The sequence below is a fragment of the Streptomyces sp. NPDC001750 genome (assembly GCF_042892615.1).
In the GTDB taxonomy this organism is placed as follows: Bacteria; Actinomycetota; Actinomycetes; order Streptomycetales; family Streptomycetaceae; genus Streptomyces.
This window is the reverse complement of sequence record NZ_JBIAUE010000022.1, coordinates 45,805-103,475: the sequence shown is the minus strand read 5'-3', so window position 1 is coordinate 103,475 and position 57,671 is coordinate 45,805. Positions and strand designations below refer to the sequence as shown.

The following is a 57,671-nucleotide window of genomic DNA, read 5'->3' as shown; positions in this document are numbered from 1 at the left end:
CGCCTCGCGCTGAGCCTCATCCCGGGCCTGCGCAGCGCCCTGGTCCTTCATCTTCGTGAGAGCCGCAGCGACAGCGTCGCCCGCCGACGCCAGGTGCCGGACGAAGTGGGTGCCGGCCAGGCGGCTCTCGACAGGGAACTCTGCGGTGTCGGGAGAGCCGCCGGCCGTCACCGTTTCCGTCAACGCACGCACCCATTCACGTGCGAATTCGTGCACGGCGTGGTCCCGGTCCGCGCAGGCCTGCTGAAGCCGGCTCTCCAGGTCCCCCTGAGCCTGGCGCATATGGCGTATCCGACGGCGTGACCGGACAACTGTCACCGAGGCGATGACGGCGAACGTCAGTGCGCAGACAGCACCGACGGCGAGTATCTGGGAGGTCATGACTCTCTCGTATTGTCAGGAACCTGAACGAAGGGGTGAACGGGGACGGCCAGCCGCTCGGGAAGCGGCGTGAGGGCAAGAGGCACCCGGATGCGCTGATCAGACACGGCTCGGCTCCCGCACCGGAGACTGCCACGCGCCGCGGGCCAGGCGCGACCGCTGCAGACTGAGCACGTCGTGCAATGCCACCGAGTCGGTTACCGCGCAGGTTTTGAGGCCAAGCGGCTCTACCCAGACACGCGACTGACAGGCCGGGTCGTAGCCCTGCCCGCACCTGATGGTCTCGACCGTGGTGTGGCGGCTGCACTCGGAATGCGGGGCGCGCCACCTGTCAGCAGAACCGAAATCGACCGGAATCAGCAGCACGCTGTGCAGGCGGCAGCGCAGAAACGGACCGGCCGCCCGCTTGGTCTCGGCAAGGTGGTCCACCGCGCGCAGACCCAAGCCGAGACCGACCCGGACCACATCGAACACGTCCGGGAGGACGGGCGAGCGGGGAGCCTCGCCGTACTGCACCGTCAGGGGAGTCATCAGCTCTCCGGCCAGGACGGGATAGGCCCGTCGGAAAAAGACGGTCACTGCCGCCACCGGGCGGCCGTGGCACCGAACAAGGAATCGAGTGGGGTCGGCGTGCTTGCCGCCGCTTCCTGACCGGAGCCCAGCAGCTCCGGCACGGGCTCCGGATCGCCCATCTCGGCAAGCAGCGCCCGCACCCGGAGGGCCAGCTGCCGCAGATGGACGCGCGACCCCAGGAAGTCGTCCAACGGCGGCGCCTGCTCGGCCAGCTGCCGCGCCTCGTCCAATGCCTGAGCCCATGGTCCCGTCCGCGGCCCCCGGGCACCGAGTTGCATGAGGTGGCCGCGCAACCGGAGCCGGAGGTCCTGTACGTCCCGTTGCGTCTCCGGAACGGGGGCTTCCTCATCGAGAACCAAGGCGATGGTCTCTCTGGCGCACACGACTGCGGACCGGACGACAGGACTCGGCACGTTCCTGTCGAGGAACCGATCGTGCACCAGGCTGATAATGCGCGCAGCTCGGTCCCGCACGCGCTGCCCCCACGAGTCCGTGCGCGGGTGGACGCCGAGAGACCCCTGCGGGGCAACGGCCACGGCCCACACGGCGGCGCGCCCTGCGCCGACGGCCGGCCGACGGTTTCGCCCGTGCCCGGCGAAGAGCCAGGAACGACATGACATGGGCATCCTCAACGGAACGTAAAAAGAAGGAAGAAGAGGGCCACCGGGGCCGGTGAGGCTGGGCCGCAACCCACGGGGGACGGCGTACGGACCGCCACGCACCAGCCCCGGTGACCGGTCTGAGGGGCTACGGCATACAGCCGCTGAACAGCCGCAGTGCGTCACGTACGCACCCGACGAGTTCGGTGCCATCGAGCAGCGGACAAGGGGCCCGGGTGCGGGCGTCCCACGGAGGGGTGTCCCATCGCCAGCCGGATGAGGGCGGAAGGATCAGACGTTCCCCTGCCCCGGATTCGACCCGGATGTTCTCCATCCCGGCAAATGCGTTGCCGGTCCCGGCCCGGATCAGGAGAGTGGCCTGGTCCTGAGGCGAGATCAGACAGGGCACCGGCCCCATGTCCCGTCGTCCGAGCAAAACCATGGTCTCCAGACCGACCTCGCGCGGAACCGTCACGGTATCCATGGCGGAACAGGTCGTGCTCAGCAGGCTGCCCGGACTTTTCCTCAGCCCGGCGGCAGCACGGTCCCACGAAAGGAGCGTCGTTTCGACGAGCAGGGGCCAACACAGAACCCGCTCATATGCCTCGACCACGGCCCCCATATCCGAAGCCATGGGAGGCCAGCTCGCAACCGCCTTCATGGCGTACTCCTGCCGTCGCCGTCGCCGCCGCTGGACAGGGAACCCATCTGCGATACGGGCGTCTCGGTGACATCCAGGACCGGAGGTGAGCACCGTGCCGACGAACCCCCGGCAAGGGCCAGGACCGCGGCGACGCTTTCGGCCCGATCGGTACGGAATCCGGGCTGGAGGGAAAACAGCGGCCTTCCCAGGGCGCGCACACACAATCGTGGGCCGCTGAATGCTGCACGGGCGTGGAGGTAGCGGTGATTGTCGATGAGGTAGCCCTGCCCCGGCGACAGCGTGATGGTTCGCTGGTTGGCTGTGATGGCCGCTCTCAGGCCAGGCAGGAAGCGACCCACCACAGGACTGAACTGGGCAAGATCGTCCTGCCGGTAGCGGATCGACGTCCGGCCGCCCGGGTGACGGGTGAACACCTGGCTGGGGCGTCCGCCGCCGTCGCCGTAGAACGCGGTCCCGGGCCGGCTCAAGAGTTCCACGGCCTCCGGGACCGTGGCGGCCAGGTGATCGTGAACGGCCTGCCCGTCGGTGAGGAACACCTCGCCACCGCGCGCCGGGCGCCGGAGACAGACCAGAAGCATGAGCCGCGGCGGCTCCGGAACGCTCGATCCCTCGGTGTGGGCATGCAGTTCGCCGGTACCGAGACCCGCCAGCCCAGGCCGCCGAGAATCCCGTCCGATGTCACAAATCGTGGTGAGGACGTCCAGGTCGCTGTGACGATGTGGCACCAGCGTCATGACCCGCCGGGCGAACGCGAGGACCGACGCCCGGGATCCCAGCCCGCCCACCATCACCAGACCATGCTCGCGTACCTGCTCGGCGATCCGCCCGTCGGCATCGCCTATCTGCGGCTGGGTAGTACGGCTTTGAATTCCGGCAGTTCGGGCACACGTCAACATGGATGGATGTGCTCCTCTGTGAATCGGACGCGTTTCGACCAGGGTGCGAAGAGCGCGGGCACCTGGTAAAGCGACAGATTGTCGACCCGGACAATTCGGGCTGGAAGCCCGAGGGCGGTGGCCGGCTGCTACGGTCCGGGGGCCTGGTCCACCCGTCGCACCCTGGGAAACTGCATGTCGTATCAACCGTCGCTGTGGCCGGTCTCGGTCAAGGCCGTGGCCCTGGACCACCAGTCGCGTGTCCTTCTGCTGCACAACGAGCGCCAGGAGTGGGAACTGCCCGGCGGACGCCTGGAGATCGGCCCTCCGTCCGGATCGAACCCAGCCGACCACAGCCTCGAAGAAACCGTGGAGCGAGAACTGCGGGAGGAAACCGGCTGGGCCGTCAAAGCCGGCACCCTCCTCGACACCTGGATCTACGAGCCGCTCCCCGGGCGTCGGGTCCTGATCGTCACCTACGACTGCACGGTCCTCACACCGGACACGCCCCCGACCGTCAGCCACGAGCACTCCCGCGCCGGACTCTTCGCCGAGCACGAAGTACCCACACTGACCATGCCGGACGGCTACAAGCGGTCCATCGCCGCCGTGTACGCCGCCCGGAAGAAGAGGTAGCCGGGCATGACCAGGCACGGCACCAACAGTGCGCAAGCCCTGCGACCGTCCTTCCACCACGCCGCATGGCGCTGGGCCACACCAGAAGCCCAGACGGTTCTCGCCACCCGAGACCTCGCGGCAATCATCCGCTTCCACCGCCGCGTGCACGGCCAGAGCCAGGCGGAGACCGGCGCCCTGCTCGGCTACGACAAGACCTACGTTTCCGCGATCGAGCTCGGCAAGCGCCGACTCACCGATGTCGCCGCTCTGCGGCACATCGCTGACCGGCTCGCCCTGCCGCCGCACGCCCTGGGCGTCACCGACCCCGCCGACACCGACTTCCGGGCCATGGTCCAGTTCGGCCAGTCCACCGTGCGTCTCGCCGAGATCGCCCGACAGACCGGACACGCTTCGGAAGCCGTCACCGAACTCTGGCCGCTCGTCGCCAGGCTCGAAGCCCGCGCGCGAGACGGACACACAGAACGCGAGGCACTTCGCCTCCTCGCCGACGCCCGGCTCGGACTCGGCACCGCCCTGGGCAACGTCCTGCCCGAAGAACGCCTCGCCACCGCCGCTCACTGGACCGCCAAGAGCCTCAACGTCGTGAGCTTCCTCGACGACCCCACACTGACCACCACCGCACTGCGCATGCACGGAAACGAACTGCGCAAAGCGGGACTCATCGGCGCTGCCGTCAACCGCCTTGTCTCCGCCGCGTCCCTTGCTCCCAACCCAAAGAGCCGCGCAGCAGTCCTGCCCCTCCTCGCCCGCGCAGCCGGCGCCCTCGGCAACGCCCTCCTCTTCGACCGCGCCATCCAGGAAGCAAAGGCCCTTCTCGACGCGGTCGACCACACAAGCCTCGTCAACCCGGTGGCTCTTCACGAAATCGAGCTTCGGGGCCTGATCGGCACCGGCCGCGCGAGCACAGCCATACTCCGAGCTGAACAAGAAACACCCGCACCGACCATGGCCGTCGCACCCCAGTGGCGCGTCATCGAACTCACCACCAACGGCAAGGTCCGTCTCCTGGGCGGAGACACACGCGGCGCCACAGAACTGCTCACCCAAGCCGTATCCCAGGCACAGGCCCAACGACTGCCGCACCAACTGCAACGCATCATCCGCGCTGGCGGCCACGCCCTGGCCGATGTCAGCAGCGCAGCCACACAAGCCCTCGCGCAACTCCGGACCGAGATGGCCGCGTAGCACTCGCAGGGCAGACAGCACGTACTGTGCCGCACCCCCGTGGACGATGCCCCCTCCAAATTCACGTCCGCGGACACCGCGCGGCTGCCCACAACCTGGTTGTGCTGCGGCAGTCAGCGTGAGCCTGAGGCCGGTGTGGATGGACAAGCACCGTTGTGGCGACCCCGCTACCGCCCTGTGCCACAACTGGTCGAGACGGCCCCACACCGGTGGCAGACCCCGGGCGGGCGACAGCGGCGCGACAAAACTGCCTTCCAGGAAAGACTTGACGTAAAGAGCGGGGGTCATTGTGCACCTCCTGCTGCGAGATCTCCGTGCCTGGATTCGTCCGCAATGAGGGTGTCGGCCGGGGCGAGTAACTCAAGGAGGTGCTGCGTAGCGTTTGAGAGCGCGTCGATATGAGCTCGGGCTTCTGAGAGATCACTGGGAGTCTCCTGCCCGCTCAATTCACGAGCGATGCCAATCCGTTCGTGCCCCGGCTCCTTCCCCACGAGGAACAGGGCATGCGTCAGCTCCATAATGTGCCCGCGCAGCAGCATAACCACACCCCGGACCTCGTCTGACCCAACTGGGTACGCGCCCGTTTCGAGGATTCCACGCACAGTCTGCCGAGCCATTCGGATAGCCCGCCCTTCGCTCAGGCGCACGGAATCAGAAATGATGACGGAAGGAATCACACCTGCGGACTGATTGGTCGGTGAAGGCGACTTTGTAGCAGTCACCGATATGCCTCCTGCTGTCATCTTTCCCCCAGAGCGTGGTGACGCCAGGCGGCAGCCGAGGCGTGCATGCTGGCTCGATTCCGCGGAGCGACAGTTGCGAAATTTCGCGACTCGCAGATTGCAACGATTCCAGTTCGGCCATGCAAACCCGCCAGATGTTGGATCAGCACAGCTTTCACTCCTCACTGCGTTGCGGGCGGTAAGGCCTTCGGGAGAACGCTGCAGAGTTTCCTGCAGGCTGGTCGGAGGACGGATACGAGAGTGATTCCTTCCAGAGATGATGGGGAACAGTAACTGGAGAGAGTCGGCCACACAGAAAGAGGACCCGGAGGCTGACCGTCAGGAATTGAAACCCAAAGCTACCAAACAGGTGCATCCCTGGGTTTCCGCTCTCCGAACACGGCGCCTCCGGTCGCGAGGGCGCCTAACAGGATTCATCCGAGACGCTGCTGGTCGACTTCCCAGCGCTCGCCAGTCTGCATCGAGCGGTGCAGTTTCGCTAATTCATGGAGGAATATTCCTCCATGAATATTCGACATTCCTGTAGGAATACTGGTGCTGCGCAGGGTGCGACAGATCGGGCTACTTGGGACAAACCATGACCGCAGCATTTGGTTCGGGGTCACCGAAAGGGCGTGTACGTCGTGCCCAGCCGCGGGAGGGCACATGCCCGCCCGGATCGTCTTTCGTAGACAATCAGGCAGTCACTACCCCATGCCCAGGAATCATCGGCAAGACTGGGCAGGAGCAAAGGTTCGAGGAGGCGACAGGACATGGCGGCCGGACGGCGCTGCGTATGCGGCACCCCCCTGAGCCAGTACAACAGCGGCAAGGTGTGCGCTGGATGCGTCAAGGCCGGCAGGGCGCAGGCGGCGAACACGCCACACCTGTCGCCGCCGCAGCTTCCGGAGGGCTTCTGGGAGAGTCCTGACATCCTGTCCGCCATAGAGCAACGTGAGTTCGGACGGTTGAGCGAAGAGGTGCGCCGGCGGGCCGGGCTGACACAGCTCGGCCTTGCCCAACTCGTGGGGCTGACCCAGGGCTTCATCTCCAAGCTCGAGAGAGGCACTACCCGACTTGAAGTACACGAGAAGGTCCTGCGTTTCTTAGAGGCCCTCGGCGCCCCGGTGTCGCTCAGACCAGGTCTGCCACAGACCCGCCGCCACGCATCAACCGGAATCTCGTCAGCGCCTGGTGATGGCCCGTGCGACCTGCGTCAAATGGCAGCCGCGGCCGCTGCAGAATCCCTGGAGTTCGTTAGCCGGTACTCCTCGGGCGCAATCCCGCCCGAGGAAGTGAACGAGATCCACCAGGAGATCGCAGCGATTGCCACGGAATACGTACACAGCCCCCTCGAACCCGTCTTCACACGACTTCTGGCCACTCGTGGCAAGCTCTTCACACTGCTCCGTGGACAGCCGAAGCCTGGCGAAGCGCTCCAGCTGTACTTCCTGACCGGAACTACTTGTCTTCTTCTGGCTCACGCCAGCCAGAACCTGGGCGATGAAGCGGCCGCAATGGCGCAGATCCGAGCGGCGTGGACATGCGCTGATCGGGCAGACCACAATGGCCTCCGCGCGTGGGTGAGGGGCACTGCAGCACTCATCGCCGAGTGGTCTCCGCAGGCCCAAGCCGCCTTGATTCATACCCAGAGTGCTCTTGCATACGCCCCGACCGGTGAATCCCGCATTCGGATTGCGGCCATCCAGGCCCGGGCGGCCGCTCGCATTGGTGACCAACAGCGCGCCCGCTCTTCCCTGGACGTCCTGCGCCACGCCAGGGAAGAGTGGCCGGATGCAGACGGGCTTGAACAGTTCGGTGGACTGCTGCGCTTCCCGACCGAGAAACAAGCCTTTTACATCGGTGGAACGTACACGCTCATGGAAAACTACGCACAAGCAGAGCGGCACGCCGCGGAGGCGATCACGCTTTACGAGCAGGGAGCACCAGAGGCGTATTCCTATGGTGACGTCGCCCTGGCCCGGCTCGACATCGTCACTGCACGACTCGCCCTGGGAGAAGTAGAGGGCGCGTCGGAGGAATTGAAGAAGATCTTCGAACTGCCTGCCCAGCTACGCATCCGGCAACTCGGCACATCAGTACAGAGAGTTGCTGAACTCCTCATGCATAGCAAATTCGACGGAAATCGAACCGCCCGCGAACTGGCAGATGCCGCAGTCAGCTACCGAACCATGGACATACAACCGAAGGCACAACTCCAATGAAACAAGGCATCGAAGAGTATGCGGCACACAGTGCCGCCCGTATGAGTGGGTTGCGAAGCGACCACATCACCAAGTTGCATCAGCATGCGACCGCGGTCTTCCTCCTTCCTACCGAACGCATCGTCGCGCGCGTCAGCCCCGTCGAGCACCTCCCCAGGCTCACCACCAGCGTGACGCTCACCCGCTGGCTCACCACCAACGGCGTATCGGTGACGGAACCCGCTGACCTTCAACAGCCCGTACTCGCTGATGGGCACGTCGTCACCTTCTGGCGTTACTATCCACAGCCCACCACGAGAAGCACTCCCAACGCTGAGCACCTCGGCCAACTTCTTAGGCAACTACACCAGCTCCCCCAACCACCCATCACACTGCCGAAGTGGGCGCCACTCGCCTCCTTCACCCAGACACTGACGCACGCGAAATCAATCCCCGATCCCGAAAAGGAATGGCTCGCCACGCGCGCGCACGAACTCATTTCTGCCTTCGAGGAACTCGACTACACCCTGGCCCCCGGCCTCGTCCACGGTGACGCATACCCCGGCAACTGCATCTGGGACGGTGGCGATGCGCGCCTCGGCGACTGGGATGAGGCAGCCATCGGCCCACGGGAAGTCGACCTTGCCAACACCTACCAAGGCCGTCGATTCGGACGAACCGTTGCAGAACTCGGAAAATTCGGGAAAGCGTATGGGCATGACATCACAAGCTGGCCCTGTCTCCCCACCCTCATCCGCATCCGCGACATGCACACACTTGGCTCGTACATCCGCCGCGCCGATGCAGGGAACGCGGCAGCAGCCCGCGAACTCGGCTGGAGAATAGACACTCTTCAGCGAGGTGATACTGCGGCAATCTGGAAGACAGCCTGAGCAGCTCCTGATTTGGTACTTCTGGAGTCCAGGGGCCACCCCCGTCAATCGCGATGTGACCGAGTGGGACGGCTACGAGGTCTTGGCGGGCGGCAGAGAACTACGGATGGTGACGTATGCTGCCCAGCACGCAGCCAGCACCCCGCAATATGGGCGCAGGCACAGCACCGCGTCGACTGCCTGCGCGGTCGCCGCGGGCCACGCCCTTGGAACTGGACCCGCTGGACCCGGATTCTGTAGAGGCACCCGTGCCAGCTTGAGTTTCGTGGTGCTGAGTCGTGGTTAAGGTCCCACCGACTCGCACTGGCCGTCGAGAGGTTTATGGCGGCCCGCTCCTGCAAGCTCCGCCTGCCGGCCGCCTCAACCGTCGACGGACGGTGGCCCTCGGGACGGGAGCGGCTGCCAGATATCACCCAAATAGGGAGAGCTGAAGATTGAACCCTATGCACGATGCCATCGCATTCTATGAATCCTATCTGGATTTCGAGCATAGCGGAGCGGTGGCAATTCTTGAAGACTCGGATGAAAGGCTAAACGGGCTCCGGAGCGAGATTCTGGAAACCTTCTGGCGTAAAGTCGATGGTATCCCTCTCTCGCCCAACTTCAGGCGTCCGCCCGGAATGACGCCAGACCAGCTTTCACAGCTGGCCGAACAAATGAAACCGAAACGGCGTTCCCTCTTTCTGGTTACCGAGCACAAAGCCCCCAATGGGATCCCCGGGCAGCCGCTCTACGCCGCCTACGTCAGTGGCGACAGGGAACAAACGGCCCGTTCGTGCAGCGATCTGCTGTATGCGGTCGCGATCGATAGTGGGTTGAAAATTGTGGCCTCGTACAGGGAAGACGTCATGAAGGGCTCCCCGCCAGTCCGCTGGCGGCACTCACAAGGCCTGCGTATCCCTCGAGTTGGCCTTCCCGTGGCAGTTCGGGCGTTGAGGGAACCAACGGGGCGAGCGGCCCTCCAGCAGCACTGGCAGACGCTCACCAACAGTATTTAAGATGAAGCTCGATAGTTCCGGGCAAAGATCCGTGATGTGTGCAAATACAAGTGAGGTTGCACGTGAACAACAGCCCTGAAACCGACGCGCAGTTCCGCAGCGGTGTACCCCACTCGGCTCGAGTCTGGAACTACTGGATCGGAGGCAAGGACCACTACCCGGTGGACCAAGAGCTGGGTGACCAGGTGATTGCGAGCTACCCTCAGGCTCGGGAACTCGCCCTGGCCTCACGTGCATTCCAGGTCCGTGCGGTCCAGTACCTGGCAGAAGAAGCAGGAATCACCCAGTTCCTCGACATCGGGACCGGGCTCCCCGCCCAGAACAGCACTCATGAGACCGCGCAGATCAGCCAGCCGCAGGCACGCATCGCGTACGTCGACAACGACCCGCTGGTTCTTGCCCACGCCCGGGCGCTGCTGACGAGCGCACCGGCTGGCATGACGGACTACATCGATGCAGACATGCTGGATGCCGAACGTGTTCTCGCGGAAGCGAGCCGGACGCTGGACATGGAGCAGCCCATTGCAGTCATGCTCCTGTCCACACTGGGGCACACCGAACCCAAGACCGGTATCGGCCTCACACGCCGGTACATGGCCGACCTCCCGGCAGGCAGCCACCTCGTCCTCTGCGACACGATCTCCACGCCCGAGACAGTCGCGGCGCAGGAGGCATACGCAGCAGGGGACACCCCGCCGTACCTGGTACGTCAGCCCGAGGAGATCCTCGCGAGCGCCGACGGCATGACGTTGGTCGAGCCCGGATTCGGGTCGATCTCGCTCTGGCGCCCGAATCCCGATGACGACATCAGCAATCCTGTCGACCAGTGGGGATTCGTCGCCCGTAAGTAGCACCGCACGCCGGCTTGCTCGCCGAGGCAGCGGATCCTGGCGTGGGTGTTGTTGTGCCGTCGCTTCCACGGCCTGAGAGCCTGCCGGGTGGCTGATCATGTGCGGAGCGTGACGGTCGCGATCCGCCCTCCGGGCATGGCGACGGCCTCGGAATGATCACGTGGTGTGTGCCAGTGCGACAACTCCGAGGCCGTCAGCGGCCCATGCTATCCGTCCAGCCTGACCGATGAGATGTGGGAGATCATCCAGCCGTTCCTTCCCATGCGTGACCTGCGCAAAGGCGGCGGTGTACGGAAGTACGGAGACCGGTTGGTGCTCGACTCGATCTTCTACGTGCTGCGCTCGGGCTGCCAGTGGCGGATGCTTCCGCGCGACCTGATGCCCTGGGACGCGGCACACCGCTGGTTCACCAAGTGGCGGCGGGACGGTACCTGGGACCGCGTCCACGACGAGTTCCGCCGTCAGGTCCGGATCCGGGCCGGCCGTGATCCCGAGCCGTCGGCCGCCGTGATCGATGCCCAGTCGGTCAGGACCAGCGAGGGGGGCGAGGCACGTGGATTCGATGGAGCCGGGCCGCTTGCTGGTACGAGCCGAGGTCTGCGGTCTCCACGGAGGTGGCTACGCGATGGGCGGGCATCAGGATTTCTCCGTTCGGCGTCGGCCCATCGCACCATGGGGCTTGATCTCCAGGGCGAAGCCGGGCAGGTGTAGCGTGCCGGTCTCGGTCCGCAGCTGGCTGCCGCGCTCGTTCGGAACCAGGCGCAGCGTCAGGACGTCGCTGCTGCCGGTTCCGGAACGCAGTCGGCCCGCGACGACCGTTCGCACCTGCAGGGCACGGGTCAGCAGCTTGAGCACCGCACGGGTCTCCGCCGCGTTCAGCACCCGGTCGTGTGGCCCGTGGTCCAGAAGATCCTTCGCGGCCTCTCGGTCCGCGGCCCGATCCGCCAACTGCTGCTCACGCAGGCGGGCATGGGCGCCACGGCGCGTGCGGACCGGTTGCGGGCCACCCGGTGCGGGCCGCTTACCATGTCGGAACAGGCTGATGCTGACCTCCACGCCAGGCGCGTCCCACCACGTCGTCCGCGGCGAGATCTGGTCATCGTCGTCGTGGGCACCCGACAGATGACGTACCGAGCGCAGGTCAAAGGCGGCGGACACGAGGGCGTTCGCAGCCTGCTCATCCGGCGCTGCCGCTGCCCAGGCGGCAAGATGCCGGAGCTGGGTGGTCCGGCTCACTCCTCCTCGACGTGACTCCGTCACCTGCCGCAGCAGGGCGATGACCCCCGAAATAGCTGTGCGCGTAGCGCCTTGCAGATGGGCGGCCTTGGTCTCCACGGGGCCGTCCGCCAAGAACCATTGGCGCAGCCCGATCCAGCGCCGCCGCCAGTCCTCCAGCCGTGCGGACGGCCGCATCATGGGCCGTTCATCCACTGCGGCGGCCCGCTCCAGCAGGGTCTCGACTCCGGTGTCTTCCACCTCGTACACGGCCTCGGCCAGCCGGGGAGCGTAGCGCTCCAGTTCCGCTGTGAACTCACTCATGTGCGCCAGCAGCGCATGCTTGTAGCGCAGAAACGTCTCGGGAGAGACGTCTGTCGTGCGCGCCACGTCGTTGAGGGTCAGATAGAAACGTGCCGCCCGTTGAGTCATGTCCTCCAGCACGCTGTCGAGGCGTGCGAGCTTGCGGTACACCTCGTCCCTGTCGCCCTCCCGGTTCGCTGTCGCCAGCGCCTTGAAGTCCGTCAGGATGTCGGCGAAGACCAGCCGTGACAGGTTCGCGTCCTGTACGCGGGAGCCGATGACCTCCTCCACAGCACGGTAGACGCGGTAGCCGATCTCCGTGAACTGGTAGACCGACTGCCGGTTCCGGTAGGCAGCAAGACTGCCGCACCGCAAGGGATCTTCCACTCGGTAGAGGACCTGCTCGTCGTCCGAGGAGAGGTTGTCGAGCATGCCCCGCAGATTCAGGTCCGCAGCGGACGGTACCTCGTCGTGGTCCGAGGCGAGCTCCTTCAGTGCGTTCGCCACGTCGTCAGGGTGGACCTGCAGCTGGTGTACGGCCCGCAGCACGTTCATCGCCCGTAGCACCCACAGATATGCGACCGGGTCATCACGCTGCGTGAAGTTGAACAGTCGCAGGCGGTCGCCCACGGTCAATGAATCAAGATCGAATGACTCGGAGACTCCCGAGTCATCACGCTGGAACACTTATGCCGCCCCTCGTCTTGTCACGCATTGCGAATACCCTGACAGACACCACTGACAATCGAGCTGGGGTCGGGAGAGAAGTAATTTCCGCTCTCTTCGGGCTCTCGGCAGAATCGAACAGCCTTGCCCCTTCCGGCCATCCGCCGCCCCGACTCGCCGCCACCACCCTGGCCAGGTGCGGTACTGCCAGGCTCTGGCGAGCCGAGCGGTATGGGGTCCGTGATGCGGTGGACGGCGGCGAGGGGGCCGGCCAGCTCGTGAAGGAGCTGGCTGGCGGGCACGGGCTCAGCGTGGATCGCGGTCTGCGCGGTCCACGCCGGACTGTCCCCGGGGCCGGCCCGTAGAAGCTCGGGAGCCGGGGCGCCGTGCATGGTGAGGAAGGCCAGGGCGGTGGCCTCGTTGGCGGCGCGATTCGGGTCGCTGTAGTGCATGAGCACGTACGGCACCGGGCCGTCGATGTACCAGACGCGGTTGGTCTGTCCGGTGGTGATCTCCCGAGCACCGTCCGGGACTCGGCCGTCTATCGCCGCCACGGGCTCAGGCGACGTCACCGAGATAGCCGGATGAGAGCTGGCCCGTGGCGAGGGCGGCGATCGGCTGGCGGAGGGCGTGGGGCAGCAGGTTCAGACCGGGAACCTTCTCCAGTTCCACCCATTCCAGGCCGGTCTGCACGTCGTCTTCGGCGTGTCCGCCGAGGCGGCCGGCGGGGTCGCCTTCGGGGGTGCAGTGGAAGATCGCTTCGATGCGGTGGGCGCCGGCCTCGGTGTCGGCGTGGTCGTGGTTGGCACCGATGTACTCGCGCAGCCACAGCAGCTTGTTCACGGTGACGGTCAGGCCGGTTTCCTCGTGGACCACGCGGCGGGCCGTCTGGTCGAGGGGTTCACCGGGGTTCTGGCCGCCGCCGGGCAGGAAGTAGCAGTCCTGGCCTTCCCAGTTGGCTCGTTGAAACAGGACCTGACCATCGTGGACGACGACGGCTTTGGCGGAGGTGCGGATGGTCGGGCTGACAGGCTCGGCCACGAGTGGGCTCCAACTCTGCTTCGGCGGTGGGTGGGAAGGGTTGTCAGCGTTCGGTCTTGCCGAAACCGCGGTGGCGTCCGGCCGCCTTCGCGAAGATCAGCTGCCAGGGTCCGGCCAGACGTACGAATGGCTGGAACGGGCTGGCGGCGACCAGTGATGACAGGTGGGCCGGGGACGTCCGGGGCAGGGGGCGAGACCGAGCGGTGGTGTGACGGCCGCGTGCAGGGCCGGGGCGAGGGCCAGGAGCCGGGTGGTGGCCATGTGGCTGTGCAGCAGTGTGCCGACCGCCGCGAGCAGCCAGGCGGCCTCGTCCGCTCACTCCCGGCCACCAGGACCATTCTGGCTGGCCCGGTCGGTGCTGTGTGGGATGAACAGTGGACTCGCGGAGGCGCGGCGGACTATGCGTGCGGGCAGGGGCGGTGTCAGAGGGAAACCCGGTGCGGCGTCGACGAGTCGGCAAGCAGAGATGTCACGCCCTGGGGAACACCGAGCTGCCTCAGAGCCCAGTCGAGCGCATCAGCTTCGGCATTGCACATTCTGGCTATCAGACTGGTTTGTTCAGGCAGGAGGATTCGCCGGGGAATCACGATCGTCTCCCGGACCCGGTCGAGGGGCAGCCCCCGCTGGAAACCCTGTGCGGCTGGGCGGAGCGCATCCTCGTCGGGCGGAAGCGGCAGGCGCTGGCGGGCTGCATTCGAGACGACGATCCCGGCAACGTGGACGTACTCCGCCAGCAGCGGCCCCAACAGGTCTGCGAGCGCATCGGTCTTGGCTGCGAGCGACATCCCCGCGAAGGGTGTCGGGAAATGGAAGGGGCCGCTGTGGTCCTCCACCCAGATCCATGCGGTGCCCGCCCCCGCCGTCTTGGCGCACTTGCCACGCACCTTGCCCAGGAGCCGCCTGCCCTGGTCGGTCTCCACTGTGTCCCCGGTCAGAGTGGTGCCCTGGGGAGCCGTGCCAGGGTGGACGGTCAGCCGCCTGCCGGCGTTGCTCAGGACGTCGACCGCGGCCCCCGAGGCAGCGCACTGTTGGGCGGCCTCCTCGGTCCGCTTCTTCCATGTCTCGAAGGCGTCGCCGTTGAGGAGTTCGGGGAGGTCGCCTTCCCAGTAGATGTCACGGCCCCTGTCCAGGGCGAAGAGGTGAGCCCGGACGTTCTGACGGAACCTTTCGTAGTCCTGGAGCTTCTGATCCTCGGCGAGGGTGACGACCTCGATGAACAGGGGGCCGACACGGACGCCGCCGGGACCGCCGCTGGCTTTCGCCGGCTCCAACTCGACCGGGAGTCCGCGGGCCGCACCCATGAGCGCGAGCCGGGCCGGTGTCTGGGAGTGCAGGAAACGGGACAGGGTGACGTCGCGGCGTGCATCCCGCTTGACCGAGGCAATGCCGGGCACCCTGGCTTTCTCCAGATAGGCGTACGCGGCCCACCACCGCACCGCCTCCACCCATGCCCCCGGCGCGGCTCCGTTCGTGATCTGGAGTACCGGGGCGGCTCGGCCCAGGCCGACGAAGGTGTCGCTGGCCCGGCCCGGGGCTGGGGAGGGGACCACGGCCTTGGGCACCCAGCGGCTTTCGAAGAATGCGGTAAGGCCGGCCACCGCGCGTGCGGTCACCTCGTGACCCGCGGGGGAGAGATAGTCGGCGCCCTCTGGACAACCGAACCACGCCTCCCAGTCGATCGCCCGGAGGCCCTGGTCGATAGCCCGCCATATCTCTTCGTCACGAGGGTGCATGCCCGTGATCATGACGCATCCGCAGACGAGGATGCGGAGATTTTCCCGAACGTCCGGTGCATCCTCCCGGCCTGCCCTGGATCAATCCCTCGTGCCGGTCCACACCACAGCAATAGCGGACAGCGACCGCGGATCGCGCGACGGCGACCCTCGCATGCCTATTTGCGGGGAAATTCTTATCGCGCCCAAAGTGGTCGACTTCCCGACGGGGTGATAGTGGGCATTCGCTCACGGCAGACGAGAATTGACGGCAAAAGGCTGGAGCCTCGGCCGGGGCCATGTCAACGTACAACGTCTCGCAAAATGTCGAGTCAGGCGAGGAAGCGCTCGACGAGCAGCGAGGGAAAGACTGCAATGCCAGTCGTGTGCCATTGGCACACTGGAATGGTTCCTGCCTAGGAAGTTCGTCTGTGTGATACCACTATTCGATCTGCTCGTTTCGCGTCCCCTGTCCTCGTGCCAGAAATCTGGACCGCCTGGTAGATGACCGTCTCCTGGCGCTCGTTGCAGACGGCGCCTCGCCGGCTGTGCTTTCGTACCGGTCGACTTCCTGACGGAAACTCACCCAAGGTGTTGCGAGCTCTCGGTACGGGGCGCGCAACATAGCCCACGATCGCCGGTTGGCCAAACCGGCGATCCTCGCGACCATTGATGTTCGTCCGCATCGGCCGTGCTTGGCAGTGGAGCCGGCGGACGCACTGTCCCGGGGCTGCGCAGTGCTTCCTTGCGGCCTGCACCTGTGTAGCCCTTCCCGTCCCCGATTGAAAGGAAGAAATGGCTCGTCCCCCTGCGCTGAAACTCGCTGAGGTCCTGGCGGAGATCCGCATGAGTCCCTCGGCGTTCTACCGTCTGCGTGCCCGCAACCAGGCTCCTCGAATGATCAAGCTGCCGAACGGCGAACTCCGTTGCCGTCGTGCCGACCTTGACGCCTGGTGGCAGGCGTGCGAAAGGGATACGCCTGAATGGCGATGAGTTACAAGGTCCGCTTCTGGGACATCCGGGAGCGGCCGAAGCGTCGCAAGCCGTTCGAGGTCCGATGGACGGTCAACGGCCGCGAGCGGTCGGAGTCCTTCATTACCAAGGGGCTGGCCGAGAGCCGCCGCGCGAAGCTCATGACGGCCGCGCGCGACGGTGAGGCGTTCGACGAGCAGACTGGTCTGCCAGCTTCCGAGATCCGTGCCATTAGGCAGCGGACCACCTGGTACGACCTGGCTCATGCCTACATCGATGAGCGATGGGACCGAACGCCTGGCAACACCCGCCGTACTCTCGCTGATGCACTCGCCACCATCACGCCCGCGCTGGTGCGGCGCGAAGCGCGCTACTCGGAGCCGAGGGTTCTGCGGCGCGCGCTGTATTCATGGGCGTTCAACAAGCGCGCCTGGGAGAGCGAGCCGTCCGCCGAATGGCAGCATGCCCTCGACTGGATGCAGCGGCACTCCCTGCCCATCAGTGAGCTGATGGAACCAGACGTCGTGCGCAGGGCGTTGGACGCGCTTGGCCGGAAGATCGACGGAGAGTCCGCCGCGGCGAAGACTGCCCTGCGGAAACGATCGGCCTTCAGTGAGGTCCTCGGAACTGCCGTCGACAAGGGATACTTCGCGGAGAATCCGCTCGCAAGGGTCAAGTGGCAGGTTCCTGGGGTGAGTGAGGAAGTGGACCCGGCCTGCGTGCCGAACCCGACCCAGGTTGCTCGCCTGCTGACCGCTGTTGGCAAACAACGGGGACGTGGCCCGCACCTTGAGGCGTTCTTCGGCTGCATGTACTACGCGGCCATGCGTCCGGCGGAGGTCATCCACTTGCAGATCTCACAGTGCCGTCTGCCGAAGAGTGGCTGGGGCATGCTCAACCTGAGCGGAGGTGTCGTCACGGCAGGCAAGGAGTGGACGGACGATGGCTCGGTCCACGAAGTGCACTCCTTGAAGCGGCGAGCCGTCAAGGCCACGCGTCCCGTGCCGATACCGCCGTCGTTCGTGCACACACTGCGAAATCACGTCGATCGCTTCGGCGTTGCGCCCGATGGTCGAGTCTTTCGAAATGCGGCCGACGGCTACGTGGACGCAGCAGCCTACGGCAAGACATGGGAGCGGGCCCGTAAGAAGGCCCTGGCTCCCAATGAGCAGTCGTCGCTCCTCGCCAAGAGGCCCTATGACCTCCGGCATGCCGGAATCTCGTTCTGGCTGCACTCCGGCGTGGATCCTGCCGAATGCGCGCGCCGGGCTGGCCAGAGCATCCAAGTGCTTTTCCAGTACTACGCCAAGTTCCTGGACGGTCTTCAGGAGCATTCCAACCGGCTCATCGAGGAGTCGATGCAGGAGTGGAGCCGGCGCAGCGAGGACAGCAGCCCCAAGGGCTGAGCCGCAATCTGGCCCGTGTATGGCCCGGAACTGCTGGTCAGGACTGGGATACGGGTGGGATGAACTGGAAGAAGAGGAGTATTTCGACGCCTCCCCCATGGGAAGGGCCGGGCGCTCCAAGAAGGCGCCTGACCCGGGAAAACCCCAGGTCAGGCGCCTTCTTCCGTTCCGCTAGAAGAAGCCCAGCTTCTTCGGCGAGTAGCTCACCAGCAGATTCTTCGTCTGCTGGTAGTGCTCCAGCATCATCCTGTGGTTCTCCCGGCCGATGCCCGACTGCTTGTAGCCGCCAAATGCGGCATGGGCCGGGTAGGCGTGGTAGCAGTTCGTCCAGACCCTGCCCGCCTGGATGGCGCGGCCCGCGCGGTACGCGGTGTTGACGTCGCGGGTCCACACGCCCGCGCCGAGGCCGTACAGCGTGTCGTTCGCCGTCCTGATCGCGTCGTCGAAGTCCGAGAAGGACGTCACCGCCACGACCGGGCCGAAGATCTCCTCCTGGAAGACCCGCATGCGGTTGTCGCCCTCGAAGACCGTCGGCTGGACGTAGTAGCCGCCCGCCAGCTCCCCGCCGTGCTCGATCCGCTGACCGCCGGTGAGGATCTTCGCGCCTTCCTGCCGACCGATGTCCAGGTAGGAGAGGATCTTCTGCAACTGGTCGTTGGACGCCTGCGCGCCGATCATGGTGTCCGTGTCCAGCGGGTTCCCCGCCACGATCTTCTCCGTGCGGGCGATGCCCGCCTGCAGGAACTCGTCGTAGAGCCCGCGCTGGATCAGCGCGCGTGACGGACAGGTGCACACCTCGCCCTGGTTGAGGGCGAACATGGTGAAGCCCTCCAGGGCCTTGTCGCGGAAGTCGTCGTCCTCGTTCCACACGTCGTCGAAGAAGATGTTCGGGGATTTGCCGCCCAGCTCCAGCGTGACCGGCTTGATGTTCTCGGAGGCGTACTGCATGATCAGCCGCCCCGTCGTGGTCTCGCCGGTGAACGCGATCTTCGCGACGCGCGGGCTGGACGCGAGGGGCTTGCCGGCCTCGGCGCCGAAGCCGTTGACGATGTTGACCACGCCGGGCGGCAGGAGATCGGCGACCAGCTTCAGCCACACGTGGATGGAGGCCGGGGTCTGCTCGGCCGGCTTCAGGACCACCGCGTTGCCCGCCGCGAGCGCGGGGGCCAGCTTCCACGTCGCCATCAGGACGGGGAAGTTCCACGGGATGATCTGGGCCACCACTCCCAGCGGCTCGTGGAAGTGGTACGCGACGGTGTCGTCGTCGATCTGGCTGAGGGTCCCCTCCTGCGCGCGCAGCGCGCCGGCGAAGTAGCGGAAGTGGTCGATGGCCAGCGGGATGTCGGCGGCCAGGGTCTCGCGCACCGGCTTGCCGTTGTCCCAGCTCTCGGCGACCGCCAGCTCCTCCAGATGCGCCTCCATCCGGTCGGCGATCCGGTTGAGGATCGAGGCACGGTCGGCCGCCGAGGTGGCGCCCCACGCGGGCGCCGCGGCGTGTGCCGCGTCCAGGGCGCGTTCGACGTCCTCGGCGGTGCCCCGGGCGACCTCGGTGAACGGCCTGCCGTTCACCGGACTGGGGTTCTCGAAGTACTGACCCCGGACGGGCGGGACGTACGCGCCGCCGATCCAGTGGTCATAGCGGGACTCGTACGAGACGATGGCGCCCTCGGTGCCCGGCGAGGCATAACGGGTCATCTCTGTGGTCTCCCGGATCCGGTGCCGCCCGCCGTTGGACGGCTCTCGGCGCGAGGGTAGACCGCGCTACGTTGCAACCCCGTTGCACCGCGGGACAGCCCTTGGGGTTGTCGTCGACCTTCGGTCCGCTACGGCAGTTCGGGGACAGGGCCCGGCCCTGCCGACCCCTGTTCCGTCTCCAGCGCCCGGACCCGGGCGAGCAGTGCCGGGCGCCGGTCCCCGGGTGCCGCCGCCGCAAGCGCACGCCAGACCGGAAGATCGTCCTCGCCCCAGGGGCTGTGCGCCCAGTCGGCCAGCAGCCCCGGGTCACCGCGCGCGATCAGTGCCGCCCGCAACTGCTCGTCGAGCCGGTGGCGCAAGCGGACGACGGACGGCGACTGCGAACCGGGCAGCAGAGGGCCCGTGTAGACGTCCAGGGCTGACGCCACCGCGCCCGACGCCAGCCTGCGCGCCACCGTGTCGAAGTCGGCGTCGACAACGGCCGAGAGCCGGTAGGGGCGGGAGAGCAGGAGTTCCGGCCCCAGGAGCCGCCGCAGCCGGGAGAGTTCGGCCCGCAGCGTCACGGGGGTCACCGACTCGTCCTCGTACAGTTCGACGAGGAGCTCGTCGCCGCCGAGGCCCTCGGGATGCCGGGCCAGGGTCACCAGGATCTCGCTGTGCCGTCTGCTGAGCCGCACCCTGCGGCAGCCCGCGACGAGCAGCGCCTCGTCCCGGCCGAGCGCAGTGAGCTGTACGGTCCCGTCGCCGGGCGCGGGCGCGAGCAGGGCCAGCTGCGACTCGGCGGCCCGCGCCACCGCCTGCACGAACGCCAGACTGTGCGGATGCGCGAGCCGGTCCCCTCCGGTGATGTCCACCGCGCCCAGCACCCGCCCCGTGCGCGGGTCGTGCAGCGGCGCCGCCGCGCACGTCCACTGCTGGACCGTCCGGCGGAAGTGCTCGGCGGCGAAGACCTGCACCGGCCGGTCGACGGCGAGGGCCGTGCCCGGCGCGTTCGTCCCGGCAACGGACTCCGCCCAGCGGGCGCCCTCCACGAAGTTCATCCGGCTCGCGGCGCGGCGGGCCTTCGGATGTCCCTCGACCCACAGCAGTCTGCCGTGTGCGTCGCACACCGCGAGCAGGTGCTCCCCGTCCGTCGCGTACGTGCACATCAGCTCGCGGATCACCGGCATGACCGGGGCCAGGGGATGCCCGTCCCGGTACGGCCCCAGATCGTCCGCTCCCAGCTCGACCGGGGCCGTACCCTCGGGGCTGACCCGGGCCCGGGCCGAACGCCGCCACGACTCGCCGACCACCGGCCGCACCGGGTGCTCCAGCCGCCCGGCCGTGGTGAACACCTCGTGCGCGTGCCGCAGTCGGCCGAGCCACTGCCCCGGGTCCGTACCGGCTGCCAGGGCCACCCAGGGGTCCGTCAACTCACCCTCCCGTCCAGGCGCGTCGTGCACCCCCATCGTGGCCGCAGGGGACGGCCGCCACAACCGTGGCGCGCGGCGACCGGACGGGTGTCGCCGCTCGGCAGGACGCCGGGGCGGGGGACGCCTCAGCCGGACGAGTACAGGTTGACCAGACGGATGTAGCGCACCCAGTCCCAGTTCGGGCCGGGGTCGGTGTGGTCGGAGCCCGGGACCTGGGCGTGGCCGAGGATGTGTGCCCGGTCCTTGGGGATGCCGTGACGATCGCAGATCGAGGCGGTCAGCAGCGCCGACTTCTCGTACATGGCGTTGGTGAAGTACGACGGCTGATCCACCCAGCCCTCGTGCTCGATGCCGATACTGCGCGTGTTGTAGTCCCAGTTCCCCGCGTGCCAGGCGATGTTCCGCTCCCGGACGCACTGGGCGACGTAGCCGTCCCCCGAACGCACCACGTAGTGGGCCGAGACCTGCTTGGCAGGGTTCTGGAAGATCCCGACCGTGTCCGAGAACGTCTCCTGCGCGACGTGGATGATCACGTACTGGACCGGATAGGTCGAAGGGCGGTTCGACGCCGTGTAGTTGGACGTGGACGCGGGCGCCCAGTGGGCGACCGGGTAATCCGTGTCGCCCGCCGTCGTGGCGGCAGCGGCGCGGGCGGACGCGGGCAGCAGTGCGGCTGCCGCCGTCGCCGCGGCACCCTGGAGGATTCTTCTGCGGTGCATGAGAACTCCTGTACGTGGGGGGAATCGAGACGGAGGAACAGGACAAGAGGCGTCAGGGCCAGGGGAGGAGCGCCATGGTCTCCTGCGGAGCACCGCGGGCAGCCACTCCTCGCGGGTCTTCGCGACTCTCGTGGGGCTGGGGTCGTACACGTTCGCCGACGGCGCCTCCCCTCCATGACCGACTAGTGCTGCGACGGGGCAAACCTTGCCGGGAGCGGCACTAGTGCCGCATCAGGCAACGTTCGCCCCGTCGCGACGCCCGGCACGCCCTCTCGCCGCACCGGCCGAAATCCCAAGTACATCCAGTACGAGGGCTTCCGGCCGGCACACCGAGAGCACGTACCGGACGCGCTCCTTGACGGGCAAACGTTGCCTGCCGCGGCACTAGTTGACAGGCGTCGAGCTCGGACAGACCGTAGTCGCGGCCCGGCCACCGCGCCAGCTCCAACTGCGATATGCGGGGCACGCCTTCGAGAGGGCGCGCGGAAGTCGTGGACATCGGACGGCTGTCGGACCCGGTTCGCGGACACGGCGTCGAAGCGCCGTTCGGCAGCTCGACCAGGACCACCGTGGTCATCGCGTGCTCCACGGCCACGCCGCAGGTCTCGCCTCGCCCTGACGGGCATGGCCGTCGCCCGGCCTCGGCACACCGATGACGGCGGAGCGGCGGCGCGGGTGGAGCCGCGCGAACGCCCGCAGGTGCACCAGGCCGATGGTGAGCGCCGCGCCGAGCACTGCGCACCGCATCATGCGCCGCGGGTCCTTCGTCCTCCCGGCGAGCGGTGCCGCGGCCTCGGAACCGGCGAAGCCCGGCATCGTGTGCACGAAGCCGGCGAAGAACCCGCCGGTGCCGCCGCAACCGCCCGCAGGGTGCGAAGTACCGGACACCGGACGCGTGTTGACCGAACCCTTCCTGTCCGATGAGGGGGATCGCGAAGACGCTGAGGACGACCAAATCGAAGACGCCGAGTACGGTGCCGAACCCCGAGGCGGCCCGCACCCCGAAGCACCCGGCGAGCGCGATGACCACCGCGCCCAGCGGCGACCACGGCCACCACAGATCCTCGGGCGACGACGGCCACCGCCGGAGCAGGGTGCCCGCCTTCGTGAAGCCGAGCCGGAACGGGAGCAGCGCAGTGAACAGACAGCCGATCAGCGCCGCCACCACGGACAGCGGCGGACGGCCGCCCGCGAACGCCGCTCCTGACGGAATGGACGCGGCGCCGGCCGCCGGCCGCCGGGGTCAGCGCCGTGACGCTCTGGAAGGGGGCCTCACGCAGCCGGGGCCATCACATAACAGTCCGCTTCCCGGATCCTCCGACACCCGTAGCCCCTTCGTCCGATGTCCGGAAGGCGTTGTCCGGTGTACGGCCGAGCGGCCCGCGCACCCTAACGACCTCGTCCACGATTGGCAGTGGAGGAAGGAGCGGCGTCTGGGGCCTTCGAATCCAAGGCGGAGGAGGGAGTCGGATGGGGTCTCCCCTGCTCGAACGCAGCTGAGAGCTTGGGGAAGGAGCGTCGGGGACTGACGACAACGCCGGAGGCGGAGGTCCCAGACGCCGCGACGCCGCTGACAATCGTGGACGAGGTCGTAAGCTCGGACGCGCGTCAGGTTCCGCTCTCACTCTCAACGTGCGGTGACATCGATTGAACACCGGGGCGGCGCGCGGCGACGGACGGGGGAGCGGAAGGCTCTGCACCGCCCAGCGCCGCCGCCGGGTCCTCGTCCCCGGGGCCTGCCGGCACCCAGTGCCCGTCCTCGTCGTGGTACGGCCACCAGCGGCCGTCCCGGCCGTACCGGAGCTGCACACCGTCCTCCGCCGCCGTCCAGCGGTTGCCGACTGCCCGCAGTCCGGGGCGCTCGTTCTCCTCCCATGCGGCGGTGAGCCGGGCCTGAGCCCTGGTCAGGGTCTCCGGGTCCGGTGTCCACTCCTCGTCGAGCACGGCGATACCGGCCGCCCCGCCGTACCACCAGGCGCGCACCGCCGCGTCGAGGGCGGCCGGGCTCCGTCCCGATCCGGCGGCCAGCCGCTTCGCGATCCAGGGTTCGGGGCGGGCGTCCGCGAGCAGCCGCACGACATCCTGACGTGGCGTCAGCGTTACGGGCAGCGGCCGGTGCGCGTGGTCGGGGGAGAGGGCATCCGCGAGCATCCGATGGGCACGCGCCGCGCCGTCGGCCGCCAGCAGCTCCAGGACCGCCGTGTCGATGCCGGGCTCCGGTTCGGTCTCCGTCTCCAGCGACGGGACCGGACCCGGCTCGTCCGGCAGGGGCGGGGGAGCGGGTAGCGGAGGCAGGATGTCCCGTGCGGCGAACGCCTCGTCCGCCCGCACACCCCCGTCCACCGCCTCCGCCGACGCGGCGTGCACGGCACCGGACCCGTCGGCCGGGGCACCCCGGCCGGACACCACCCGTTCCGAGGCGCGGGCCACGATGCGCAGCTGGAGCTCGTCCAGGAGCCGGCGTTCGCCACGCCCCCGCATGAGCAGCAGCACGAAGGGATCCTGGTCGAGCAACCGCGCCACCTGGTAGCACAGCGCGGCGGTGTGCGGGCAGTGGTCCCACGCCTCGCAGCTGCATTCGGGCTCCAGGTCACCGATGCCCGGGAGCAGCTCCACCCCTGCCGCCGCCGCGTCCTCGACCAGATGGGGCGGCATCTCGCGATCGAGGAGCGCCGCGACATGCCCGGCGCGGGCGGCGGCCACGTCCAGGAAGCGCTCCCAGTCCGCCTCGTCCAGCTCCTGGAACAGCACGTCGCTGCGGTACGCCGACCCGCCCCGGTCGCGGACCACCGCGGTGATCCGGCCCGGCCGTACCGACACCGCGCCGACCAGGCCCTCGCGCGCGACCCCGCGCCCCTTCTTGAGCTGCGAGCCGTCCAGCGCGGTGTCCTCCAGGGCCTTCAGCCATGCCCGTCCCCACCAGGAGTCGGCGAATCCGCGTCCGCGTGCGGGCGGCAGCGCGCTGAAGGTGCGTTCCTGCGTCGATGCCGCGTCGGTGCCGTATCCCACTTCGCTGTCGTATCCGCCGTACGCGCCGTGTCCGTCGCGCCCGTGGTTCATCGGGAGCCCCCTCGTAGTTCCACCAGTTCGGCCAGTTCCGCGTCCGTCAATTCGGTGAACGCCATCTCGCCGGAGCCGAGCACCGCGTCGGCCAGCACCTGCTTCCTGGTCAGCATGTCGGCGATCCGGTCCTCGACGGTGCCTTCGGCGATCAGCCGGTGCACCTGCACCGGCTGCGTCTGGCCGATCCGGTACGCCCGGTCGGTGGCCTGCGCCTCCACCGCGGGGTTCCACCATCGGTCGAAGTGCACGACATGCCCCGCACGGGTGAGGTTGAGCCCGGTACCGGCGGCCTTCAGCGACAACAGGAAGACCGGGCACTCGCCCGCCTGGAATCTCCCCACCATGGCCTCCCGTTCCATGACCGGTGTGCCGCCGTGCAGGAACTGCGTGGGTACGCCCCGGGCCGCCAGATGCCGTTCGAGCAGCCGGGCCATGGCCACGTACTGCGTGAAGACGAGCACGCTCGCGCCCTCCGCCAGGATCGTGTCGAGCAGCTCGTCCAGCAGCTCCACCTTCCCCGAGCGGCCCTCGATCCGCGTCGCGTTCTCCTTGAGGTACTGCGCCGGGTGATTGCAGATCTGCTTCAGGGCCGTCAGGAGCTTCACCACCAGCCCGCGCCGCGCGAAGCCGTCGGCGGTCGAGAGCGCGGTCAGGGTCTCGCGGACCACCGCTTCGTAGAGTCCGGTCTGCTCCGCGGTGAGCGACACCGTCCGGTCCGTCTCGGTCTTCGGCGGCAGTTCCGGGGCGATACCGGGATCCGACTTGCGCCGCCGCAACAGGAACGGCCGCACCAATGCCGCGAGCCGTTCGGCAGCCGCCGGATCGCCGCCCTCCGCGGTCCGCGCGTAGCGGGTGCGGAAGGTACCGAGGCGGCCCAGCAGGCCGGGAGTGGTCCAGTCGAGGATCGCCCACAGTTCCGACAGGTTGTTCTCCACCGGGGTGCCGGTGAGCGCGATCCGCGCCCGCGCGCCGATCGTCCGCAGCTGCTCGGCGGTCGCCGAGTACGGGTTCTTGACGTGCTGTGCCTCGTCGGCGACCACCAGACCCCACTCGATCTCGGCGAGCCTCGCCGCATCGAGCCGCATGGTGCCGTAGGTGGTGAGGACGAACTCACCGGCCGTCGGCCCCGTGAGGTCGCGCGCCCCGCCGTGGAAGCGGCGGACCGGCGTCCCCGGCGCGAACTTCTCGATCTCCCGCTGCCAGTTCCCCATGAGCGAGGTCGGGCACACCACGAGGGTCGGTCCGGTGTCCGGATCGGCGGCGAGCCGGTGCAGGTGCAGCGCGATCAGGGTGATGGTCTTCCCGAGGCCCATGTCGTCCGCGAGGCAGCCGCCGAGGCCGAGCGAGGTCATGGTGTGCAGCCAGTTCAGACCCCGCAACTGATAGTCGCGCAACACGGCGTCGAGCGCGGCCGGCTGACCGACCGTCCACCGTTCGTCCCGTGCCGTGTCGGACTCCGGATCCGCCAGCCTGCGGCGCAGCTGTTCCAGCCGGCCGGTGGCGCGCACGGCGACCCGGCGGCCGTCGAACTCGGTGGAACCGGTCAGTACGGCGCCCAGCGCGTCGATCGGCGCGACCTTGCGGTCCCGGGTCTCCCGGGCGCGTCGCACCTCCTCGGGATCGATCAGTACCCACTGGTCGCGCAGTCGCACCAGCGGCCTGTTGGCCTCGGCGAGCCGGTCCAGTTCGGCGCGGCTGAGCTTCTGATCGCCCAGCGCGAACCACCAGTCGAACGACAGCAGCGCGTCCGTCGACAGGAACGACGGAGCCTCCGAGCCGGTACCGGCCGGTCCCTCGGGCTCCCTGCCGGCGTCGTCGTCGGGCGGGCCGATCACCGCCCGCGCGGTGAGCGTGCGGGCCAGTTCGCGCGGCCAGTGCACCTGGACCCCGGCCGCGGCGAGGGCTCGTCCGGCCGGACCGAGGAGTTCCGCGAGCTCCTCGTCGGCCGGTTCGACGAAGTCGGGCACGGCGGCCGACAGCAGCGGCGTCAGCGCGGGCCAGGCCCGGGCGGCCCGCCGCAGAGACAGCAGTGCGTCCATGCGGGCGCGCGGGCCGAACGCCGCGGCCAGGCCCGCCCCCGCGCCCGTCCAGACGTCGGCGGCATCGGCGACCAGCGCCGGATCGCCGACACCGTGGATCTGGAGGACGGCGCGGAAGGAGGCGCCGTCGGCAGCTGTGGCCAAAGGCTCGTCGTCCGCTCCCGCGTCCGTCAGCCCCGACACCTCCACCCGCAGCGAGAGCCGGACGCCCGCATCGTGCCCGGCCGCGACATCGGCGGCCCAGGCGCGCCCGCCCGGCAGACGCCGCGCCTCGTCGACGGCGAATGCGGGGCTCGTCGTGGCGAGGGCCGCGGCCGGCGTACGCGGCAGGCCGTCGGCCACCGCGTCGAGGAACGCGCGGAGCAGCCGTTCCGGTTCCGGCAGCAGCACCGGGTGTGCGGACGCGTCGAGCGGAACGGCGTGGGCGAGCGGCGGCATCGAGGCGGCGAGCGTTCGGACGCACTCCCGGTCGTCCGCGGACAGCGGACCGGCCCGCCAGGCGTCGTGATCGGTGGCGGTGAGCCCGGGCAGCAGCAGGCCGCGGGCGGCGAGTTGCAGCGCAAGAAGTGCGGCGGCGCCCCAGAACGCGGCGGCGCCGGAGGCATGCGGCGCGAAACGTGCGCGCGTCAGCACGGGCAGCGCGTCCCGGACGGGGAGCATCAGCGCGGGTACGACGTACACCTGTGCGTCGGCCCCGACGACGGCCAACTCCTCGACGGAACCGGGACCGTCGGGCGGAGCACTGCCGTCCGGATGCCAGAAGGCGATACGGCCGGCACGGAACGGGTCCCCGGGGAGGAAGACCACGGTACAGCCGGAGAGTGCGGAGACCTCGGAAAGCGTTGCGGCAGGGAACCTGTGCACAGCGATGGCCCGAATTCCTCAAATTTGACTAGCTTGCTGGAGGGTCGAGGGTACTCCGTGCTCGAGCGGTTCATGCCTGGCGATGCGGTGATCTGCATCACTGTCGGGCGGCGGGGCTCAGGCTCCCGGCTGATGCGGTACTCCGGTCGGCCTGCTGGCCTGCTGGCCTGCTCGCCCCGCCGTCCACCTGCCTCGCGGCGTCCCGGGTGCGGCCGGCCCCCCTCGGCGGCCGGGGGCTGGCCCCAGTGGACCAGGGGTGGTGGCGCCATGGCCGCCAGGGCTTCGGCGACCGTACGTTTCGACAGGTCAACGCAGCCTTCCAGAGACCGGAGACCCCATGTCCCAGGCCATGTCCACCGTCGCGGAAGGTGTCCGAGACGGTACGGGAGACGCCCCAGAGACGGGAGGCCGCGAAACCGCACCGGGCCCGGGAACCGTTCCGGGGCGGGAGCCCACCGCGATTCGGGAATCCGCGCCGGGGCGTGGCACGGCCCCGAACCGGGGGAGCGACTTCGCGCCGCTGCTCCAAACGGTCAAGGGCCAGGGCCTTCTGGAACACCGCACCGGCTGGTACGCGCTCAACATCGCCGTCAACCTGCTCGCCCTGGGCGCGGTGGTCACCGGCATGTTCCTCATCGGCGACAGCTGGTCGACCCTGCTGCTCGCACTGCCGCTGGCAGTCTTCTGGTCCCGCACCGCGTTCATCGGGCACGACGCCGGGCATGCTCAGATATCCGCCCGCCGCCGGACGAGCCGGGTCGTCGGCCTTGTGCACGGCAACCTGCTGCTGGGCATGAACGAGGCGTGGTGGAACGACAAACACGTGCGCCACCACGCCCATCCCAATCACGTCGACAAGGACCCGGACGTCGCCGTCGGGGCCCTGGTCTGGACCCGGAAACAGGCGGCCCTGCGCGAGGGCTTCGCCCGCTGGCTCACCCGCCACCAGGCCCGGCTGTTCTTCCCCATGCTGCTCCTCGAAGGCATCGCCCTCAAGATCTCCGGATTCCAGTACCTGAGCCGTCAGCCCGCCAGGGAGCGCGCCGTCTCGGCCCTGCTCCTGGTCGCCCACCTCGGCCTCTACACGGCACTGCTGCTCACGGTCATGTCGCCCGGGAAGGCCGCCGCCTTCGCCCTCCTGCACCATGCCCTTTTCGGGCTCCATCTGGGCATGGCGTTCGCGCCCAACCACAAGGGCATGGAGATGCCCGACCCCGACGGCGACCGCTGGGGACACCTCCAGCGCCAGGTCCTCACCTCGCGCAACGTGCGCGGCGGCGCCCTCACCGACTGGTTCCTGGGCGGGCTCAACTACCAGATCGAGCACCACCTCTTCCCGAGCATGCCGCGCCCCCACCTGCGGCTGGCGCAACCCCTGGTGCGCGCCCACTGCGAGGCGCTCGGCATGCCGTACACGGAGACCGGGCCCGTCGAGTCGTACCGGCAGGCGCTACGGCACATGCACGAGGTCGGCGAGCCGCTGAGGTGACTCTCGGGCAGGCTGGAACCGATGGGACCCCGCGGGCGTTCCCACCAACACGAACGGCTGCGGCCGTGAAGGAGGCGTGTGACGATGTCGAACAGTGCGAAGATCGCCATCGGGGGAGTCGTCGCGGCGGTCGTCCTGATGCCCTTCATCGGGTTCTGGCTGTCGTTGCTCGTCCTGGTCGGCGTGCCGACGGTCGGCTATCTGATGCTGGATCCCGGCCAGCGGCGCAGGCTCCGCAGGATCACCCGCAGGGAAATCGGCCGCTGACGGGAGCCGGCGGGAAGGGCGACAGCGGAGGTGCAGAGGCGGGGAGGGGCCGCGTAGCGCGGCCCGGTCGACCTGCGACCGCCCCCGCGAGCACGTGCTGCCGACGACCCGTCGCGGTGTCCGCGATCCCGGAGGCCCCGAGGCCGGGACGGCGGCCGGTGGTACGCCGCTCAGACCGGCCGTACCGCGATCGCGTCCAGGGCCTCCAGCAGACCGGGCAACTGCGCGCCCCGTTCGACCGGAAACACCTCTCCTGGTTCGTCGTCCAGCAGGACGAACGCCATGTCGTCCGTCCTGGCGACCATGGACCAGCCGGGACCATCGATGCGCAGCATCCGGGCATCACCGGTGGCGAAGGAGGACCGTATCCGGCCCGGCGGAGGTGGGGCGTCCAGGTAGGCGTGCGCCTGTGTCAGCGCCCGCCGCAGTCCGGCGTGCGATACGACGGGCGGGGGTCCGGTGGGGACCGTGGCATCTGCTCCCTCGGCTCCGGCGCCGTGCTCGCCTCCCGCCCTCTCTCCGTCCTGGTCCCCGGCACCGCCGCCGGGCCCGGCCCCGGTGCCGGTCGCGGCTCCGGTCCCGGACCCCGACCCCGCACCGTCGTCCGTGACGTCGGAGGAGGCCGAGGCCGTTGTACCGTCCAACTGCTCCCGCCAGGACGTCCATTGGTGCGCGATCTCGTCCGCCCCCATGCGCCGCTGGGCCGGTCCCCACGTGCCCGTGGCGGGAGGCGCGAGCGGGACCGGGCCGGAGCCCCCGGCGTCCGGGTCCGGCGGCGGATCGTGCGGGGCGGCCAGCTCCGGGGCGGCGACCGCGACCGCGAGCGGCCAGCCCGGCAACGCACACACCATCGAGCGGTCGTCCGGTGACAGGTCGTACTCCATTCCGCAGTCCCAGGCGGCGATCGCCACGGCGACCAGCGACACGTCGTCCACCACCACGGTCCAGCGTGCGCCCCCGGCGTCCTGGCCGAGGACCAGGCCGTACCCCTCGGCATACGGTTCGAGGGCGAGCGCCGCACAGGCGGCGGGGTAGTCGTCACCGAGCACGGTCGGGAACTGCGCGGGCGTGAGCAGTGCCGCGGTCAGCACGTACAGCGCGTCGTCGTCCGTGACCGCATCGCCTGTCCCTGCCACGGCTCTCTCCTCGTCCGTCACGGTTGTCGTCGGCGCACCCTAACCAGCCGGTAACTCGCTCGTCGAGGTCCTGACAAGTGGTTCCTGGACCGGCCCACCGCGCCCGGCGCGTCCGGCGCGGTCCCGGATCAGGACCGGCCGACAGTTGTTCCCTCGAGTGCGGTGCCCGCCTTCCGCCGACGTAGAGTTGGACTTCCGACCGACGCAAGGGGGCAGCCGGGTGAAGCGGTACGACCGCCTGAAGGAGATTCAGAATCTCGATCCGGAACGGGACTTCCTGCGGATCTATCGCATCACGGCGACCTACGAGTTTCCGTGGGACATCACCCGCGCACTCGAACTCGCGTTGTACCGCACCTACGCCGTCCCCAGTATCGGCCGGCTCTTGGCCGAGACCGCCGAGCTGACCGAGCGGTCGCAGAAGCGCTACGACGACACCGCACTTCTCCTCGACACGGTCGTGGAGCACGGTTTCGCCGACGAAGCGGGTCGGACGGCCATCCGCCGGATCAACCAGATGCACCGAAGCTACGACATCAGCAATGACGACATGCGCTACGTGCTGTGCACTTTCGTCGTCACGCCGAAGCGGTGGCTCGACGACTTCGGCTGGCGTCGGCTGTCCTCCCACGAACTGCGGGCGTGCGCCGTCTACTACCGGACACTGGGTGCCCACATGGGCATCAAGGACCTGCCGGAGACGTACGAGGACTTCGAGCGCACCCTGGACGCCTACGAGGCCGAGCACTTCGGCTGGGACGAGGGCGGACGCCGCGTCTCCGACGCCACGCTGGACCTGATGGGCTCCTGGTACCCGCGCCCCCTCGCGCCGGTCGCGCGGAAGGCGGCCCTCGCGCTCCTCGACGACTCGCTGCTCCGAGCGTTCAGGTACGAACGCCCCGGGCAGGTGGCCCGCGGGCTCACCCACGGCGCGCTCCGCCTGAGAGCGCGGGCCGTCCGACTGCTGCCGCCGCGCACCAACCCGCACTACGCGCGACAGAACCCCGAGATCAAGGGGTACCCGAACGGCTACGAAGTCGCCCGGCTGGGGACGTTCCCCACTCCGGGCGTTCGCGGCTGTCCGGTTCCGCACGGTCGGCGCGCCGAAGTACCCGGGCAGGACTGAACCGGCGAGGGTGACGGGCGCCTCCGGTCGGCGTGCGTTCCCTCGCACGTCGGCGTGCGCCGTCCCGCCCGTCGGCGCGTCCCCGGCGCGCACCTGTGGGCTGCGCCGTACGTATCGGCGCCTTCGTACGGCGCAGGCGTCAAGGCGCTCGTGCGGTGCGGGCGCCAGGTCTACGCCCGGCGTGGGTGTCAGGCCGTATGCGTGGCGAGCGCGAGAAACCGGTCGTCCACGTCGGTGTAGGCGTCGAGTCGCCAACCGGAACGTGCCAGCACCGGACGGAGGTTGGCCTCGGCCCGCAGGTCGTCGTCCGTGAGCGGGCGGCCGTGGCGGGCCGCCAGCGCGGCGCGTCCGACGGGATGGAACAAGGCCGGCCGCCCGGCCGCACCACCCGGGCCAGCTCGGCCAAGTCCGTTCCGGGGCGTGTCAGATGGGAGATGAGACCGGCGGCGAACACCGCGTCGAGCGCCCCCGACCGCAATGGCAGACGGGCGACATCGGCGATGAGCAGCAGCCCGGCGCGGTCACGTCCCGCCCGTAGTGCCGACTCCAGCATCGCCGGTGTCAGATCCACGCCCAGGACCGTGCCGTCCGCGCCCCACGGCCCTTCGCAGAGCGGGCAGTGCCCGCCCCGTGCCGCAGCCCGCGTCGAGCACCGTGTCACCGGAGCGCAGCCCGAAAGCCTCGACGGCCACGGCGTGGGCGGGTCCGTCATCAGGGAAACGGGCGTCCCAGCCCGCCGCGCGGGCCGTGAAGAACTCCCGGACATGTGTGTGGTCACCGGACATACCGAAATGATCGCGCAGTCGCCGCGGGAGTGGAACACGGCATGTGGCCTCGCGGCCCGCGGCCGGTATCGGCGTCGTGGCCTCGCCAAGGAGCGGACATCTGGCGCGGCCGGCCACTCTCCCCGAACCCGCGAGGGCCGGGGAGAGCGACCGGGGATCAGCGGGTGCGAACGGCCCGCGGAATCAGACGTTGACTCCGTAGTCGGACGCGATTCCGGCGAGCCCCGACGCGTAGCCCTGGCCGACCGCTCGGAACTTCCACTCCGCGCCGTGCCGGTAGAGCTCGCCGAAGACCATGGCGGTCTCGGTCGAGGCGTCCTCGCTGAGGTCGTAGCGCGCGAGCTCGACGCCGTTCGACCGGTTCACCACGCGAATGAAGGCGTTGCGGACCTGACCGAAGCTCTGGCCGCGGCTCTGGGCCTCATGGATGGAGACCGGGAAGACGATCTTGCAGACATCGGCGGGCACGGCGGCCAGGTCCACGTTGATGGACTCGTCGTCGCCCTCGCCCTCCCCGGTCAGGTTGTCACCGGTGTGCTGGACCGAACCGTCGGGGCTCGTCAGGTTGTTGTAGAAGACGAAGTGCAGGTCGGAGAGGACCTTCCCGGTCTGCGAGCACAGCAGCGCACTCGCGTCCAGGTCATGGTCGGCACCCGTGGTCGTTCGCACGTCCCAGCCCAGACCGACCGTCACCGCGGTCAGGCCGGGTGCCTCCTTCGACAAGGAGACATTGCCGCCCTTGGCCAGGCTCACACCCATGAACATCCTCCAGTGGTACAGCGCTTCAGCGATCCGTGATCAGCGCGTCGTCTGTCGTCACCAGGGTGAACGCCGAGGACGACTTCATGGTTCCCATAATTGCGCAATTCCTGAAGTGATGCGTCGGGAACGGGGTCTGCCGTTCCGTCCGCCTCCGCGCATGGCCGGGCGTGGCGTCCTGCCCGGCAGCGGGTCCGTCGGGAAGGACGCCGTGAGCGCCGCGGTCGAACGGGGCGGGCGAGGCGGGCCGTTGCGTGGCAGGGGTGCATGACATTTCAGTGCCGCGTTTCGGCCGGTGTTTGCGCTCGGAGTTCCCGGGAAGTGCTTCTGGCTGGTTGTGGGCAGGTCCGGTGATCCATTCGAACCACGGCACTCGCTACATTGCGCAACGGTAAAACCGCAGGGTGGTGGCGCGCGTCTTCCTCGACGGAAGGCGAGTGTTCCTCCTGGAACCGGACGAACGGGGTGGCCGATGAGAACACATGGCAAGGCGGCGACGGGCCGGTCGCGGGGCGGACGCCTGAGGCGGACGGCCGTGACCGGACTGTCCTTTCTCGTGCTGCTCGTCTCGGGCGTCGGGTGGGTGTACCTGAAATTGAACGGCGGCATCGACACCTTCAGCGCGGACGGGCTCTCCGGGGACCGGCCGCCCGGTTCGTCGATGGGGCAGAACGTCCTGGTCATCGGATCGGATTCGCGTGCGGGAGGCAACAGCGAACTGGGCGGCGGTACGGGCGCGGTGGGGCGCTCCGACACCGCCTTCCTCCTCCATGTGTACGGCGACCGCAAGCACGCCGTCGCCGTGTCGATCCCCCGCGACTCCCTGGTCGAGATCCCGGCGTGCAGACTTCCGGGAGGCGCGTGGACCGCCCCGAAGCACGACGCCATGTTCAACGCGGCGTTCTCGGTGGGAGAGACCGCCGAGGGCAACCCGGCCTGCACCCAGAACACCGTCGAACGCCTCACCGGCCTGCGCGTCGACCACACCGTCGTCGTCGACTTCGCCGGTTTCTCCGCGCTCACCTCGGCGGTCGGAGGCGTGCCCGTCTGCCTGCCGCACGACATCCATCAGCGCGACCTCAGCCCGAAACTGCCCACTCGGGGGGCGCGGATCTTCGCGAAGGGTCCGCAGACCGTCTCCGGGCAGCGGGCACTCGACTACGTCCGGCTGCGGCACGGTATCGGTGACGGCTCGGACCTCGGGCGCATCAAGCGTCAGCAGGCTTTCGTCGCCTCGCTCATCAAGAAGGTCAAGTCGCGCGGCATGAACCCGACCACGCTGTTGCCCCTCGCCGACGCGGCCACCGACGCGCTGACCGTCGACCCCGGACTCGGATCGGCGGACCGGCTGCTCTCCTTCGCCATGTCGATGAAGAACGTCGACCTGCACAACACCAAGTTCGTGACCGTTCCATGGCGCTACGAGGGTGCTCGCGTCGCGATCGTCGAGTCCGACGCCGACGCCCTCTGGGCCGCGTTGAAGGCCGACCGCACGGTCGACGGCAAGGACGCCAGCGGCAGGCGATCCGCCGAGCGCGACCGGACCGACGGCGGCAGTGCCCCGTCCGCTGCCGCCGACCCGCTCGCGGGGAAGGGCATCAGTGTCGCCGTCTACAACGGCACGACGGTCACCGGGCTCGCGGCCCGGGCCGCCGACCTCCTGCGCTCCCGGGGGTTCACCGTCACCACCACGGCCACGGCGAGCCGTCAGGACCATGTCTCGACGGTCGTCGAATACGGACCGGGCCTGCGCAACGAGGCCGAGAAGACCGCCCGGCACCTGCCCGGAGCCAGAGTGAACGCGTCCGACTCGGCCGGAATCCGCATCGTCCTCGGCAGCTCCTACAGCGAGGACTCGGTGGCCACGCCCGGGGGAACGGCTCCTTCCGCGGTGCCGCCCGCTGTCGCCGACGAGGCCCGCTCGGCGGACGACGACCCGTGTGCCGACGTCCCGCAGGGGTGACTGGTGCGTGCCTGGTGGACAGTGCCTCTCTGACCGCCGTCACGGAGTCCAGGGGCTGGGACCCGGCCACATGACCGAGTAGTGCTTGCCCGTTCGTGACCAGTGCGCAAGGCTTACGCGAAACGCGGGGCAGGGGAACGCACGAGCGGGGAGGAACGGGCACATGGCGCTGGACAAGGAACTCGACTGGCTCCTTGACGATCTCACGAACAGGATCGGGCACATACGGCATGCGCTGGTGCTGTCGAACGACGGTCTCGTGACCGGGGCGAGCACGGGGCTGACGCGTGAGGACGCGGAACATCTCGCCGCGGTCTCGTCGGGGCTCCACAGCCTCGCCCGTGGTTCGGGGCGCCACTTCCGTGCGGGGAGGGCCCGGCAGACCATGGTGGAGTTCGACGAGGCGCTGTTGTTCGTGACGGCCGCCGGCGAGGGAAGCTGCCTGTGCGTGCTGAGCGCGGCCGATGCCGACGTGGGCCAGGTCGCCTACGAGATGACCCTGCTCGTCAACAGGGTCGGTGAACACCTCGGCGTCGCCGCGCGCCAGGGCGGGGACGAGGAGGGGGACCAGGTCTGATCCGCGCGGGAGTTTTCCACAGGCCGCGCGGATGTGCCGTCTCCGGACTACTCTGATTACAGAGAGTAATCAACTGGAGGGGGCGCCATGCCGGTTGCCGGTGTTGTGGGTATGGAGGCCGCGAACACGATGGCTGTGAGCACATCGGCTCGTGAACTCCGCTTGAAGCGGGGTGAGTTCATCATTGCCGTGCATGTGCGCCTGGTGCGTGTGCTGGCACAGCGGTGTGAGGGTGGTCCGCGGGCCCACCGTGAAGAGATCGAACGGCTGCGGGCGCGGGACGGGTTCCCTGCCGTGCTGAGAGAGAGCGTGCGCGCGGTCGGTAGGGGCTGTGCGTCCACACACTGGACTGGGCCCGCTCATCGGGCTTCCGGGCGATGCAGTTCAACGCGGTGGTCGAGACGAACACCCACGCCGTCCGGCTCTGTCTCTCGCTCGGCTTCGAGATCCTGGGCACCTTGCCCGAGGGGTTCAGGCATCCCGCACAAGGGTTCGTCGGGCTGCGCGTCATGTACCGCCGCCTCTGAAGACCCCCGATTGTCGCGGGAGTCGGTGTGGCGGTCTGCCGACTGCCGACGGCGGGAGGGTGCGGTTCGGGCGACGCCGCACCGTGCGGCCTGGCAACCCCTGTGGTCCCGGTGCTGTCCACGGGACCGCACCGCCGTGCTGGGGCGATCGGACGGGTGTGCCGCGTCCCATGAGGGACGGCTCGCGCCCTGCTGTGCACCCGTCACGTCACGTCCGGGCCGAGGACGTCGCCCGAGCGGGGCCGGGTGGTTTCGAGGGCCCGATCTCGCACCAGACGGCCTTGCCCTCGCCGCGTGGTTCGATGCCCCAACGGATGGCGACGGCGTCCATGAGCAGCAGCCCCCGCCCCGATGTCGCGGTCTCACCCGGGCTGCGACGCCGCGGCCACACACTGGAACGGTCCTGCACGGACAGCCGGATCCGACGCACCGGCTCCGGCAGCACCTCCAGGGTGAGCACGGCACCGCCTTCGGTGTGCAGCAGCACGTTCACCAGCAGTTCGCCGGTCATCAGCTCGGCGTCGTCGGCCAGCTCGGCCATGTCCCAGTCGTTCAGGGCCTGACGCACCATGGTGCGGGCGTCGGAAAGCCCCTCCGGATCCGCCTGGTGCACGTACTGGTGCAGTCGCGGGGCCCGCGGCGATCCCGGGTCCGGACTGCGCCGCAGCACCAGCAGGGCGACGTCGTCCCCCGATCCCCAGCGCTCCCAGAGCCGGTCCGACAGGTGATCCGCCAGCGCCTGGGCCCCTGCGGGCCCCGTGCTCACCTCATGGATCAGAGCCTGCGCGCCCACCTCGACATCGGCCCCCGGCTCCTCCACCAGCCCGTCGGTGTACAGGACGAGCGTCTCGCCCGGAACCAGATCGAGACGGGTCTCGGGATACTCCTCGTCCTCGAAATCGGTCGAGATGCCCAGCGGCAGACCACCGCGCACCTGCGGACTGCCGACCCGGCCGTCCACCTGCCGGATCAACGGTCCGAAATGCCCCGCGCGCACCACGCGCACGGCCCCCGAGGCCAGGTCGACCTGGGCGTACGTGCAGGTTGCGAAGCGTTCCGTGTCGAGCTCGGAGAGGAAGCGCGAGGCGCGGGCCAGCACCGTCGACGGAGCGTGTCCCTCGGCGGCGTATGCCCGGAGCGCGATGCGGAGCTGACCCATGATGGCGGCCGCATGGGTGTCATGGCCCTGGACGTCACCCACCACGATCCCGAAACGGTCCTTGGGCAGCGCGATCACGTCGTACCAGTCGCCACCGATCTGCCGTCCGCTCCAGGCGGCGTGGTACCGCACGGCGATCTCGCCGCCCTGGATCTCCTGGATGCGCCGGGGAAGCATGGCCGACTGGAGACCGGTGGCGAACTCGCGCTCCTCGTCGAAGAGCTTCGCCCGTTGCAGCGACTGCGCCACGATGGCGGCCAGCCCCAGGCACAGGCTGCGCTCGTCCGCGTCGAAGGCCGTGGGCTCGCGGTAGAAGAGCGCCAGCGATCCCACCGTACGCGCCTGCGCGACGAGCGGCAGATACGCGGCCGCCCGGAACCTCAGCCGCTCGGCGTACGGGGCCACCGCCGGATACCGGCCGACCAGCGCGGAAACGGAGTTGAGAAACCGGGGACGTCCACTGACCACCGTGTCAGCCAGCGGAAGGCTCCGATCCAGTTCCTCGCCGGAACCGAGTTCCGCGACCGCCTCCAACGCGTCGCCGCTGAGCGCGATGACGTTCAGCGTCGACTTCTCCAGCATGCCGAGCGCGAGACCGTCCGCGCCGATCCGCGCCAGGCCGCTCGGACCTGTGAGCGAGGCGGTCACGTCGTCCACGGTCACCGCACGCGACAGCGCGCTCGTCGTGCGTTCAACGATGCTGGTCTGGCGCTGCGTCCGCTTCTCCAGGTCCAGCAGGAACTCCGAGTGGTCGATTTCCGCCGTCGCATCGCGCACCACCCCGACGACTCGGTGGGCCCGGCCGTCGTCGCCGCGCAGAACACGTGCCTGGACGTGCGTCCGCTGGTCCATTCCACCGTGCAGCGGGACTCGGAGATGGACGCTGTACGAACTGCGCCCCCCGACGATCGCGTCATTGACCGCCTCGTCGAGCCGGGCTCGCTCGGCGGCATCGAGCCGCTCCACCGCCGACTCGGGCCGTGAATCGAACGACAGCGGGTCCAGCCCCAGGACCAGCAGGCCCGCCTCGTCGATGTCGAGCGTGCCGGTGTCCAGATCCCAGTCGAAACTGCCCGTCCGGTTCATCACGAGACTCTCCGCCGTCACGGAACCGCGACCCTGCGACTGCTCGATAGGCCGACGGGGCGCGGCGGGGGTGCTCGATTGCCGGTCGTGATCGGTCATACCTGCTCCGGAGGTCGTCCGGCGGGGCTCACGGGCGGCGCGCCCGTACGGGGTGACTCAATTGTCGAGCCGGTGACGGAAGGCCGCCACAGCGGACCGGCCGACCGCGACGCGCGGACCACGACGGGCGAGGCTGCCGGGACGTCCGCGCCCCGGAGGCCGCCCGGACCGGGACCTCCGGGCCCGGGCGGGCTTCCCGGACCGGGCTACCTCGGACCCGGTGGTGCCCGACACCCCTGCCTTCCGGGGGAGGAGCCCGCCCCCGACAATGAGCGGTGGAAGATCGTCCACGTGTGACGGACGATGCGGCACAAGGGCTGACCGGAGCGCATTCATGAACCATGACGATCCCGTCCTGACGCACACCGAGGGGCGTGTCCGGCACATCACGCTGAACCGACCGCGGGCGCTCAACGCGCTGAATCACGCCATGGTGCTGCGCATCGACGAAGCGCTCGCCGAAGCGGAGCGCGACGACGCGGTGACCGCCGTGTTGATCACCGGCGCGGGAGAGCGCGGCCTGTGCGCGGGAGGGGACATCCGCTCCATCCACGACGACGCCCGAGCGGGCGGTACCGCGTCACTCGCGTTCTGGCGCGACGAGTACCGGCTCAACGCCCGCATCGCCCGGTACCCGAAGCCCTATGTGGCGATCATGGACGGGATCGTGATGGGCGGCGGCGTGGGGGTCTCGGCTCACGGCGACGTCCGGATCGTCACCGAACGCTCGCGCGTCGCCATGCCCGAGACCGGCATCGGATTCGTCCCCGACGTGGGCGGAACGCACCTGCTCGCGTCCGCACCCGGCGAGCTCGGCACGCACCTGGCACTCACGGCGGACGCGGTGGGGGCGGGTGATGCCCTGCTGTGCGGGCTCGCCGACCATTTCGTACCGGCTCGGCGCCTCACCGCCCTCACCACGGCACTCGCCGACTGCCGCACGCCCGACGAGATCGAGGCAACGGTGCGGGCACACGCCGCCTCCCCACCGGAGGGCGAACTGGGGGCGCACCGTGAGTGGATCGACACTTGCTACCGGGCGGACACGGTCGAGGAGATCCTCGACCGGCTCGACAACAGCGGCGTGCCGGCCGCCAAGCAGGCCGCCGCAGTCATCCTCGCCAAGTCGCCCACCGCGCTCAAGGTGACCCTCTCCGCACTGCGCAGGGCCCGTCGGCTCGGCGGCCTGGAGGCGGTGCTCGACCAGGAGTACCGCACGTCGTGCGCCGCCTTCGCCCGGCCGGACCTGGTGGAGGGCGTGCGGGCCCAGATCATCGACAAGGACCGCCGCCCGCGGTGGAGTCCTGGGGAGCTGACCGAGGTCACGGACGACGACGTGGCGCGGTTCTTCGCCCCGCTGGGCGAACGTGAACTCGGCCTGGCCCCCGTCCCCGGGACGACCGCCTGAGGCGGCACGCCGAGGGACGACGGACGAGGGACGGACGAGGGACGGACGAGGGACCGACCGACGGGGGAAGGCAGAGCAGGGGGACCGGGGGGCCGGGAGGCCACGGCGAGAAGAACCGGAACGCGTGGGACAGGTGCGGCCAGGGCAACCGGAAGGCCTGGGGAGAGAGAGGGCCCCCGACGGAGAGAACCGTTCAAAGGGGTCCGGGGCCGGTGACCGCCCGGAAGGGGACGCCGAGCAGATCGGCCACCGCCCTGAGGTCCTTGGCGCGGTGGCCGGTGCACAGGGCCCAGTGATGACCGACGCCGGTCGCCGCCCACGCATCGGTCCACTCGCCCGGGTCGAAGCCGAAGTCGACCCGCGACGTCGTGTTGCCGATCTCCAGCAGGGGCCCCGGTACGACCTCGCCCTCGGAGACGACGAACGTGAAGGTCCCGTCCGCCTCCTGACCGACGCCGAAGGTGGTCACCGGGCCGTGTCCGACGTCGAACTCGACACTGACCCCCCATCCCCGCTTGCCGTGGTAGACCCCCAGCCCGCGCAGCAGCGGATCCCTCGCGCTGATCGCGAGGTGGGCGGAACCGTCGTGGCCCATCTCGACCGCCCGGTCCCGGAAATCAAGGGCCTGGAGTTCGGTGAACGAGCCACCGGCGCCGATCGTGTCGGCGATCAGCATGGCCAGACCGGTGCGCAACTCGTACTCCCCGGCCATCGGGATGCCCCGCGCGGTCAGGAACGACGCGCCGAGGATCATGCCCGCGCCGAGCCGTTCGTGGATCTCGCCCTCCAGACCGCGGTGGTAGTACGCCAGGCTGTCGAGCCCGAAGTCCTCGACGAGCCGGTCCAGCCCGACCGACACCCGGGAGGCCCAGGCGAGGTCGTCCTCGTTCACGGATGCGTCAAGGGTGAAGACCTCGTGGGCGAGTGCGACCCGCCCGGCGGTCTCCTCGTCCGTCACGGCCGCGACCCGGATCCGCAGATCGTCGAACTCCAGGACCTCGACGTGCCCGCCGAACCGGGACGAGACCAGCGTCATGTCCGTGGAGACGTCGAGCATCCCGGGATAGAGATGGCCCATCAGCCCGTGCCGGCCGTGCCGCAGCACACCGCGCACCTGCGCCGCGGTGATCCAGCGTCGGATCCGGTTCCAGGCGTTGCCGTCGCGCAGATGGCCGGAGACCGAGCGGAAGGCGACACCACTGCGCCGGAACACATTGGCGATCTCCGGCAGTGGGCACTGCCCGCAGTACGCCAGCCACTGGCCCGTTCCGGTGTTCGGGTGGTCCATGACCTCGGTCGGCTGGAGGTCGATCACCAGCACCGGGGCATGGGCGCGCTGGGCGATCGGCAGCACCATCGAGGCGGTGAGATACGTCGTCAGATACGTCACGACGACGTCGCAGTCCGCCCGGCGCAGGTGCTCTGCCGCCCCGGCCGCCTCCCGCGGGTCCGAGACGAAGCCGGCGTCGACGACGTCGCAGCCCATCTCCCGGAACCGTTCAGTCACGAATCGAGCCGATTCCCGCAGCCGGTCGAGGAGACCGGGGAACTGGGGCCAGTACGCGCCGAGTCCACCGGAGACCAGGCCGACCCGGGTAGGACGGCGTGTGACGCGGGGCAGCCCGTCGTGGAGCGCGGGGGGAGAGACATCGGTCATGTGCTTCCTTCCCTTCTCGTCGTTCGTCGAGCGATTCCGCCACTCTTCGGTGGCGTTCACCGGCCTCCCGGAACCCGGCGGTCCCAGTTCCTGTGTCCGCGCGACGATTCGCCGTACTTCCATGAGGTCGCACACCAGGCCGTGGGCCCGCGCGGGGGTCTCGGCGGGGCCGGCCGTGACCGGGAGCCCGGTGGCGTCCGTGGGTCCGACTGGCACAGCAGTGCGTTGCGCAAACCCCGCCCGATCAGGTGGATCCGTTCCGGTTCCACGCCCGCGAGTACCGCTCCCTGCCGCAGCGTCCTGTGATGCTTCAGCGTCGGAACGGTTCGGCCCTGCCGCGTTCGCGGAGGAACGCCTCGGCGGTGCGGATCACCCGGAGCGCATTGCGCCCGCACTCCTCGGACGTCCCGCCCCAGGCCGTGATGCCGTGACCGCCGAGGATCGCTCCCACGCCCTGCGGGTTGGCGACCTTGACCGCCGCGATGTCCAGGCCGAACCGGAAGCCGGGCCTGCGCCGGGCCACCCACGCAGCCTCGTGGCCGAAGCCCCTTGACGGCGAAGAGGTCGGGCATGCACACCTCACAGGTGGAGTCGTCCGGCGGACGGTGACCGCCCGCCGTGATCACGGTGTTGGATCGCTTCGTCCCGCTTCACGCAGAACCACGTCTTCCGCGTGGGGGCAGACAAGCTCTGGAGTTGTCGATTCGCCCGTGTGAGCAGATGTCTGCGGGCGAGGGCGACGCTGAATCAATTCGCCGAGGACGGAGTCGGAACCCTCGGTGTGACGGGACTGGCTCGAAGGGATGGCGGTGCGCCGGAGGGATGACGTGGTCGGGCCGCCGACGGTCGTGAAAACGGGGCAGTCGGCAGCCGCCGGATCGTTGCCCGGCCCGTACCGGCATGGTGGCGCATCGGCGCGGAGAGGTGAAGCCCGCCGACAGGGTGACGGCCGCGCCCGCCCCGTCCCGGACTGTGGCCGCCCGGTGGGGCACGCGGCCGGAGGTAGGCCGCGGCCCGGGGCGAGGGGAAGTGCCGCTCCGCCCGGTCGGTTCAGTGACCTCCACCCGACATGCTCGGTCGGAGTGTTGACACGAGGTCGAAGAACCGCGACTCGTTCCCGCACAGGCCCGCCCGCTCCAGCGCGCCGTCGGCCTCCGCCATCGGGGAGGCGAGCAACGGCACGTACAAGGGGCCGTCCTCGGGATCCGCCAACGCCGCTCGGGTGGCCTCCAGAAGTCGGACATACGCCTGGGCCGCGGCGAGTTCGTCGTTGCGCATCACAGCATCTCCCGCTCAGAGGTGTCGGACCCACCAGCATTCCCCATGGGTCCGACAGCGAGGACGCAGTCGGAATGACATGTGGGCCCGACCCGGACGGCTCTGGTTCGAAGCAGCCTTTTCGTACACGTGCGCGGTGGCTTCGGCGCCCGCTTCCTCCGGTCGCGCCGACCGCCACCGCATCGACCGTGGCGGGGACCGGTCGCCATCCGGCACTGCTCTCCGTACGACAGCCTCACGAAGTCCGTGGCCCGCGAGGTCCGTCGGCAGTTCGGAACCGCGGATACTCGAATGCGGCAAGCGCGGTCAGAGCACGCTCAAGACGAGGATCGGCCGCCGTCGGCGGCGTCGAGGTCCAGGGAGTGGGCTGAGGTCAGACGCTCGACGAACGTCCGGAAGTCCTCGGCCAGCGGGAGTTCAGCGGGAAGCTCCGCGTCGAACCAGGTCACGGACGGCTCGCCTCGTGCGCCGCACGTCCGGTAGTCGAGCGCGATCCACCAGTGGCCGTCGCCCGAGAGCAGCACCAGAGGCGAGGGAAGACCCCACTCCTCGATCAGGTAGGCCGAGTCCAGCAGTGAGATCTGGCCGTCGTGACGGCCGATGCCCAGCAGATCGTCGAGCGGGACATGGTTCTGGCTCCACGAGGTCGGCACGTCGGTCGGGAAGGCGTTCCACCGTGCCGCGACCGGTCCACCGTTCCGGATCCGCAGAAGCTCCAGCAACGAAGCCGGCAGCCGCACACCGAGCCGGAGCTCGGCATCCAGAACGGCCGCGTTCGTCAGCGGTGGCTGCGCCCCGTACAGCCCCTCGCCCCAGAACGTCGCCTTCACTTCATCGAACCGGGTCACGAGCGCATCCTATGACCGGGGCACACCCGCCCGACGAGTGGGAGGAGCTTCGACGCCCCCGTCGACGCGACGGCGGAGCACCCGTCAGGCGGCGCCGGGAACCGGGCCGGACGGAAGGCGCGCTACCGGAGCGACTGCCGGCCGCCGTCCCTGCTCCGGACGCCCGGCGGCGGTTCGACCTCCAGGAACCTGCGACGACGCGGTCCGCGGTACGGCAGCACCGTCCAGCCCAGCTCCCGCAGCACGGCCGCGCACCGGCCCAGTTCCTTCTCCTCGGCGTGCGCGGCCCCGCCGCCCGGCGGACCGACCCACTCCACTCTCGCGCCGTCCGGCGCCTCGCCCGCCGTCACGCGGTACCCGGTCGCCGTCCGCGCGCCGGAATCGTCGACCGCGGAAGCCGCCAGGCCCGACGCCTCCAGGACCAGGGCCACGGCCCGTACCGGTCGGTGCGTCTCCCACCGCGCGGGTACGCCCTCCGGTTTCGAGAGCCCCGTGTTCGTCAGCCGACGGATCTGCAGCATCCCCTGGAACGCCGTGCGCACGGACGCCGTGCGTCGTTCGTCCGGAACCGTCACCTCTCCGTCCCCCGTGGCCGGTTCGAAGCCGGTGTCGTCCCCGATGCCCATCAGCGTCCCCTTCACCGTGCGGTACTGCTGCCAGTGTGCTGCGCGGCACTGACAGCCGCTCGGAGACGGCGCGCCACCGAGCTCATGGAGAGGCCGGACACCTGAGCACGGGCCGAGCCCAGGGCTGTTTCGAAAGTCCCGTCCGACCTGCGGCGTCCGGCACGGAGCCTTGCCGCGTTGTCGGGATCGTCCACGTACGCCCCGGACGAGGACGACCCCGCCTCGCGATGCACCGCACCGGACGCCGCGGGCCCCGCCCGTCGGGCCCGCGGTACGCATTCGGTCCTCGACCGGCCTCCATGGAATCGAGCAGCTGGTGGACCGGATCCGGATCTCCCGTGCCTCCCGCCTGCTCCTCCGGGGCCGTCTCGCGGATCGAGCAGACGACCGGAGCGTTGCTGGTGCACGGGGCGATCGGAGCCGCGGCCACCGGGTGTGCGACGTGCACCGAGGGGGCGAGTGCCGGAGCGGCCGATGTCGTTTCCGGGCCGCCGGCACGGTCCCGGCCGGGGTGAGCAGCGGTAGGAGGAAGGCCGCGAGGAGTGCGGAGGAGCGGGCCGCGGCGGCGGACCGAGCGGGGCGGGACGGCCGGCGTCGTGCTGACAGGTGTGAAGGGAGGCTCTTTTCACCGAGAAAACAGGGTGAAACGGACGTCATGGCGCCGGTGCGTCCGGCAGGGATCACGGGGCCGGCGCGTACGAGTGACGCCCACCGATAGGGTTGACGGTCCGACAGCCATGTACCCGGAGGACTCACCGACCGTGCCCGCCCATGTCCCAGGCCCCGGCTCCGACCACGCCACACTGCGAGCCGACTGCGCGAAGTGCTTCGGACTCTGCTGCGTCGCGCTGACCCTCACCCGGTCCTCGGACTTCGCGATCGACAAGGAAGCCGGGAAGCCCTGCCGCAACCTCCAGGAGGACTTCCGCTGCGGCATCCACACCGAACTGCGCACACGCGGCTTTCCCGGCTGCACCGTGTACGACTGCTTCGGGGCCGGGCAGAAGGTGTCCGGCGAGACCTTCCAAGGGCGGGGCTGGCGCGGGTCGCCGGACATCGCCCGGCAGATGTTCCAGGTGTTCCCGGTCATGCGGCAGCTCCACGAACTCCTCTGGTACCTCACGGAGGCGTTGTCCCTCGGACCGGCCCGGACCCTCCACGGAGAGATCCGGCGCTGCCTGGAGGAGACGGAACGTCTCACACGACTGCCGGCGGACACGCTCGCCGAACTGGACGTGGCCGCACACCGCGAGTCGGTCGCCGCACTCCTGTCCCGTGCGAGCCGGGCCGTCCGGGCCACCGCACCCCGCGGGAAGAAGCGTGACCGCCGCGGCGCCGACCTCATCGGCGCCCGACTCAGAGGTGCCGATCTGAGAGGCGCCGATCTGCGCGGCGCCTACCTCATCGCTGCGGACCTCAGGGGCGCCGACCTCCGGCTGGCCGACCTGATAGGCGCCGACCTCCGGGACGCCGACCTGTCCGCCGCCGACCTCACCGCGAGCCTCTTCCTCACCCAGGCCCAGCTCAACGCGGCCAGGGGCGACGCGGCGACGAAGCTACCGACCTCCCTCGGCCGCCCCACGCACTGGGGCGACTGATACCCCGACCCGGACCGCACCACCGACGGCCCGGACACCAGCCGCGCCGCAACCGGGCAGAACACCCCCTGCGGCCGGGCACCGCCGGCGCCCGCGGATCGTTGCACAGTGTGATGTATCCGGAGTGCCTTCGACCGGACCGAGGAGTCCCGCACATGGCCAGCAGTACCGACCACCACACCGAGCACAGCCGTACCGGCGGCGGCCATACCGATGGCAGCCGCACCCGTCTGGTCGAGCGGCTCATGGAACAGTTCCCGCACGTCCCCCGGGAAGCCGTCATCAAGGAGGACCTGCTGCGCGGCGGCGTGGCGTTCGACGAGTCCGCGCTCAGTGACAACGAGGACGGCGACATCAAGCCGAAGTCGTACTTCATCTTCTCGTTCGACCATGGAACGCTCCCCGAGCTCGGTGCGGCCGCACTGCGCCGTCCCCCGGAGGAGATCGTGCTCACCGGAGGCCCCTACGAACTGCGGCGGACCGTGGTCTCCGTGCGGGTCAATCCGGCCTCTCCGTACCGTGTCGCCGCCGCCGACGACGGGGTGCTCGGGCTGTACCTGGACGGTCGGCGCATTTCCGACGTCGGCCTGCCCCCGATGCCGGACTACTACCGGCACACCCTCGAGAACGGCAAGTCCGTGATGGAGGTCGCACCCACCATCCAGTGGGGCTACCTCGTCTACCTGACGGTCTTCCGGGTCTGCCAGTACTTCGGGGCGAAGGAGGAGTGCCAGTACTGCGACATCAACCACAACTGGCGCCAGCACAAGGCGGCGGGACGCCCCTACACCGGCGTGAAGCCGGTCGAGGAGGTCCTGGAGGCCCTGGCCATCATCGACAAGTACGACACCGCGAAGTCGTCCACCGCCTATACCCTCACCGGCGGCGCCATCACGTCCCACATCGGCGGCCGCGACGAGGCCGACTTCTATGGTCAGTACGCCAAGGCGATCGAGGAGCGCTTCCCCGGCCGGTGGATCGGCAAGGTCGTCGCACAGGCCCTGCCCAAGGCGGACGTCCAGCGCTTCCGCGACTACGGCATCCAGATCTACCACCCGAACTACGAGGTGTGGGACCGCCGCCTCTTCGAGCTCTACTGCCCGGGCAAGGAACGCTACGTGGGACGGGACGAGTGGCACCGCCGCATCCTGGACTCGGCCGACGTGTTCGGCGCCCGCAACGTCATCCCCAACTTCGTCGCGGGCGTGGAGATGGCCGCGCCCTTCGGCTTCACCACGGTGAAGGAAGCCATCGAGTCGACCACCGAGGGGTTGCGGTTCTTCATGTCGCACGGCATCACGCCGCGCTTCACCACATGGTGCCCGGAGCCCACCACCCCGCTCGGGAAGACCAACCCCGACGGGGCGCCGCTGGAGTACCACATCCGCCTGCTCGATGCCTACCGGGCGACCATGGAGGAGTTCGGCCTCAGCTCGCCTCCCGGCTACGGTCCGCCCGGGGCCGGCCGCGCCGTCTTCTCCGTGAGCTCGTTCATGGACAGCCTTCCGGCCCGGCCCGACGACGCCCAGGAGTAGCCGGACCGCCCCTCGGCCGCCCCGGACCGCCGACGCGCGGGGCGACCGGCACGCGCACCGGACCGTCGCGGTACGACGTTCCGGTGCGCGGCGGGACGCGGTCGACGCGCGCCGGGCCCGACGAACCGGGCGCGGCGGCCGTGGACCGTCAGGCGCGCCACTCCGCCGTACGTTCCGGGGACGCCTCGGCGAGCGCCTTCGTGACCGCCTCGACGTCACCGCGATGACCGTAGACGGGCGAGCCGGGCTGCTGCCGCCAGGACTCGTCGAGGCCGCCCGTGTCGACGGTGTCGAAGCCGAGTTCGTCGATGAGATCCCTTACGACCCGCTTGGCCGCGGCGTCGTCACCGGCCACCGGCAGCGCCTGACGGCCGGGGCTGCCCTGAGGGCGGCCGTTGTCGAGGATGTCCTGCGCGTAGGTCCCGTTGAACGCCTTGATCACGGGGTGGCCGATCTGCCGCTCCGTCCACCGGCTCTCCGGCAGCCCCTCCTCGATGGCGGCGATCCGGCCGTCCCGCTGCTGCGGGTAGTAGTTGCCCGTGTCGATGACCGCGACCCCCTCCGCGGCCTCGTCGAGCAGGCCCGAGGGCAGCAGCGGGACCGCCTTGAGGGGAATGGTGACCACCACGACCTCGGCTCCTCGGGCGGCCTGCGCCGCGGTGACCGGGGTCGCCCCGGTCTCCCGGGCGAGTTCCGTGAGCGTCTGCGGGCCCCGGGAGTTGGCGACGGAGACGTCATGCCCCAGGGCGGTGAGGCGCCGGGTGAGATTACCGCCGATGTTGCCCGCTCCGATGATGCCGATCTTCATGGATCCGACCTTCCCATGGTGCCTGCGGTGTGTGAGGTGCTCTCGCCGCATCCCCAACTTCCCGCCGGGCAGCCCTATTCCACCGACGGGAAAAACGGTTCGCCTGTTCACCGAGCGGATGGGGCCCGAGCGGCGGGGGCACGTGGACAAGGAAGACCGGAACCCCCGAGCAGATCCGGAGGAGATGCCATGCTGCATGGTGTCGATGTCAGTGCCTACCAGTCGTCCTTCGACCCGGACGGACTGGACTTCGTCCTCATCAAGGCCACCGAAGGCCGTTCCTACGTCAACCCGTGGCTGTCCTCGCAGGTCGGACGAGCCAGGGACGCGGAGTGCGTGGTCGGCTTCTACCACTTTCTCTGGCCGGGGAACATCGAGGCGCAGGCGGAGTACTTCCTGAGCAAGGTGCCGGAGAAGGCGGGCGATCTGCTCGCCGTGGACTGGGAGGAGAACGGCGAGGGCAGCCGGCCGGGCAACGCCGAGAAGGACCGCTTCATCCGCGAGGTCAAGCGCCTGCGGCCGCACCACAAGGTGCTGCTGTACTGCAATCGCACCTTCTGGCTGCACCACGACACGACGTCGTACGCGGGGGACGGCCTGTGGATAGCCGACTACGCGACCGCCGGAAAGCCCCGGATCAAGGCGTCCTGGCGCATTCACCAGTACACCGACCAGCCCCTCGACAAGGACGTGGCGGCGTTCTCGTCGCGGGCCGCCCTGCGCGACTGGGCACGCGGGCGGTCGTAGCGGCGCCGCGAGGCCGACGGGCGGACCGGGACGTGACGGTCCGGATCGTCGGGCACGGTGCCGATCGGCGCGGGCGGCGACGAGAGAGGACCGGACGGTCCTCAGGGGCCCTTCCGGGGCCTTTCGCCACCGGTGCGGGTCGCGGCGGGTCGGTCCCCCCGCCCGGTGCCGGCGGAGGAGTCCGCCCGCGCCCGTTGTCGTCCGGGGCTTCACCGGACCGCTGGTGATCGAGGGCCGACCCGTGCCGGGACCCGCCGGTCATCAGGTACGGGACACCTAGGATGAGGCCGATGAGCGAGATCCCGCCCAGCCTTCTGGGATTCACGACCTACCTGCTGTCCAGGACCGGCAAGACCGCGCGGAGCAGGCTGGCGGCGAGGCTGGCCGAGCGGGACATGAAACTGTGGCACATGGCCGTGCTGTCCGCGCTGGTCGATTTCGGTCCCCATGTGCAGCGCGAACTGGCGTCCCGGCTCGGGATCGACCGGAGCGACATGGTGAAGATCGTGGACGATCTCGCGATGGCCGGACTCGTGGAGCGGGCCCGTGACACCGCCGACCGCCGCCGGGTGACGGTGACGTCCAGTCCGGCGGGCCGCGCGGTGCTCACGGACCTGCAGGCGGAGGCGCTGGGCGTTCAGCGGGAACTGCTCGCCCCCCTGAGCACCGCGGAACAGGCGCAGTTGGCGGCGCTGCTGCGCCGTGTCCACGCCCATGCCCATGAGGAGGGGCAGGGGCCGGGACCCTCGACGTCCAGCGGCTGAGGTCCCGGTGCCGCCCCGGCCGGAGCTGCACCGTCCCGGTTTCCTCGCGCGCCTCACACGCGGCGCGCGCGATCGGTCGCCCGCGGTCGGGGAGTGGTGCGGTGGTACGGCGGCCGGTCCCGGGTGCGCCGGGCGTCGGGCGGAACAGGGGCGTCGGACGGGAAGCGGGGATGGGCGCGGGGCGGGAACGTTCGCTGTTCGGGGCGTGTCAACGAAAGACACGCTGTCGCGGGGGTGAGCGGGTTTCAGGAAGTCGCCCGGACGGACCAACGGAATATCAAGGGCGCCTGTTTTCAGGGTAGTTGAGCGTTTGTCGGATTATCCGGAAATAGCATTTGGCGTAGGTCGTGTACCCCGATAGGCGTTCCGGCCGCGCACGGCAACGTGTCCGATATGACAGGTATGGGGACCGTCAGTACGTTCAATCACGGGCCGACTGCTCAGCCGGCCTCCCTGAGACAGGAGAAGTGACATGGTTACCCGTTCCACCGTTGTTACCGGTGCTGTGGCGGCCGCGGCGGCCCTGGCTGCCACCGGTATCACCTACGCCTCCGCAGCCACCTCCGAGCCGGCCCAGGCGGCCCCCATCGTCCAGCAGGCCGCCCCCATGGCCCTCAACGGCGGCGACGCCGGCAAGGGCAACGAGGGCAAGGGCAACGAGGGCAACAACTACGGCGGCGGCCACGGCGGCGGCCACGAGAAGAAGCGCCACCACCGGCACCACCACCACCACAAGGGGCGCATCCACATCAACGAGCGCACCTACTCCGATGAGCGCGGCGGCTGCGTGACCGTGATCAGCGGGCTCGGATCCAAGACCCTCAACATCCGCAACGAGAGCCACAAGACCGTCGAGGTCTTCCGCGGCGTCACCTGCGACAACGGCTCCCCCATCGCCACCGTCGGGCCGTGGAGCTCCAGCGACGGCGTCCGTCCGGGCCACGTCAAGGGCGGCGTCCACGTCAAGAACGGAATCGTCGCCAGCTTCCGCGTGATCCACCACCACCACGGCCACCACGGTGGCGACAAGGGTGGCTACGGTGACGAGGGCGGCTACGGCGGCGACGAGGGCGGTTACGGCGGCGAGGGCGGTTACGGCGACGACTGACCCGACCGCTCAACCCACACACGACCCCGGCCCGCCGGAATCGGGCCGGGGTTCCGTGTGTTCACGGGGTCCACGAGGGCCGGAGGCGAGGTACCGGCCGCAGCGAGGACCTCGGTGCCCGACACCGCGCCGACAGCGTGATACCGGCTCACCCCCTCGACGAAGCGAATCGCAGAGCGACTATCCGCTCTGCTTGACGCAGGTCCGGTCCGCCGCGGGCAGCCTGCCGGTGGCCAGGTAGCGGTTGACCTCGTCGTCCACGCAGGCATTGCCGTACGTGCCGTACAGCGCGTGCCGGTTGGCGCCCTGGAGAGTGACCAGCCTGGAGCTGGGCAGCAGGCCGCGCAGTGCGACGCTGCCGGTGTAGGGAGTGCGCGGGTCGCCGGTGGCGGCGACGATCAGGGCCGATGCGTCGTGACGTACCTGGGTGGGCTCCTCGCGAGGCCGGTCCCAGAAGGCGCACGGCCCGATGTTGTTGGCGATCGGGCCGATGACCGGGTGGGCGGCACGGCTGCGCTCGATGTCCCGCCAGTACGACTCGGGGTCGTGCGGTGCGGCCGCGTCCCCGCAGAGGATCGCGGACTGCGCACTGCCGGTCTGCGAAGCCCCGCCGCCGAGCGTCGACCGGAGCATCCCCGCGAACTGGGGGGAGGGTCGGGTCGGACGTCCCTTTGCGGCCTCGGCCAGGACGGAGACCTGCTCGCCGAGGACGGCCCGCGCCTCATCGGTGTCGTCGGCGATTCCGATGAAGACCACGAAGGGCACCTGGGTGTCGTCGAGTCGGAACACCTCGGGGGCGGTACCGATCGTCAGCGGCCGCCGGGCGGCCGCGTCGATGACGCGTTCGACCGTGGTGAGCACCTCGTCACGCGTGCGACCGAGTCCGTAGACGCTGTCGCGCCGAGCCGCCCAGGCGGCCCAGTCCGCGAGCGCCCGGTCGTTCTCGCGCTCCAGACCCTTCATGAGACGAGGGTTGTAGCGGCGGGGGTCCAGTGCCCCGTCGAGCACCATCCGGTCGTAGCGGCCGGGGAACATCTGGCTGTAGACGGTGCCCAGGTAGGTGCCGTACGAGTAGCCCAGGTAGGAGATCTTCCGCTCACCGAGCGCTCCCCGGACGACGTCCATGTCGCGGGCGGTGTTGCGGGTGGTGACGTGCGGCAGCACGGACGCGTTGGTGGCCCGGCACCGGTCGGCCAGGTTCTTCTGCAGGACGACCTGGCGGTCGAACCCGGGCCTGCCGACACCGGAGGAGAAGAGGGAGAGACCGACGGGCCAGACGCAGTCCAGGGGAGTGCTGCGGCCGACAAAGCGCGGGTCCATGCCGATGATGTCGTAGCGCGGGCCTGTGTCCTTCATCGCCGCGCGGATGAGCGGAGGGAGATCGAGGCCGGAACTGCCCGGGCCGCCGGGGTTGATGATCAGCGGCCCTACCCGGTGCCGGGTGTCGGTGGCCCGCAGCCGGGATATCGCGACGGTGAGGGTACGGCCGCCGGGATCGGAGTAGTCGAGCGGCACGGTCACGTCCGCGCAGCGCGCGCCCGCGTTCTCCAGAGCGCTCCCCGGCGCGTCGTCCGGGCCCAGGACGCAGCTGTGCCAGTCGAGGCGTTGATGGTAGTAGCGGCCCAGTCCGGCCCCGGATCGCGCCACGCCGTCGTCGCGGTCCGAGGCGGCCGCAGCCGCGGTGGGCAGCGCGGTGAAACAGGCGGTGAGGGCGAGGCCGACGGCCGAGACACGGCGCGCGGCTGCTCTGAAGATGGTCACACGATCTCCTTCGGGTCGGGCATGCCCGTCCCGTCAGCGGGAGGCGGAATCGGACGGGGCGTGGCGGCAGCCGGCCGGGAGAGGCACGGTGCTCGTCCGTCGGCGCCGGTCGTCCGCCAGCCGTCGTCCGCGGGCCAGCCTTTCACCGCTCCCGACGCCGTGTCGTCGTCGTGCGGCAGTACCGCGCACCTACGTCAGCGGCCTTACGACCTCGCCCACGATTGTCAGCGGCGTCGCAGCGTCCGGGACCTCCGCCTCCGGCGTTGTCGTCAGTTGCCGACGCTCCGCGTCGACTCCCTCCTCCGCCTTGGATTCGAAGGCCCCGGACACCGCTCCTTCTCCCACCGCCCATCGTGGGCGAGGTCGTTAGCGACTGCCTGCGTGTACGCCGAGAGATCTGCCCGCACCCGGGGAGCACGGCGCGGTGCGGTGCCACATGCCGTATCCACCTGCCACGTGCTCCGTGCTCCGTGCGGTGGACCGGCCGACGTGGCCGGGAAGGGCTCGTGCCGCCCCCGACCACGCCGGCATGCCGACCCGGCTCCAGTCACCCGGTCCCCGACCGCATCCCCCGCCCCCGGCCGTCCTCAGGACGTGGTGAGGATCCGGTCCGGGCGGATCGGCAGGTGCCGGTGGCGTACACCGGTCGCGTGCCACACGGCGTTGGCGATCGCGGCCGCGACGCCCACGACACCGATCTCGCCGATGCCCTTCATGCCGACCGGATCATCCGGCACGGGATCGTCGACCCAGTCCGCCTCGACGAGCGGCACATCCGCGTGCGTGGCGAAGTGGTACCCGGCGAGGTCGGCGCCGACATGGGCCCCGGACGTCCGGTCCCTGACCGCCTCCTCGTGGAGGGCCATGGACAGACCCCAGGTCATCCCGCCGATGAACTGGCTGCGGGCGGTGAGCGGATTGACGATGGTGCCTGCCGCGAAGATGCCGAGCAGCCGCCGCACCCGCACCTCGCCCGTGGTGACGTCCACGGCGACCTCGGCGAACTGCGCCCCGAAGGAGTGCCGTTCCTTCTTCGTCAGTGAGCCGACGGCCTCGGCGGTGTCCGACCGGGTGGTGATTCCCTCGGGCGGGATTCCGCCGCCGAGAGCCAGCCGCTTCACCAGTTCCTCCGCCGCGAGCGTCACCGCCCAGGCCCAGGAGCGCGTCCCCATCGAACCACCGGCGATCACCGCCGGGCCGAGGTCGCTGTTCCCGATGCGCACACGGATACGGTCCGGAGCCGCCTTCAGCACCTCGGCGGCCACGAGGACCATCGCGGTCCGCGCCCCGGTACCGATGTCCGCCGCGTTGATCCGCACGGTGAACGTCCCGTCCGCTTCCGCGGTCACGGCCGCAGTGGACGGGCCGACTCCGGACGGATAGGTGGCGGCCGCCGTTCCGGTCCCGAGCCGCCAGCGACCCTCGCGGCGCACGCCCGGACGCGGGTCGCGGTCCGCCCAGCCGAATCTCCGGGCCCCCTCCTCGAAGCAGGCGAGCAGGTTGCGGCTGCTGAACGGCAGCCCCGACACCGGCCCCGTCACGGGTTCGTTGCGCACGCGGAGTGCGATCGGGTCGATGCCGCATTTCTCGGCCAGTTCGTCGAGGGCCGATTCGAGGGCGAAGGACCCCGGTGCCTCGCCGGGTGCGCGCATCCAGGACGGGGTGGGCACGTCGAGCCGTACGAGCCGGTGAAGCGTGTGATGCGCGTCGGCGTCGTACATCACGCGTCCCAGCACGGCACTCGACTCGATGAACTCGTGCACCGTCGAGGACAGATTCAGTGCCTGGTGGTCGAACGCGCGCAGCCGCCCGTCCGCGTCGGCGCCGAGCCTGACGCGCTGTGCCGTGGGGCTGCGGTAGCCGACGAGGGAGAACATCTGACGGCGCGTCAGTACGACGCGGACCGGACGGTTCAGCATGGTCGTGGCCATGACGGCGGCCACCTGGTGCGGGCCGACGCCCTTCGAGCCGAAGGCACCGCCGACGTGCTCGGACCGTACGCGCACGCGAGCCGGTTCGAGCGAGAAGAGCTTGGCGAGTTCGCCCGCCACCCACGTGCTGCCCTGGTTGGAGTCGACGACCTCGAGCCGTCCGCCGTCCCAGTGGGCGGTCGCCGCATGCGGCTCCATCGGATGGTGGTGCTCCTCCGGAGTGCTGTACTCCTCGTCCACGACGACGGCGGAATCGCCCAGCAGGGCCTCCACGTCCCCCTTCTCGGTCTCGGCCGGCATCATCGGGTTGTTCCGCGGCGTGTAGGCGTCGGGGCGCCCGGCGTCGAACGCCACATCGTGCGGTTCCTCGTCGTACCGGACCACCAGGGCCTCGGCGGCCTCCCGGGCCTGCTCGGACGTCTCCGCCACGACCAGCGCCACCGGCCAGCCCGCGAAGGGCACCCGGTCGTGCTGGAAGAGTCCGAGGACCGGGTTCGGCCGCCCCAGCATGCCCACGTAGTCGGTGTCGACGCGCGGAGCGTTCCCGTGGTGCAGCACGGCGAGCACGCCCGGCATCTCCAGGACGGGGGCGTCCTCGACCCGGCGGACACGGCCGCGGGCCACGGACGACAGCACCAGCCAGCCGTGCGCCAGGTCGGCGAAAGGGATCTCCCCGGCATAGCGGGCCGCCCCGGTGACCTTGTCCCGACCCTCCACACGGGTGTGCGCGGAGCCGACGGCCCCCGCCGGCGCGGCGGCCTCGGTCGTCGTGGTCATCGGGCGGCCTCCTCGGCGAGTTCGGTCAGAACGGTGACGGCCAGGTCACGCACCAGCGCCACCTTGTAGGCGTTCCCCGGCAGCGGCCCGGCCGCCGCCAGCTCGGCGTCCGCCGCGGCGCCGAACGCCTCCGCCCCGGCCGGGCCACCGACCAGTGCCCGCTCGGCCATCCGGGCCCGCCACGGCCGGGACGCGACCGCCCCGAACGCGAGACGTACATCGCGCACGACACCGTCCCGGACATCGAGCGCGGCGGCGACGGAGCCGATCGCGAACGCGTACGAGGCGCGCTCGCGCACCTTCCGGTACCGCGAGCCGGCCGCGTAAGGAAGCGGTGGCAACGTGACGCCGGTGACCAGCGCGCCGGGTGGCAGGGCGGTCTCGATGTGCGGGGCGTCGCCCACCGGCGGATACAGCCGAGTGATCGGCAACTCGCCCGGCCCGTCGGCCGTTTCGTACACGACGACGGCGTCGAGGGCGGCGAGCGCGACCGCCATGTCCGAGGGATGGACGGCGAAGCAGTGCTCGGACGCGCCGAGGATCGCGGAATTGCGGTGCTCACCCGCGATCGCCGGGCAACCACTGCCGGGTGAGCGCCTGTTGCAGGGACCGCTGACGTCGGCGAAGTAGCCGCAACGGGTCCGCTGGAGCAGATTCCCGCCCACCGTGGCCATGTTGCGCAACTGGCCCGAGGCGCCCGCCAGGACTGCCTGCGCGAGCGCGGGGTAGCGGCGCCGCACGTCCGGGTGGGCCGCCAGATCGCTGTTGGTGACCGTCGCCCCGATGCACAGCCCGCCGTCCGCCGTCGGCTCGACCCGGTCGAGGGGCAGTCGGCGCACGTCGACGAGCAGTGCGGGCCGCTCCACACCGGCCTTCATCAGGTCGACGAGATTGGTACCGCCGCCGAGGAACCGAGCCTCGGGACCGGTGCCGCGCAGGGCGACCGCACCCGGGACGTCGAGCGCACGCTCATAACCGAACTCCCTCACGCCACGGCCCCCTCGCCCCCGGCCGCGGACGCATCCCCGGCCCCGTCCACGGCCTCCGCCCCGGCTTCTGCGGCCCGCGCCACGGCGGCCACGATCGACACGTATGCGCCGCACCGGCACAGATTGCCGCTCATCCGCTCACGGATCTCCTCGGAGGTGAGCGCGGGCACCCCCGCTTCGGGCCGGACATCGGCGGTCACGGAGCTCGGCCAGCCCGCCGCGTGCTCCTCGAGCACCGCGAGAGCCGAACAGATCTGCCCGGGCGTGCAGTAGCCGCACTGATAGCCGTCGAGGTCGATGAACGCCTGCTGCACCGGATGCAACCGGTCACCGTCGGCGACGCCTTCGATGGTGGTGACCGCGGCCCCCTCGGCGGCGACCGCCAACTGGAGGCAGGAAACGACGCGGCGTCCGTCGAGCAGCACCGTACAGGCGCCGCACTGGCCCTGGTCGCACCCCTTCTTCGTGCCGGTCAGGTCGAGGCGCTCACGCAGGGCGTCGAGCAGTGTGGTGCGATGGTCGACGGGTAACGTGTGCTGCTCGCCGTTGACGCTCAGGGTGATGACGCTGGATGTCGATGGGGCCATGCTCAGCCTTCTTTCGCATTGCGGACGCGCGCCGGATCGAGACGGGTCCCGCCGGGCGCCTGCGGAGGAGCGGACCCTTTCCGGAGGCCGGACTCGTCCGGGGGAGTGGGGCGAAACGGGTACGGGAGAGCCGGTGGCCGGGATTGGCCGCTCTGCCGCATCGGCCGGATCCGACGGCATGGTGAATTCGACCGGACAGCTGCCCGGCAGCCGTCGAACCTAGTGGACGGCTCTCCGCTCAGCAAGGAGGCCCTGCCCGCGATGCCGAAGGAGACCGAGGGCGGGACGCAGGGCGCGTGAGTCCGCGTCCGGACGGGCGGAGGAATCGCGCGCATCCCGGACGTGGCATGCGCCGAGCGGGAAACGGCCCGGCGAACCGGCCCCTCGCACTCCCGTCGGTGTCGGCCGAGCGCTGCCTCCGTGCCCGGCTGTTCGTTCCCGGGCAGCCGGGAAACGCGAGTGGGGGGGGGGGGGGGGGGGCGGCCCCCCCCGCCCCCCCCGGGGGGGGGGGGGGCCCGCCCCCCGCCCCCCCCCGGCCGGCCGCCCCCCCCCCCCCCCCCCCGCGGCGCCCGCCCCCCCGGTGTT

Annotated in this window: 46 protein-coding genes and 6 pseudogenes (1 of these 52 running past the window's edge); 22 read left to right on the top strand and 30 right to left on the bottom strand. The window is 69.7% G+C overall.

All coding sequences use genetic code 11. The features are described from left to right. The 5 genes from ACFYY6_RS28900 to ACFYY6_RS28880 all read right to left on the bottom strand — a co-directional run. Positions 1-381: the beginning of a hypothetical protein gene (locus tag ACFYY6_RS28900; protein ID WP_389196352.1), read on the bottom strand. Its footprint begins 966 nt before the window's first position; 381 of the gene's 1,347 nt are visible here — the first part of the coding sequence; it begins with the start codon at positions 379-381; its stop codon lies off the left edge, out of view. 99 nt (positions 382-480) lie between these two features. Beyond that, entirely contained in the window at positions 481-969 is a 489-nt protein-coding gene (locus tag ACFYY6_RS28895; protein WP_389196350.1) for a hypothetical protein, read from the bottom strand. After that, the gene (locus tag ACFYY6_RS28890; RefSeq protein WP_351524302.1) at positions 957-1,337 is read right to left on the bottom strand and encodes a DUF6415 family natural product biosynthesis protein; all 381 of its coding nucleotides are present in this window, start codon (positions 1,335-1,337) and stop codon (positions 957-959) included. Before ACFYY6_RS28890 ends, ACFYY6_RS28895 begins: the two co-directional genes overlap by 13 nt. Before the next feature lie 364 nt (positions 1,338-1,701). Beyond that, positions 1,702-2,214, bottom strand: a complete 513-nt coding sequence (locus ACFYY6_RS28885; RefSeq protein WP_389196348.1) for a hypothetical protein — start codon at positions 2,212-2,214, stop codon at positions 1,702-1,704. Beyond that, positions 2,211-3,113 (bottom strand): TauD/TfdA family dioxygenase, encoded by a 903-nt coding sequence (locus ACFYY6_RS28880; RefSeq protein ID WP_389196346.1) that lies wholly within the window; start codon positions 3,111-3,113, stop codon positions 2,211-2,213. Before ACFYY6_RS28880 ends, ACFYY6_RS28885 begins: the two co-directional genes overlap by 4 nt. Positions 3,114-3,287: 174 nt before the next feature. On the opposite strand from ACFYY6_RS28880, the gene ACFYY6_RS28875 reads away from it, so the two are divergent. From ACFYY6_RS28875 to ACFYY6_RS28845, 7 genes are all read left to right on the top strand, one after another. Beyond that, positions 3,288-3,728, top strand: a complete 441-nt coding sequence (locus ACFYY6_RS28875) for an NUDIX hydrolase (protein ID WP_351524299.1) — start codon at positions 3,288-3,290, stop codon at positions 3,726-3,728. A gap of 6 nt (positions 3,729-3,734) precedes the next feature. Next, positions 3,735-4,916 (top strand): helix-turn-helix domain-containing protein, encoded by a 1,182-nt coding sequence (locus tag ACFYY6_RS28870; protein ID WP_389196344.1) that lies wholly within the window; start codon positions 3,735-3,737, stop codon positions 4,914-4,916. 1,495 nt (positions 4,917-6,411) lie between these two features. Next, positions 6,412-7,863: a helix-turn-helix domain-containing protein gene (locus ACFYY6_RS28865; protein ID WP_389196342.1), complete on the top strand. Its 1,452-nt coding sequence runs from the start codon at positions 6,412-6,414 to the stop codon at positions 7,861-7,863. Continuing rightward, the gene (locus ACFYY6_RS28860) at positions 7,860-8,735 is read left to right on the top strand and encodes an aminoglycoside phosphotransferase family protein (RefSeq protein WP_351524296.1); all 876 of its coding nucleotides are present in this window, start codon (positions 7,860-7,862) and stop codon (positions 8,733-8,735) included. The genes ACFYY6_RS28865 and ACFYY6_RS28860 overlap by 4 nt, the downstream gene beginning before the upstream one ends. Before the next feature lie 443 nt (positions 8,736-9,178). After that, entirely contained in the window at positions 9,179-9,733 is a 555-nt protein-coding gene (locus tag ACFYY6_RS28855) for a hypothetical protein (protein WP_351524295.1), read from the top strand. Between the two features lie 62 nt (positions 9,734-9,795). Further along, positions 9,796-10,584, top strand: a complete 789-nt coding sequence (locus ACFYY6_RS28850) for an SAM-dependent methyltransferase (protein ID WP_389196339.1) — start codon at positions 9,796-9,798, stop codon at positions 10,582-10,584. 231 nt (positions 10,585-10,815) lie between these two features. After that, on the top strand, positions 10,816-11,295 hold the full coding sequence (locus tag ACFYY6_RS28845; protein ID WP_389196403.1) for a transposase: 480 nt from the start codon (positions 10,816-10,818) through the stop codon (positions 11,293-11,295). Here ACFYY6_RS28845 and ACFYY6_RS28840 read toward each other — a convergent pair. The 4 genes from ACFYY6_RS28840 to ACFYY6_RS28825 form a co-directional block, all read right to left on the bottom strand. Next, a complete protein-coding gene (locus tag ACFYY6_RS28840) occupies positions 11,221-12,789 on the bottom strand; it encodes a TIGR02677 family protein (protein ID WP_389196337.1) in 1,569 nt (522 codons plus the stop codon). The two genes, ACFYY6_RS28845 and ACFYY6_RS28840, sit on opposite strands and share 75 nt — an antisense overlap. Before the next feature lie 20 nt (positions 12,790-12,809). Next, positions 12,810-13,322, bottom strand: a complete 513-nt coding sequence (locus tag ACFYY6_RS28835; RefSeq protein ID WP_389196335.1) for a hypothetical protein — start codon at positions 13,320-13,322, stop codon at positions 12,810-12,812. Positions 13,323-13,326: 4 nt separating this feature from the next. Further along, on the bottom strand, positions 13,327-13,809 hold the full coding sequence (locus ACFYY6_RS28830; protein WP_389196333.1) for an NUDIX domain-containing protein: 483 nt from the start codon (positions 13,807-13,809) through the stop codon (positions 13,327-13,329). 422 nt (positions 13,810-14,231) lie between these two features. Then, positions 14,232-15,542: a hypothetical protein gene (locus ACFYY6_RS28825; protein WP_389196331.1), complete on the bottom strand. Its 1,311-nt coding sequence runs from the start codon at positions 15,540-15,542 to the stop codon at positions 14,232-14,234. Between the two features lie 774 nt (positions 15,543-16,316). Here ACFYY6_RS28825 and ACFYY6_RS28820 point away from each other — a divergent pair. Both ACFYY6_RS28820 and xerC read left to right on the top strand, forming a co-directional pair. Then, entirely contained in the window at positions 16,317-16,514 is a 198-nt protein-coding gene (locus ACFYY6_RS28820; protein WP_073224270.1) for an AlpA family transcriptional regulator, read from the top strand. Further along, positions 16,505-17,899 carry a tyrosine recombinase XerC gene (gene xerC, locus ACFYY6_RS28815; RefSeq protein WP_389196329.1) on the top strand — a complete coding sequence of 465 codons (1,395 nt, stop codon included), beginning with the start codon at positions 16,505-16,507 and terminating at the stop codon, positions 17,897-17,899. Before ACFYY6_RS28820 ends, xerC begins: the two co-directional genes overlap by 10 nt. Positions 17,900-18,070: 171 nt before the next feature. Here the strand turns inward: xerC and ACFYY6_RS28810 are convergent, their stop codons facing one another. The 7 genes and pseudogenes from ACFYY6_RS28810 to ACFYY6_RS28780 form a co-directional block, all read right to left on the bottom strand. Beyond that, a complete protein-coding gene (locus tag ACFYY6_RS28810) occupies positions 18,071-19,594 on the bottom strand; it encodes an aldehyde dehydrogenase family protein (protein WP_351636024.1) in 1,524 nt (507 codons plus the stop codon). 128 nt (positions 19,595-19,722) lie between these two features. After that, positions 19,723-21,006 (bottom strand): GAF domain-containing protein, encoded by a 1,284-nt coding sequence (locus ACFYY6_RS28805; RefSeq protein WP_389196327.1) that lies wholly within the window; start codon positions 21,004-21,006, stop codon positions 19,723-19,725. 125 nt (positions 21,007-21,131) lie between these two features. Further along, positions 21,132-21,725 (bottom strand): peptidoglycan recognition family protein, encoded by a 594-nt coding sequence (locus tag ACFYY6_RS28800; protein ID WP_351526208.1) that lies wholly within the window; start codon positions 21,723-21,725, stop codon positions 21,132-21,134. A 388-nt stretch (positions 21,726-22,113) separates the two neighbouring features. Further along, positions 22,114-22,361 (bottom strand): annotated as a pseudogene (locus ACFYY6_RS28795) (acetamidase); the annotation flags it as partial. 120 nt (positions 22,362-22,481) lie between these two features. Beyond that, a pseudogene (locus ACFYY6_RS28790) lies at positions 22,482-22,541 on the bottom strand (hypothetical protein); the annotation flags it as partial. Positions 22,542-23,333: 792 nt separating this feature from the next. Further along, entirely contained in the window at positions 23,334-24,785 is a 1,452-nt protein-coding gene (locus ACFYY6_RS28785; RefSeq protein ID WP_389196325.1) for an SWF or SNF family helicase, read from the bottom strand. Next, complete coding sequence (locus ACFYY6_RS28780; protein WP_389196323.1) at positions 24,782-27,691, bottom strand: DEAD/DEAH box helicase; 2,910 nt, start codon at positions 27,689-27,691, stop codon at positions 24,782-24,784. The genes ACFYY6_RS28785 and ACFYY6_RS28780 overlap by 4 nt, the downstream gene beginning before the upstream one ends. A gap of 337 nt (positions 27,692-28,028) precedes the next feature. On the opposite strand from ACFYY6_RS28780, the gene ACFYY6_RS28775 reads away from it, so the two are divergent. Further along, positions 28,029-29,180 (top strand): acyl-CoA desaturase, encoded by a 1,152-nt coding sequence (locus ACFYY6_RS28775; protein WP_351525001.1) that lies wholly within the window; start codon positions 28,029-28,031, stop codon positions 29,178-29,180. Between the two features lie 84 nt (positions 29,181-29,264). Further along, positions 29,265-29,447, top strand: coding sequence for a hypothetical protein (locus ACFYY6_RS28770; RefSeq protein ID WP_073790471.1), 183 nt, complete (start codon positions 29,265-29,267; stop codon positions 29,445-29,447). 170 nt (positions 29,448-29,617) lie between these two features. Here ACFYY6_RS28770 and ACFYY6_RS28765 read toward each other — a convergent pair whose 3' ends face one another. Beyond that, positions 29,618-30,583 carry a hypothetical protein gene (locus tag ACFYY6_RS28765; RefSeq protein ID WP_389196321.1) on the bottom strand — a complete coding sequence of 322 codons (966 nt, stop codon included), beginning with the start codon at positions 30,581-30,583 and terminating at the stop codon, positions 29,618-29,620. Positions 30,584-30,803: 220 nt separating this feature from the next. Here ACFYY6_RS28765 and ACFYY6_RS28760 point away from each other — a divergent pair, with 220 nt between their 5' ends. Further along, a complete protein-coding gene (locus tag ACFYY6_RS28760; RefSeq protein WP_351525003.1) occupies positions 30,804-31,709 on the top strand; it encodes an oxygenase MpaB family protein in 906 nt (301 codons plus the stop codon). 188 nt (positions 31,710-31,897) lie between these two features. Here ACFYY6_RS28760 and ACFYY6_RS28755 read toward each other — a convergent pair. Both ACFYY6_RS28755 and ACFYY6_RS28750 read right to left on the bottom strand, forming a co-directional pair. Beyond that, positions 31,898-32,494 (bottom strand): annotated as a pseudogene (locus ACFYY6_RS28755) (class I SAM-dependent methyltransferase). Positions 32,495-32,677: 183 nt separating this feature from the next. Further along, entirely contained in the window at positions 32,678-33,253 is a 576-nt protein-coding gene (locus tag ACFYY6_RS28750; protein ID WP_351524614.1) for a TerD family protein, read from the bottom strand. Between the two features lie 535 nt (positions 33,254-33,788). Between ACFYY6_RS28750 and ACFYY6_RS28745 the strand changes: the two genes are divergently transcribed. From ACFYY6_RS28745 to ACFYY6_RS28730, 4 genes and pseudogenes are all read left to right on the top strand, one after another. Beyond that, the gene (locus tag ACFYY6_RS28745) at positions 33,789-35,216 is read left to right on the top strand and encodes an LCP family protein (protein WP_351634930.1); all 1,428 of its coding nucleotides are present in this window, start codon (positions 33,789-33,791) and stop codon (positions 35,214-35,216) included. A 163-nt stretch (positions 35,217-35,379) separates the two neighbouring features. After that, positions 35,380-35,793, top strand: a complete 414-nt coding sequence (locus tag ACFYY6_RS28740) for a roadblock/LC7 domain-containing protein (RefSeq protein ID WP_351524612.1) — start codon at positions 35,380-35,382, stop codon at positions 35,791-35,793. Positions 35,794-35,880: 87 nt separating this feature from the next. Further along, positions 35,881-36,063 (top strand): annotated as a pseudogene (locus ACFYY6_RS28735) (DUF6397 family protein); the annotation flags it as partial. Positions 36,064-36,122: 59 nt separating this feature from the next. Continuing rightward, positions 36,123-36,320: pseudogene (locus ACFYY6_RS28730) on the top strand (GNAT family N-acetyltransferase); the annotation flags it as partial. Positions 36,321-36,528: 208 nt separating this feature from the next. Here the strand turns inward: ACFYY6_RS28730 and ACFYY6_RS28725 are convergent. Continuing rightward, complete coding sequence (locus ACFYY6_RS28725; RefSeq protein WP_389196318.1) at positions 36,529-38,664, bottom strand: SpoIIE family protein phosphatase; 2,136 nt, start codon at positions 38,662-38,664, stop codon at positions 36,529-36,531. A gap of 334 nt (positions 38,665-38,998) precedes the next feature. Here ACFYY6_RS28725 and ACFYY6_RS28720 point away from each other — a divergent pair, with 334 nt between their 5' ends. Beyond that, positions 38,999-40,072, top strand: a complete 1,074-nt coding sequence (locus ACFYY6_RS28720; RefSeq protein WP_351524610.1) for an enoyl-CoA hydratase/isomerase family protein — start codon at positions 38,999-39,001, stop codon at positions 40,070-40,072. A 193-nt stretch (positions 40,073-40,265) separates the two neighbouring features. Here the strand turns inward: ACFYY6_RS28720 and ACFYY6_RS28715 are convergent, their stop codons facing one another. The 5 genes and pseudogenes from ACFYY6_RS28715 to ACFYY6_RS28695 all read right to left on the bottom strand — a co-directional run bounded on the left by ACFYY6_RS28715 (position 40,266) and on the right by ACFYY6_RS28695 (position 44,481). Then, positions 40,266-41,729: an arabinose isomerase gene (locus tag ACFYY6_RS28715; RefSeq protein ID WP_389196316.1), complete on the bottom strand. Its 1,464-nt coding sequence runs from the start codon at positions 41,727-41,729 to the stop codon at positions 40,266-40,268. A gap of 319 nt (positions 41,730-42,048) precedes the next feature. Further along, positions 42,049-42,255: pseudogene (locus ACFYY6_RS28710) on the bottom strand (bifunctional rhamnulose-1-phosphate aldolase/short-chain dehydrogenase); the annotation flags it as partial. Between the two features lie 524 nt (positions 42,256-42,779). Continuing rightward, entirely contained in the window at positions 42,780-43,007 is a 228-nt protein-coding gene (locus ACFYY6_RS28705; protein WP_351524609.1) for a hypothetical protein, read from the bottom strand. A 317-nt stretch (positions 43,008-43,324) separates the two neighbouring features. Continuing rightward, positions 43,325-43,855, bottom strand: coding sequence for an SMI1/KNR4 family protein (locus tag ACFYY6_RS28700; protein WP_360109560.1), 531 nt, complete (start codon positions 43,853-43,855; stop codon positions 43,325-43,327). A 122-nt stretch (positions 43,856-43,977) separates the two neighbouring features. Further along, positions 43,978-44,481: a hypothetical protein gene (locus ACFYY6_RS28695; protein ID WP_351524607.1), complete on the bottom strand. Its 504-nt coding sequence runs from the start codon at positions 44,479-44,481 to the stop codon at positions 43,978-43,980. A gap of 737 nt (positions 44,482-45,218) precedes the next feature. Between ACFYY6_RS28695 and ACFYY6_RS28690 the strand changes: the two genes are divergently transcribed. Together ACFYY6_RS28690 and ACFYY6_RS28685 are read left to right on the top strand one after the other, a co-directional pair. Further along, positions 45,219-46,079 (top strand): pentapeptide repeat-containing protein, encoded by an 861-nt coding sequence (locus ACFYY6_RS28690; protein ID WP_351524606.1) that lies wholly within the window; start codon positions 45,219-45,221, stop codon positions 46,077-46,079. Positions 46,080-46,234: 155 nt separating this feature from the next. After that, the gene (locus tag ACFYY6_RS28685; protein ID WP_351524605.1) at positions 46,235-47,614 is read left to right on the top strand and encodes a radical SAM protein; all 1,380 of its coding nucleotides are present in this window, start codon (positions 46,235-46,237) and stop codon (positions 47,612-47,614) included. A gap of 148 nt (positions 47,615-47,762) precedes the next feature. On the opposite strand, the gene ACFYY6_RS28680 is transcribed toward ACFYY6_RS28685, so the two are convergent. Then, positions 47,763-48,473: an NAD(P)-binding domain-containing protein gene (locus tag ACFYY6_RS28680; RefSeq protein ID WP_351524604.1), complete on the bottom strand. Its 711-nt coding sequence runs from the start codon at positions 48,471-48,473 to the stop codon at positions 47,763-47,765. Positions 48,474-48,611: 138 nt separating this feature from the next. On the opposite strand from ACFYY6_RS28680, the gene ACFYY6_RS28675 reads away from it, so the two are divergent. From ACFYY6_RS28675 to ACFYY6_RS28665, 3 genes are all read left to right on the top strand, one after another. Then, positions 48,612-49,169: a GH25 family lysozyme gene (locus ACFYY6_RS28675; RefSeq protein ID WP_351634915.1), complete on the top strand. Its 558-nt coding sequence runs from the start codon at positions 48,612-48,614 to the stop codon at positions 49,167-49,169. Positions 49,170-49,459: 290 nt separating this feature from the next. Further along, positions 49,460-49,933 carry a MarR family winged helix-turn-helix transcriptional regulator gene (locus ACFYY6_RS28670; protein ID WP_351524602.1) on the top strand — a complete coding sequence of 158 codons (474 nt, stop codon included), beginning with the start codon at positions 49,460-49,462 and terminating at the stop codon, positions 49,931-49,933. A gap of 472 nt (positions 49,934-50,405) precedes the next feature. Continuing rightward, positions 50,406-51,041 carry a hypothetical protein gene (locus ACFYY6_RS28665; RefSeq protein WP_389196314.1) on the top strand — a complete coding sequence of 212 codons (636 nt, stop codon included), beginning with the start codon at positions 50,406-50,408 and terminating at the stop codon, positions 51,039-51,041. A 180-nt stretch (positions 51,042-51,221) separates the two neighbouring features. On the opposite strand, the gene ACFYY6_RS28660 is transcribed toward ACFYY6_RS28665, so the two are convergent. The 4 genes from ACFYY6_RS28660 to ACFYY6_RS28645 form a co-directional block, all read right to left on the bottom strand. Then, positions 51,222-52,802: an alpha/beta hydrolase gene (locus tag ACFYY6_RS28660; RefSeq protein ID WP_389196312.1), complete on the bottom strand. Its 1,581-nt coding sequence runs from the start codon at positions 52,800-52,802 to the stop codon at positions 51,222-51,224. Positions 52,803-53,389: 587 nt separating this feature from the next. Beyond that, positions 53,390-55,510 (bottom strand): xanthine dehydrogenase family protein molybdopterin-binding subunit, encoded by a 2,121-nt coding sequence (locus tag ACFYY6_RS28655; RefSeq protein WP_388653690.1) that lies wholly within the window; start codon positions 55,508-55,510, stop codon positions 53,390-53,392. After that, entirely contained in the window at positions 55,507-56,499 is a 993-nt protein-coding gene (locus ACFYY6_RS28650; RefSeq protein ID WP_389196310.1) for an FAD binding domain-containing protein, read from the bottom strand. The genes ACFYY6_RS28655 and ACFYY6_RS28650 overlap by 4 nt, the downstream gene beginning before the upstream one ends. Further along, on the bottom strand, positions 56,496-57,086 hold the full coding sequence (locus ACFYY6_RS28645; RefSeq protein ID WP_389196308.1) for a 2Fe-2S iron-sulfur cluster-binding protein: 591 nt from the start codon (positions 57,084-57,086) through the stop codon (positions 56,496-56,498). The genes ACFYY6_RS28650 and ACFYY6_RS28645 overlap by 4 nt, the downstream gene beginning before the upstream one ends. Between the last annotated feature and the right edge of the window lie 585 nt (positions 57,087-57,671).

Coding starts and splice junctions, on each gene's coding strand:
- ACFYY6_RS28885 (WP_389196348.1), bottom strand. CDS start 2,214: ATGAAGGCGGTTGCGAGCTGGCCTCCCATGGCTTCGGATATGGGGGCC.
- ACFYY6_RS28880 (WP_389196346.1), bottom strand. CDS start 3,113: ATGTTGACGTGTGCCCGAACTGCCGGAATTCAAAGCCGTACTACCCAG.
- ACFYY6_RS28875 (WP_351524299.1), top strand. CDS start 3,288: ATGTCGTATCAACCGTCGCTGTGGCCGGTCTCGGTCAAGGCCGTGGCC.
- ACFYY6_RS28870 (WP_389196344.1), top strand. CDS start 3,735: ATGACCAGGCACGGCACCAACAGTGCGCAAGCCCTGCGACCGTCCTTC.
- ACFYY6_RS28865 (WP_389196342.1), top strand. CDS start 6,412: ATGGCGGCCGGACGGCGCTGCGTATGCGGCACCCCCCTGAGCCAGTAC.
- ACFYY6_RS28860 (WP_351524296.1), top strand. CDS start 7,860: ATGAAACAAGGCATCGAAGAGTATGCGGCACACAGTGCCGCCCGTATG.
- ACFYY6_RS28855 (WP_351524295.1), top strand. CDS start 9,179: ATGCACGATGCCATCGCATTCTATGAATCCTATCTGGATTTCGAGCAT.
- ACFYY6_RS28845 (WP_389196403.1), top strand. CDS start 10,816: ATGTGGGAGATCATCCAGCCGTTCCTTCCCATGCGTGACCTGCGCAAA.
- ACFYY6_RS28825 (WP_389196331.1), bottom strand. CDS start 15,542: ATGCACCCTCGTGACGAAGAGATATGGCGGGCTATCGACCAGGGCCTC.
- ACFYY6_RS28820 (WP_073224270.1), top strand. CDS start 16,317: ATGGCTCGTCCCCCTGCGCTGAAACTCGCTGAGGTCCTGGCGGAGATC.
- xerC (WP_389196329.1), top strand. CDS start 16,505: ATGGCGATGAGTTACAAGGTCCGCTTCTGGGACATCCGGGAGCGGCCG.
- ACFYY6_RS28810 (WP_351636024.1), bottom strand. CDS start 19,594: ATGACCCGTTATGCCTCGCCGGGCACCGAGGGCGCCATCGTCTCGTAC.
- ACFYY6_RS28800 (WP_351526208.1), bottom strand. CDS start 21,725: ATGCACCGCAGAAGAATCCTCCAGGGTGCCGCGGCGACGGCGGCAGCC.
- ACFYY6_RS28785 (WP_389196325.1), bottom strand. CDS start 24,785: ATGAACCACGGGCGCGACGGACACGGCGCGTACGGCGGATACGACAGC.
- ACFYY6_RS28775 (WP_351525001.1), top strand. CDS start 28,029: ATGTCCCAGGCCATGTCCACCGTCGCGGAAGGTGTCCGAGACGGTACG.
- ACFYY6_RS28770 (WP_073790471.1), top strand. CDS start 29,265: ATGTCGAACAGTGCGAAGATCGCCATCGGGGGAGTCGTCGCGGCGGTC.
- ACFYY6_RS28750 (WP_351524614.1), bottom strand. CDS start 33,253: ATGGGTGTGAGCCTGGCCAAGGGCGGCAATGTCTCCTTGTCGAAGGAG.
- ACFYY6_RS28740 (WP_351524612.1), top strand. CDS start 35,380: ATGGCGCTGGACAAGGAACTCGACTGGCTCCTTGACGATCTCACGAAC.
- ACFYY6_RS28725 (WP_389196318.1), bottom strand. CDS start 38,664: ATGACCGATCACGACCGGCAATCGAGCACCCCCGCCGCGCCCCGTCGG.
- ACFYY6_RS28720 (WP_351524610.1), top strand. CDS start 38,999: ATGAACCATGACGATCCCGTCCTGACGCACACCGAGGGGCGTGTCCGG.
- ACFYY6_RS28715 (WP_389196316.1), bottom strand. CDS start 41,729: ATGACCGATGTCTCTCCCCCCGCGCTCCACGACGGGCTGCCCCGCGTC.
- ACFYY6_RS28705 (WP_351524609.1), bottom strand. CDS start 43,007: ATGCGCAACGACGAACTCGCCGCGGCCCAGGCGTATGTCCGACTTCTG.
- ACFYY6_RS28695 (WP_351524607.1), bottom strand. CDS start 44,481: ATGGGCATCGGGGACGACACCGGCTTCGAACCGGCCACGGGGGACGGA.
- ACFYY6_RS28690 (WP_351524606.1), top strand. CDS start 45,219: ATGTACCCGGAGGACTCACCGACCGTGCCCGCCCATGTCCCAGGCCCC.
- ACFYY6_RS28685 (WP_351524605.1), top strand. CDS start 46,235: ATGGCCAGCAGTACCGACCACCACACCGAGCACAGCCGTACCGGCGGC.
- ACFYY6_RS28680 (WP_351524604.1), bottom strand. CDS start 48,473: ATGCGGCGAGAGCACCTCACACACCGCAGGCACCATGGGAAGGTCGGA.
- ACFYY6_RS28675 (WP_351634915.1), top strand. CDS start 48,612: ATGCTGCATGGTGTCGATGTCAGTGCCTACCAGTCGTCCTTCGACCCG.
- ACFYY6_RS28670 (WP_351524602.1), top strand. CDS start 49,460: ATGAGCGAGATCCCGCCCAGCCTTCTGGGATTCACGACCTACCTGCTG.
- ACFYY6_RS28665 (WP_389196314.1), top strand. CDS start 50,406: ATGGTTACCCGTTCCACCGTTGTTACCGGTGCTGTGGCGGCCGCGGCG.
- ACFYY6_RS28655 (WP_388653690.1), bottom strand. CDS start 55,510: ATGACCACGACGACCGAGGCCGCCGCGCCGGCGGGGGCCGTCGGCTCC.
- ACFYY6_RS28645 (WP_389196308.1), bottom strand. CDS start 57,086: ATGGCCCCATCGACATCCAGCGTCATCACCCTGAGCGTCAACGGCGAG.